This is a genomic window from uncultured Kluyvera sp., from assembly GCF_902485085.1.
Lineage (GTDB): Bacteria > Pseudomonadota > Gammaproteobacteria > Enterobacterales > Enterobacteriaceae > Kluyvera > Kluyvera ascorbata.
In genome coordinates this window covers 1-41687 of the sequence record NZ_CABTJS010000106.1, presented here as the reverse complement: position 1 = coordinate 41687, position 41687 = coordinate 1, and the positions used below count along the sequence as shown (strand labels likewise).

General features: G+C 55.4%; 43 protein-coding genes and 1 pseudogene. 19 read left to right on the top strand and 25 right to left on the bottom strand.

Annotated features, from left to right (window positions below):
* Window positions 1-66, bottom strand: a pseudogene (locus tag RDN66_RS13045) (hypothetical protein); the annotation flags it as partial.
* A gap of 142 nt (window positions 67-208) precedes the next feature.
* Between RDN66_RS13045 and RDN66_RS13040 the strand changes: the two are divergent.
* Together RDN66_RS13040 and RDN66_RS13035 are read left to right on the top strand one after the other, a co-directional pair.
* Window positions 209-793 (top strand): nucleoside triphosphate pyrophosphatase, encoded by a 585-nt coding sequence (locus tag RDN66_RS13040; protein ID WP_202215995.1) that lies wholly within the window; start codon window positions 209-211, stop codon window positions 791-793.
* Window positions 794-972: 179 nt separating this feature from the next.
* Window positions 973-2085: a dienelactone hydrolase family protein gene (locus tag RDN66_RS13035; RefSeq protein ID WP_227675187.1), complete on the top strand. Its 1113-nt coding sequence runs from the start codon at window positions 973-975 to the stop codon at window positions 2083-2085.
* 57 nt (window positions 2086-2142) lie between these two features.
* Here RDN66_RS13035 and rluC read toward each other — a convergent pair whose 3' ends face one another.
* The gene (gene rluC / locus RDN66_RS13030; protein WP_202215997.1) at window positions 2143-3105 is read right to left on the bottom strand and encodes a 23S rRNA pseudouridine(955/2504/2580) synthase RluC; all 963 of its coding nucleotides are present in this window, start codon (window positions 3103-3105) and stop codon (window positions 2143-2145) included.
* 657 nt (window positions 3106-3762) lie between these two features.
* Here rluC and rne point away from each other — a divergent pair.
* On the top strand, window positions 3763-7002 hold the full coding sequence (gene rne / locus RDN66_RS13025) for a ribonuclease E (protein WP_202215998.1): 3240 nt from the start codon (window positions 3763-3765) through the stop codon (window positions 7000-7002).
* Window positions 7003-7048: 46 nt separating this feature from the next.
* On the opposite strand, the gene RDN66_RS13020 is transcribed toward rne, so the two are convergent.
* Window positions 7049-7984, bottom strand: coding sequence for a LysR family transcriptional regulator (locus RDN66_RS13020; protein ID WP_308537901.1), 936 nt, complete (start codon window positions 7982-7984; stop codon window positions 7049-7051).
* Window positions 7985-8096: 112 nt separating this feature from the next.
* Between RDN66_RS13020 and RDN66_RS13015 the strand changes: the two genes are divergently transcribed.
* Window positions 8097-9311 carry an MFS transporter gene (locus tag RDN66_RS13015; RefSeq protein ID WP_035894190.1) on the top strand — a complete coding sequence of 405 codons (1215 nt, stop codon included), beginning with the start codon at window positions 8097-8099 and terminating at the stop codon, window positions 9309-9311.
* Between the two features lie 83 nt (window positions 9312-9394).
* Here RDN66_RS13015 and flgL read toward each other — a convergent pair whose 3' ends face one another.
* The 11 genes from flgL to flgB form a co-directional block, all read right to left on the bottom strand.
* Window positions 9395-10330, bottom strand: a complete 936-nt coding sequence (gene flgL, locus RDN66_RS13010; RefSeq protein WP_202216001.1) for a flagellar hook-associated protein FlgL — start codon at window positions 10328-10330, stop codon at window positions 9395-9397.
* Window positions 10331-10344: 14 nt separating this feature from the next.
* Window positions 10345-12006, bottom strand: a complete 1662-nt coding sequence (gene flgK, locus RDN66_RS13005) for a flagellar hook-associated protein FlgK (RefSeq protein ID WP_202216002.1) — start codon at window positions 12004-12006, stop codon at window positions 10345-10347.
* A gap of 63 nt (window positions 12007-12069) precedes the next feature.
* Complete coding sequence (flgJ, locus tag RDN66_RS13000) at window positions 12070-13020, bottom strand: flagellar assembly peptidoglycan hydrolase FlgJ (protein WP_035894197.1); 951 nt, start codon at window positions 13018-13020, stop codon at window positions 12070-12072.
* On the bottom strand, window positions 13020-14117 hold the full coding sequence (locus RDN66_RS12995; RefSeq protein ID WP_123651269.1) for a flagellar basal body P-ring protein FlgI: 1098 nt from the start codon (window positions 14115-14117) through the stop codon (window positions 13020-13022). Before RDN66_RS12995 ends, flgJ begins: the two co-directional genes overlap by 1 nt.
* 11 nt (window positions 14118-14128) lie before the next feature.
* Window positions 14129-14827, bottom strand: a complete 699-nt coding sequence (gene flgH, locus RDN66_RS12990; RefSeq protein ID WP_035894212.1) for a flagellar basal body L-ring protein FlgH — start codon at window positions 14825-14827, stop codon at window positions 14129-14131.
* 130 nt (window positions 14828-14957) lie between these two features.
* Complete coding sequence (flgG, locus tag RDN66_RS12985) at window positions 14958-15740, bottom strand: flagellar basal-body rod protein FlgG (RefSeq protein ID WP_035894201.1); 783 nt, start codon at window positions 15738-15740, stop codon at window positions 14958-14960.
* An 8-nt stretch (window positions 15741-15748) separates the two neighbouring features.
* Window positions 15749-16504 (bottom strand): flagellar basal body rod protein FlgF, encoded by a 756-nt coding sequence (locus RDN66_RS12980; RefSeq protein ID WP_035894203.1) that lies wholly within the window; start codon window positions 16502-16504, stop codon window positions 15749-15751.
* Between the two features lie 20 nt (window positions 16505-16524).
* Window positions 16525-17802 carry a flagellar hook protein FlgE gene (flgE, locus tag RDN66_RS12975; protein WP_202216004.1) on the bottom strand — a complete coding sequence of 426 codons (1278 nt, stop codon included), beginning with the start codon at window positions 17800-17802 and terminating at the stop codon, window positions 16525-16527.
* A 27-nt stretch (window positions 17803-17829) separates the two neighbouring features.
* Complete coding sequence (gene flgD, locus RDN66_RS12970; protein ID WP_202216005.1) at window positions 17830-18528, bottom strand: flagellar hook assembly protein FlgD; 699 nt, start codon at window positions 18526-18528, stop codon at window positions 17830-17832.
* A 12-nt stretch (window positions 18529-18540) separates the two neighbouring features.
* Window positions 18541-18945: a flagellar basal body rod protein FlgC gene (gene flgC, locus RDN66_RS12965; protein WP_035894207.1), complete on the bottom strand. Its 405-nt coding sequence runs from the start codon at window positions 18943-18945 to the stop codon at window positions 18541-18543.
* A gap of 3 nt (window positions 18946-18948) precedes the next feature.
* The gene (flgB, locus tag RDN66_RS12960) at window positions 18949-19365 is read right to left on the bottom strand and encodes a flagellar basal body rod protein FlgB (RefSeq protein ID WP_035894208.1); all 417 of its coding nucleotides are present in this window, start codon (window positions 19363-19365) and stop codon (window positions 18949-18951) included.
* A gap of 156 nt (window positions 19366-19521) precedes the next feature.
* On the opposite strand from flgB, the gene flgA reads away from it, so the two are divergent.
* The 3 genes from flgA to flgN all read left to right on the top strand — a co-directional run bounded on the left by flgA (window position 19522) and on the right by flgN (window position 21002).
* Entirely contained in the window at window positions 19522-20181 is a 660-nt protein-coding gene (gene flgA, locus RDN66_RS12955; RefSeq protein ID WP_202216006.1) for a flagellar basal body P-ring formation chaperone FlgA, read from the top strand.
* A 95-nt stretch (window positions 20182-20276) separates the two neighbouring features.
* A complete protein-coding gene (gene flgM, locus RDN66_RS12950; protein WP_035896484.1) occupies window positions 20277-20570 on the top strand; it encodes a flagellar biosynthesis anti-sigma factor FlgM in 294 nt (97 codons plus the stop codon).
* A gap of 3 nt (window positions 20571-20573) precedes the next feature.
* The gene (gene flgN, locus RDN66_RS12945; RefSeq protein ID WP_035896483.1) at window positions 20574-21002 is read left to right on the top strand and encodes a flagella biosynthesis chaperone FlgN; all 429 of its coding nucleotides are present in this window, start codon (window positions 20574-20576) and stop codon (window positions 21000-21002) included.
* Window positions 21003-21046: 44 nt separating this feature from the next.
* Here flgN and murJ read toward each other — a convergent pair whose 3' ends face one another.
* The 4 genes from murJ to rimJ form a co-directional block, all read right to left on the bottom strand.
* Window positions 21047-22582: a murein biosynthesis integral membrane protein MurJ gene (gene murJ / locus RDN66_RS12940; RefSeq protein WP_123651264.1), complete on the bottom strand. Its 1536-nt coding sequence runs from the start codon at window positions 22580-22582 to the stop codon at window positions 21047-21049.
* A gap of 208 nt (window positions 22583-22790) precedes the next feature.
* A complete protein-coding gene (locus RDN66_RS12935) occupies window positions 22791-23705 on the bottom strand; it encodes a Gfo/Idh/MocA family protein (RefSeq protein WP_202218134.1) in 915 nt (304 codons plus the stop codon).
* Between the two features lie 14 nt (window positions 23706-23719).
* Window positions 23720-24370, bottom strand: coding sequence for a YceH family protein (locus RDN66_RS12930; protein WP_202216007.1), 651 nt, complete (start codon window positions 24368-24370; stop codon window positions 23720-23722).
* A 10-nt stretch (window positions 24371-24380) separates the two neighbouring features.
* Window positions 24381-24965, bottom strand: a complete 585-nt coding sequence (gene rimJ, locus RDN66_RS12925; RefSeq protein ID WP_035896479.1) for a ribosomal protein S5-alanine N-acetyltransferase — start codon at window positions 24963-24965, stop codon at window positions 24381-24383.
* Window positions 24966-25315: 350 nt separating this feature from the next.
* Here rimJ and tatA point away from each other — a divergent pair, with 350 nt between their 5' ends.
* The 7 genes from tatA (at window position 25316) to RDN66_RS12890 (ending at window position 29838) form a co-directional block, all read left to right on the top strand.
* Window positions 25316-25543 (top strand): Sec-independent protein translocase subunit TatA, encoded by a 228-nt coding sequence (tatA, locus tag RDN66_RS12920; protein ID WP_202216008.1) that lies wholly within the window; start codon window positions 25316-25318, stop codon window positions 25541-25543.
* A 207-nt stretch (window positions 25544-25750) separates the two neighbouring features.
* A complete protein-coding gene (locus RDN66_RS12915) occupies window positions 25751-26311 on the top strand; it encodes a lipoprotein (RefSeq protein ID WP_035896888.1) in 561 nt (186 codons plus the stop codon).
* A 172-nt stretch (window positions 26312-26483) separates the two neighbouring features.
* A complete protein-coding gene (gene pyrC / locus RDN66_RS12910) occupies window positions 26484-27530 on the top strand; it encodes a dihydroorotase (protein ID WP_202216009.1) in 1047 nt (348 codons plus the stop codon).
* Window positions 27531-27601: 71 nt separating this feature from the next.
* Complete coding sequence (gene dinI, locus RDN66_RS12905; RefSeq protein ID WP_035896890.1) at window positions 27602-27847, top strand: DNA damage-inducible protein I; 246 nt, start codon at window positions 27602-27604, stop codon at window positions 27845-27847.
* A gap of 281 nt (window positions 27848-28128) precedes the next feature.
* Complete coding sequence (gene bssS, locus RDN66_RS12900) at window positions 28129-28383, top strand: biofilm formation regulator BssS (RefSeq protein ID WP_035896892.1); 255 nt, start codon at window positions 28129-28131, stop codon at window positions 28381-28383.
* Window positions 28384-28519: 136 nt separating this feature from the next.
* Window positions 28520-29638, top strand: a complete 1119-nt coding sequence (gene solA / locus RDN66_RS12895; RefSeq protein WP_202216010.1) for an N-methyl-L-tryptophan oxidase — start codon at window positions 28520-28522, stop codon at window positions 29636-29638.
* Window positions 29639-29724: 86 nt separating this feature from the next.
* Window positions 29725-29838: a DUF2770 family protein gene (locus RDN66_RS12890; RefSeq protein WP_072011447.1), complete on the top strand. Its 114-nt coding sequence runs from the start codon at window positions 29725-29727 to the stop codon at window positions 29836-29838.
* Here RDN66_RS12890 and RDN66_RS12885 read toward each other — a convergent pair.
* Window positions 29835-30896 (bottom strand): rhodanese-related sulfurtransferase, encoded by a 1062-nt coding sequence (locus RDN66_RS12885; RefSeq protein ID WP_202216011.1) that lies wholly within the window; start codon window positions 30894-30896, stop codon window positions 29835-29837. The two genes, RDN66_RS12890 and RDN66_RS12885, sit on opposite strands and share 4 nt — an antisense overlap.
* Window positions 30897-31118: 222 nt before the next feature.
* Between RDN66_RS12885 and RDN66_RS12880 the strand changes: the two genes are divergently transcribed.
* The 3 genes from RDN66_RS12880 (at window position 31119) to RDN66_RS12870 (ending at window position 33879) form a co-directional block, all read left to right on the top strand.
* A complete protein-coding gene (locus RDN66_RS12880) occupies window positions 31119-32039 on the top strand; it encodes a Kdo(2)-lipid IV(A) acyltransferase (protein ID WP_202216012.1) in 921 nt (306 codons plus the stop codon).
* A 142-nt stretch (window positions 32040-32181) separates the two neighbouring features.
* Window positions 32182-33399: a multidrug efflux MFS transporter MdtG gene (gene mdtG, locus RDN66_RS12875; protein WP_035896899.1), complete on the top strand. Its 1218-nt coding sequence runs from the start codon at window positions 32182-32184 to the stop codon at window positions 33397-33399.
* A gap of 105 nt (window positions 33400-33504) precedes the next feature.
* Window positions 33505-33879 carry a MysB family protein gene (locus RDN66_RS12870; RefSeq protein ID WP_123651242.1) on the top strand — a complete coding sequence of 125 codons (375 nt, stop codon included), beginning with the start codon at window positions 33505-33507 and terminating at the stop codon, window positions 33877-33879.
* Here the strand turns inward: RDN66_RS12870 and RDN66_RS12865 are convergent, their stop codons facing one another.
* From RDN66_RS12865 to mdoG, 3 genes are all read right to left on the bottom strand, one after another.
* On the bottom strand, window positions 33880-34107 hold the full coding sequence (locus RDN66_RS12865; protein WP_035897071.1) for a YceK/YidQ family lipoprotein: 228 nt from the start codon (window positions 34105-34107) through the stop codon (window positions 33880-33882).
* Between the two features lie 168 nt (window positions 34108-34275).
* On the bottom strand, window positions 34276-36804 hold the full coding sequence (gene mdoH, locus RDN66_RS12860; protein ID WP_035897064.1) for a glucans biosynthesis glucosyltransferase MdoH: 2529 nt from the start codon (window positions 36802-36804) through the stop codon (window positions 34276-34278).
* On the bottom strand, window positions 36797-38350 hold the full coding sequence (mdoG, locus tag RDN66_RS12855) for a glucans biosynthesis protein MdoG (RefSeq protein ID WP_202216013.1): 1554 nt from the start codon (window positions 38348-38350) through the stop codon (window positions 36797-36799). The genes mdoH and mdoG overlap by 8 nt, the downstream gene beginning before the upstream one ends.
* Window positions 38351-38604: 254 nt before the next feature.
* Here mdoG and mdoC point away from each other — a divergent pair, with 254 nt between their 5' ends.
* Window positions 38605-39765, top strand: a complete 1161-nt coding sequence (mdoC, locus tag RDN66_RS12850) for a glucans biosynthesis protein MdoC (RefSeq protein ID WP_308537900.1) — start codon at window positions 38605-38607, stop codon at window positions 39763-39765.
* On the opposite strand, the gene ymdB is transcribed toward mdoC, so the two are convergent.
* From ymdB to RDN66_RS12835, 3 genes are all read right to left on the bottom strand, one after another.
* A complete protein-coding gene (gene ymdB / locus RDN66_RS12845) occupies window positions 39762-40319 on the bottom strand; it encodes an O-acetyl-ADP-ribose deacetylase (RefSeq protein WP_202216015.1) in 558 nt (185 codons plus the stop codon). The two genes, mdoC and ymdB, sit on opposite strands and share 4 nt — an antisense overlap.
* Before the next feature lie 71 nt (window positions 40320-40390).
* Window positions 40391-40699, bottom strand: a complete 309-nt coding sequence (locus tag RDN66_RS12840) for a type 1 fimbrial protein (protein WP_147281549.1) — start codon at window positions 40697-40699, stop codon at window positions 40391-40393.
* A gap of 316 nt (window positions 40700-41015) precedes the next feature.
* Complete coding sequence (locus tag RDN66_RS12835) at window positions 41016-41402, bottom strand: hypothetical protein (RefSeq protein ID WP_202216016.1); 387 nt, start codon at window positions 41400-41402, stop codon at window positions 41016-41018.
* Here RDN66_RS12835 and RDN66_RS12830 point away from each other — a divergent pair.
* Window positions 41383-41687: hypothetical protein (locus RDN66_RS12830; protein ID WP_308537899.1), on the top strand; the 305-nt coding region annotated here is incomplete at its 3' end. The genes RDN66_RS12835 and RDN66_RS12830 overlap by 20 nt on opposite strands.

Here is a 41687-nt window from a genome sequence, read left to right as displayed (position 1 = left end):
GTAATCAAGGCGTTTTTGAGCCGTACGAACCGGATCGAGAGTCAGGGGTAATTTTACCTTTTGCATAGGGCGCGCATATTAACTTTGTAACGTCATAGAGTCAAAGAAAAAGGCAGCCTCAGGTTGCCTTTTGCCAATAATTCGCACACATTGCGGCCTATAGTTTAAAATGTCGGAATCTAATTCGCTACCGTCTATTTAAAAAATTATGCCTGAATTGATTCTTGCTTCGACATCCCCCTATCGCAAACAGCTTCTGGAGAAACTCGGCCTCCCCTTCGAGTGCGCCGCACCCGAGGTTGACGAACTGCCGTTACCAGGCGAAACCCCGCGCAGCCTGGTGCTGCGCCTGGCGCAGGCAAAGGCCCAGGCGCTGGCCGCACGTTTTCCTGAACATCTGATTATCGGCTCCGACCAGGTGTGTTTACTGGATGGCGAGATCACCGGGAAACCCCACACCGAAGAGAATGCTCGCCTGCAATTAAAAAAGGCCAGCGGAAATGTGGTGACGTTTTATACCGGCCTGGCACTCTATAACTCCGCTAATGGTCAGTTACAGACAGAATGTGAGCCGTTCGACGTCCATTTTCGTCACTTGAGCGAGCAAGAAATCAACGCTTACATCCGTAAAGAAAACCCACTTAACTGCGCGGGCAGTTTTAAAAGTGAGGGGTTAGGCATCGCATTATTTGACCGTCTTGAAGGCCGCGACCCAAACACGCTGATTGGTTTACCACTGATTGCGCTGTGCAAAATGCTTCGCCGGGAGAACTTTAACCCGTTGGCAGATTAGTGCCCCCCCGGCTACTCCCTCAAATGTAACCCGGCCGAGCCCAGCGACGCCGGGAAATCCCACTCACGATCACAGTTTATTTTTTCACCGCCATTACAATCCACCCTCTACATTGAAACATTGTTTTAATTTAAGGAGAGAGGATGCGTGGCAAACATAAACTGTTCTTTATACTGGCAATGCTGACTGCGGTGCAGGCCAATGCCGCAGATGACTGGCAGCGTCAGGGCATTACTGAAGGCAATCTTCCCGCCAGCTGGCAGCAGATGAAATCGCAAATGCAGTACCCCGATTCCTGGCTTTCAGGGCACTACACGGACTTCAAACAGTGGCAGCAGCATGCTCGCCAGGAATTCCGTCAATCGCTGCTCACCCCTGACTCAACGAAGCCCTTCGACACCAAAAATATTGCCAGTGAAGACCGGGGCAGCTACACCGCAGAAAAGCTTTCCCTTAACATCACCGACGATAATCGCATCGCTGCGTTAATGCTCACGCCTAAAACCCCTGGCCCACATCCCGCGGTTGTTCTGCTGCACGACCACGGTTCGAAGTTTGATATCGGTAAAGAGAAGCTTATCCGGCCTTGGGGTAACGCAGAACAACTCGCTAGCGCCCAGGCCTGGGCAGATAAATTCTTCACCGGGCGCTTTATCGGCGACGAACTGGCTAAACGCGGCTATGTGGTTATCGCTATCGATAGCCCCGGCTGGGGCGACCGCGGGCCGATGGTCTATGAACAGCAGCAGGCGCTGGCAAGCAACTATTTCAATCTTGGGCGCTCACTGGCCGGTGAAGTGGCCTATGAAGATATGCGTACCGTTGATTTTATCGCTTCGCTGAAAAGCGTCGACAGTCAACGTATTGGCGTGCTCGGCTTCTCGATGGGGGGCTTCCGCGCCTGGCAGCTCGCGGCGCTTTCCGACAAAGTGGCTGCGACGGCGGTCATCTCCTGGTTCGGTACCTACAACGGTCTGATGACACCGGGCAACAATGTGCTGCGCGGTCAATCCGCCTTCTACATGCTGCACCCGGGAATGCCCGCGAAAATGGATATCCCCGATATCGCGAGCCTCGCCGCGCCGAAGCCAATGCTGATATTCAGCGGCGGTCAGGACAAGCTGTTCCCTGCGGACGCCGTTAACGATGCCTTTGCTAAAGCACACCGCGTCTGGTCCTCGCAAAACGCCGACGATAGGCTCGTCACCAAAACCTGGCAAGCATTAGGTCACGTCTTTTACCAGCAACAACAGGAGGAAGTTTTCCCCTGGCTGGATAAATGGCTGAAGTAAGAGGAAATAAGAGAGGTTAGCAGGCCGGATAAGCGAAGCGCCATCCGGCCTAACGGCTTACTGCTGCTTGCTTTGATTGCGCAGTACCTGCAGGCAGCGCTTGAGCTGGTCATCCATCGGCGCTTCGATACGCAGCACTTCGCCGGTACCCGGATGCGTAAACTTCAGCGCGGCAGCATGCAGGAACAGACGGTTCAGCCCGGTACCCGCCAGCTGTTTATCAAACTCACGGTCTCCATAGCGGTCATCAAAGGCGATGGGATGACCGGCATGCAGCGTGTGGACACGAATCTGGTGGGTACGTCCCGTCACCGGGCTGCAGCGAACCAGCGTCGCGTGGGTATAGCGCTCTTCCACCTTAAAGCGGGTTTCCGACGGCTTCCCTTCCTGATTCACGCGCACGATGCGCTCACCGCTTTGCAGAATATTTTTCAACAACGGCGCCTGCACTACTTTGACATGGGATTGCCACTGTCCACGGACCAGCGCCAGGTAATCTTTTTGCATCCCCTTCTCGCGCAGCTGTTCATGCAGTGAACGCAGCGCCGAACGCTTCTTCGCCACCAGCAGCACGCCGGAGGTATCGCGGTCAAGACGGTGAACCAATTCCAGGAAGCGCGCTTCCGGGCGCAGGGCTCGCAGGCCTTCAATGACGCCAAAGCTCAGCCCGCTGCCGCCGTGTACAGCGGTGCCAGAAGGTTTGTTCAGCACCAGGATATGATCGTCTTCATAGAGGATCACATCGCTCAGGGCAGCGACTTTTTGCAGATGCGGTGATACGGCATCTTCTTCACGCTCGGCAACGCGTACCGGCGGGATGCGCACTTCATCACCCGCTTCCAGCTTGTATTCAGGTTTAATGCGTTTTTTGTTTACCCGCACTTCGCCCTTACGCAGGATGCGATAGATCATGCTCTTCGGCACACCCTTAAGTTGGGTGCGCAAAAAGTTATCGATTCGTTGCCCGGCTTCATCAGCGCTGATGGCAATCATTTTTACGGTTGGAGTCTCAGTTTTCATGGTGCGCGATTCTAAATATCCCCGCTCGATAGCGCCACTCATTTTTCTATGCTTATATTTATCATTACCTGATTACTCTCGTTGCTTCTGCCAGCGAATTGTTTGTTATTAGAACAATCGCATCCGGCAGGTGAAAAAACTGTGAGTAACCGGGTGATAAAAGGTGAAAGTCATCTTGCTATAACTAGGTTAGCAAGGAATAATGAATCTGTTTTCCGTGTTGAACCTGGAATAACAAGGATATTTACGGAATGACCAGTTTTGTCTGTCCGATCATCCACGCAGCAATGGCGTAAGACGTATTGATCTTTCAGACAGTTAGCGGGCTGCGAGTTGCAGTCCTTACCGGTACATATACTGTACGAATTTTAGATGGCAGACAGAAAACGCAACGGGAAACATCCGTGCAGACCTCTACCTTCTGAAAGATGACGAGTATAAATGGAATCTTCTCTGGAGAGTTATCCCAGGCTGTTCCCCAAATAATTGCGCTGTGTTTCCGCTTGAAACACAGGCTACCGACACTCTGCGCCTCTTAAGCGAGCGACAACCGTGAGGTTGGCGACGTGAATAGTCACGAGGCCATCGGTTTACCCCGGAAAGGCAACACTCTGCTCGCAGCTTAGTCGTCAATGTAAGAATAATGAGTAAGTTACGATGAAAAGAATGTTAATCAACGCAACTCAGCAGGAAGAGTTGCGTGTCGCCCTCGTTGATGGGCAGCGTCTGTACGATCTGGATATTGAAAGCCCAGGACACGAACAGAAAAAAGCGAACATCTACAAAGGCAAAATTACCCGTATTGAGCCAAGCCTCGAAGCCGCATTTGTTGATTACGGCGCCGAACGTCATGGTTTCCTCCCTCTCAAAGAAATTGCTCGCGAATACTTCCCTGCTAATTACAACGCTCATGGCCGTCCGAATATCAAAGACGTCCTGCGCGAGGGTCAGGAAGTCATTGTTCAGATTGATAAAGAAGAGCGCGGTAACAAAGGCGCTGCACTGACCACCTTTATCAGCCTTGCGGGTAGCTATCTGGTGCTGATGCCGAATAACCCACGTGCTGGCGGTATCTCCCGTCGCATCGAAGGTGACGATCGCACTGAGCTGAAAGAAGCGCTGGCAAGCCTCGAGCTGCCAGACGGCATGGGCTTAATCGTACGTACCGCAGGTGTGGGTAAATCCGCCGAAGCGCTGCAGTGGGACTTAAGCTTCCGCCTTAAGCACTGGGAAGCTATCCAGAAAGCCGCTGAAAGCCGCGCTGCTCCGTTCCTGATTCACCAGGAAAGTAACGTCATCGTTCGTGCCTTCCGCGACTACCTGCGCCAGGACATCGGCGAAATCCTGATCGATAACCCGAAAGTGATGGAAATGGCGCGCCAGCACATTTCTGCGCTGGGTCGTCCAGATTTCAGCAGCAAAATCAAACTGTACACCGGCGAAATCCCGCTGTTCAGTCACTACCAAATTGAATCGCAGATCGAATCCGCTTTCCAGCGTGAAGTCCGTCTGCCGTCAGGCGGCTCTATCGTTATCGATAGCACCGAAGCGCTGACCGCTATCGATATCAACTCCGCGCGTGCAACCCGCGGCGGCGACATCGAAGAAACCGCATTCAACACCAACCTGGAAGCGGCCGATGAAATCGCCCGTCAGCTCCGCCTGCGTGACCTCGGTGGCCTGATCGTTATCGACTTTATCGACATGACCCCGGTACGCCACCAGCGCGCGGTAGAAAACCGTCTGCGTGAAGCGGTACGTCAGGACCGTGCGCGTATCCAGATTAGCCACATTTCTCGCTTCGGTCTGCTGGAGATGTCCCGTCAGCGTCTGAGCCCTTCTCTTGGTGAATCCAGCCATCACGTCTGCCCACGCTGCTCCGGTACCGGTACCGTGCGTGACAACGAATCGCTGTCGCTCTCCATTCTGCGTCTGATTGAAGAAGAAGCGCTGAAAGAGAACACCAAAGAAGTTCACGCGATTGTCCCTGTGCCAATTGCCTCTTACCTGCTGAACGAAAAACGCGCCGCAATCAGCGCCATCGAATCCCGTCAGGGCGATGTTCGCTGCATTATCGTGCCAAACGATCAGATGGAAACTCCGCACTACTCCGTACTGCGCGTGCGTAAAGGTGAAGAGACCACTACCCTGAGCTACCTGCTGCCGAAGCTGCATGAAGAAGCGATGGCGCTGCCGGTAGAAGAAGAGTTCGTTGAGCGTAAGCTGCCAGAACAGCCGGCGCTGGCGACCTTCGTGATGCCTGAAGTACCGCCAACGTCTGCGACAGAAAAAGCCGCGACTGCCGCTGCACCACAGCCAAAAGCTGCCGTTGCTGCTGCCCCTGCCGCACCGGGCCTTATCTCCCGCTTCTTCGGCGCGCTGAAAAACCTGTTTGCCGGTACACCGGAAGCACCGGTTGAAGCTCAGCCAGAGAAACAGGAAACCAAGCCTGAACGTCAGCAGGAACGTCGCAAACCGCGTCAGAACAACCGTCGCGACCGCAACGATCGCGGTGACCGTAACGACCGCCGTGGCGATCGCAACGAGCGTAACGACCGTGGTGAAAACGCCGAAGGCCGTGAACCGCGCGAAAACCGTGAAGGTCGCGAGGACAACCGTCGTAACCGTCGTGAAAAACCGCAGCAGACCGGTGAAGGTCGTGAAAACCGCCAGGTTGCTGCCGTAGACGACAGCGAGAAAGCGAAATCCCGTGACGATCAGCAGCAGTCCCGCCGCGAACGTAACCGCCGCCGCAATGACGAAAAACGTCAGCAGCCGCAGGAAGCCAAGCAGCAGACCCGCGAAGAACAGCCGGTCGTTGTCGACGAAGCTGCACAGGAAGAACGCGTTCAGACTATGCCGCGCCGCAAGCCGCGTCAGCTGTCTCAGAAAGTGCGTATCGAAACCCCTGAGCAGACCGCAGCGCGTGAACTGATTGCAGATGAACCGCAGCAGGAAGAAGCACCACGTACCGCTCTGGCGAAAGTTGATCTGCCAGCCGTTGTTGACGCACCGGTTCAGACCGAGCAGGACGATAGCGCTGAAGGCCGTGATAACAACGGTATGCCGCGTCGTTCCCGTCGTTCTCCGCGTCACCTGCGCGTTAGCGGCCAGCGTCGTCGTCGTTACCGCGATGAGCGTTATCCAACCCAATCACCAATGCCGCTGACCGTCGCCTGTGCGTCGCCAGAACTGGCATCCGGTAAAGTGTGGATCCGCTACCCGGTTGCACAGGTTCAGGATCAGGCTATCGTTGATGCACCGGTTGAGCAGGAAGAGATTGCGCAGCCAATCGTGGCAGAAACCGTTGAGCAAGCCGTAGCGCCTATCGCCGCCGCCGAGCCAGTAGCACCTGCTGCTGTTGAAGCGCCGGTACAGCCTGCGGAAGCGGTTGAGCCAGAAACCGTGGTTGAACCTGTTGCTGTCGCTGCTGAAGAAGCCGCACCAGCCCAGGAAGAAGCGCCTGCGCCAGTTGTTGCAGAAGCGGTAGCTGAAGAGCCAGTCGTTGTTGAAGAAGCACCGGTACAGCCGGTTGCCGAAACCACAGCACCGGTTGAAGAAGCCAACGTGGAAGCACCGACCGCCGCTGAGCCAATGGTTGAAGCGCCTGTCGTAGCAACGCCTGAAGTAGAAGCGCCAGTTGTTGCGGCGGCTCCTGTCGTTGAAGCACCAGTGGTTGCTCCAGCGCCGGTTGTCGCAGAGCCAGCACCTGTTGCTGCTCATCACTCGACCGCACCGATGACTCGCGCACCAGCGCCAGCCTACGTGCCTGAAGCGCCGCGTCACAGCGACTGGGTTCGCCCTGCCTTTGACTTCGACGGTAAAGGTTCTGCCGGTGGTCACAGCGCAACGCATACCGCGACCTCAGGTCCAACCCGCCCGCAGCCGGTTGAATAACCGTTCGTGAGTGAAATAAAAAATCGGCCCTGGTGGCCGATTTTTTTTAGCCTTTTTTCGGCTGCTGCATCCCGGCAATTTGCGGCATGACTTCCCGCATCAGGTCGAGAAATTTACGCAGCCGCGTTGGGTAATACCGCGCCCACGGGTATACCAGATGCACCGGCAACGGCGCTGCCTGCCACTGTGGCAGCAGCTCAATCAACTGCCCGCTCGCCAGCTCCGCTTCCACCGTCCAGCTCGACACTACCGCCACACCAACATGCGCCAGTGCCGCGTTCTTCGCCACATACAGACTGTCGGTGCTCAACCGCGCCGCCACCGCTACATTGGCCAACTGGTCACTCCCCGCCTGACGCAATACCACTTCATGCTGGTAGAAGGTACTGATAGCAATCCACGGTAATGCCGAAAGCTGCTCGGGATTCTCTACCGCCGGATAACGACTCAGCAGTTCAGGTGACGCAACAATACAGCGCGGGACTTCGGCCAGCAGCACCGATACTGTCGCCGGGTCGACATCAGCGCCAACGCGAATGGCGCAATCAATATTATCGCTGATGAAGTCCACCGCTTTGTCATGCAGCATCCACTCCACCGACAGCTGCGGATAGCGTGCCAGAAAACCCACCAGCGGCATCAGCAGCTGCTGCTGGCCAAACGCATGCGGAGCGCGCACCCGCAGCGTCCCGACCGGCTGGTCATCGGCAAACTGTAGTGCATCTTCCAGCGCCAGCCATGACTCCACCACCTGACGAGCGTATTGATAGCAGCGTTCGCCATCGTCAGTCAGCTTCATGGCGTGCGTGGACCGTTGCAGCAGCCTGGCTCCCAGCATCTCCTCCAGCGATTGCAGGCGTCGGCTGACGGTGGCCTGAGTAGTCTGCAACTGCCTGGCCGCCGCGGAGAGCGAACCGGATTCCACGATACGAATAAAGGTCCGCATCAGCTCTACGCGGTCTATACGCTCATTTCTTTTCATTATCACTTTGCCTATACGCCAAACGTATAACTGTTTTACCACCAGGCTGGCTACCACTCCACCCCAAAGACGCGGAAAATGCGCCTCATACACCGTTGAGGACAACAACATCATGAACAGTCATACCGCATCAACACAGGTCAACAGCCTGCTGATTTTCATCCTGGCATTGGGCGCTGGATTTAGCGTCGCCGCCATTTACTACGCACAGCCTCTGCTGCCGCTGATGGGCGCAACCTTAAATCTCAGCGTCGAAGGGATGGGGCTGATTCCCACGCTGACTCAGGCTGGGTATGCACTGGGCATTTTATTCCTGTTGCCGCTGGGCGACCGCTATGACCGCAGAACGCTGATTCTGTTTAAAAGTCTGGCGCTGGCCGTGCTGCTACTGATTTATAGCCTGACCCAGCAATTTCATTCTCTGCTGGCGATAAGCCTGCTTATCGGGATGGCCGCGACCATGGCGCAGGATATTGTGCCCGCCGCCGCCATCCTTGCCCCTGCGGGTAAACAGGGGAAAATGGTGGGCACGGTGATGACCGGTCTGCTGCTCGGCATCCTGTTATCACGTACCGTAAGCGGCGTGGTCGGCGAACTCTTTGGCTGGCGCGTGATGTATCAGGCTGCTGCCGTCAGTATCGCGCTGATTGGAGCGCTGCTGTGGCGCGTGCTGCCAAACTTTGCCGCCCACTCAGAGCTGCACTACCCAGCGCTGATGGTGTCGATGGCACACCTGTGGCGTCGCTACCCAACGTTGCGTCGTGCCGCCATGGCGCAAGGTTTTCTCTCTATCGCCTTTAGCGCGTTCTGGTCTACGCTTGCTGTGATGCTAGCCGAGCACTATCACATGGGCAGCGCCGTTGCCGGGGGTTTCGGTATCGCCGGTGCAGCAGGTGCTTTAGCCGCGCCGCTGGCGGGTGGTTTAGCCGATAAAGTCGGTGCCGAGAAAGTCACACAGCTGGGTGCGCTACTGGTCAGCCTCTCGTTCGCCCTGATGCTGCTGCTCCCTGCCCTGCCGCCGATGGCGCAACTGGTGCTGATTGCCGTCTCCGCCGTAGGCTTCGACCTTGGCCTGCAGTCAAGTCTGGTGGCACACCAGAATCTGGTTTATAGCCTGGAGCCACAGGCACGTGGCCGCCTGAACGCGCTGCTGTTCACCGGGGTGTTTATTGGGATGTCGGTTGGGTCGGTGCTGGGGACGCAGGTTTACGCCATGGCCGGTTGGGAAGGTGTGGTGATTCTGGCGACCGTTGCGGGTCTGGTTGCACTGGCTATTCGCGTCAGCGAAACCTACCGCCTGCGTAACACCGCGCTCAATGCACAATAGAAGCTGAAAAAAAGCCCGCGACGGGGTGATGACGCGGGCGATAAAACATATCCAGTTTCCAGATATGTCAAAACTTACATGTTTTATTTATTCAGTTGGAACAGCGACATTCCCTGCATATCCGTAAACGCTTTGTACGCTGCCTGTAGTGCGGTTTGCTGCATGGTGTAATTCGAAATCGTTTCGTTCCAGTCTACATCGACCAGGTTACTCATCTGCTGTGTTTGCGCCAGCGCACGGTCATCACCCAGTGAATCGAGCTTGTCGAGTTCATTAAGCTGGGTACCCAGTTCGGCGCGCACGGTCAGTACGTTGTTCAATGAGTTACTCAAGCTACGGTTAGTGCGGTCGATTGCCGCTGCTGCCGTATCTTTTGCGGTATCATCATCTTCAACAGGCGTGTTCAACGCGGCAATCGCGGAGTCCAGCGCTTTGAAGATATTGGTGTCGGCATCCGGCTTCGCATTACTGGTCGCACTGTCAAACACCAGATTACCGGTATGGCCAATCACCATGGTGCGTGATGTATCAACCTGCTGTTCGACGTTGAGCGTACCGCCCACGTAGTTGCCCTGGTCGTCAAACGGCGCCGTATCCGTTTTATAACCGGCAAAAATATAGCGCCCGTTACCGTCGGTACTGTTTGCCAGGTTGAGGATCTGGTCACGGATCCCCTGCAGTTCAGTTGCCAGTGAGGCGCGGTCATCATCGCTCAGCGTGCCGTTACCGGCGTTAACAATCTTTTCCTGCGCCGACTGAATCGCGGTGGTCACCTGTGAGAGCGTGCTCTCTTCAATCGACACGCGCTGCGTGGCAAAGGTACGCGCCGTCGCAAACTGGCTGTTCTGCGCCTGTGCCTGCGACAAGACGACCGCCTGCGAGGCCGCGACCGGGTCATCCGACGCACGGTTAACGCGCTTGCCGGTCGACATCTGTTCGCCATACTTCAACCATGCAGATTGAGAATCGGTAATGCCTCTCATGTTCTGCTGATACATCATTAAGGTACTAACGCGCATGATGGTCCCTCTTCTTAGCGAATATTGATTAATGCGTCGAAGATGGTGCTTGCGGTTTGCAGCACCTGCGCATTGGCCAGGTAATACTGTTGATAGAGCTGCAGGTTGCCGTATTCTTCATCGAGGTTTACCCCAGAGATAGACTGCTGCTGCTCGGTTAATTGGGTGACCACGTTTGCCTGCGTGGTACTGCTGCTCTTCAGCGTCGAGGTTTTGGTACCGATGCTACTCACCAGCGCCGCGTAGGCATCGCTGAAGCTCTTCGAGCCGCCAACCACTTTACTGTTTTGCAGATCCAACAGCGCCTGTCCGTTGCGGTTATCACTCTCGCCAACGCTGTCACCGTTAGTGTCCGGCAGACCCATCGCAATTTCAGACTCGCTGCTGATAGCGACTTTCATGTTAACGATAGTGTCGCTGACCGGCTTAACGGTGAAGCTATCACCGGTATTCGCCGCACCCGTTCCGCCAATAGAAACCGAGAGGCCGTCAAATTTCAGCGTGGTCGCATCGCTATCCGCATCCAGCTTCACGGTGGTGTTATCGGAAGTGCGCGTCACCTGCCAACCGCTGTCGGTTTTCACCACTCGGTAATCCGTCGCCTGTACCGCAGATGACTTACTAACGCTTGCCGTCAGCTCTGCGTCGCCGGTATTTTTACTGTTTGCCAGAACGGACGGTTTGCCGAAGGAGAAGAAATTCTCGCCGGTATCGCCGTTGGCATCGACGCCTTGCTTATGCACCGTGTTGAAAGCGTCGGCAAAGGCCAGCGCCATCTGGTTCAGGCTATTGCGCGTCTGGTCCAGATCCTGAGAGCGGAACGTCAACATGCCGCCCAGTGAACCGGTCGTCAGCAGCTTTTCCGGGATCTCAACATTGCCCGCCACGTTATCAACATAAGCCACAGTCGTCCGCGTTGGATCGGCACTGCTCGGTACCGCCGCCAGTTGGTTAGACTTGGTCCCCGCCACCAGCGTATAGCCGTTTGCCATGGTGATGTTGTAAGTGCTGCCATCCTGGACGTTGACTTCAACGCCCACCAGCTTGTTCAGGTCGCTCACCAGCTGATCGCGCTGGTCCAGCAGATCGTTTGGCGATGCGCCTGCGCCAACGCCGGTCAGACGTGAAATTTTGTCGTTGAGGCTGGCAATCTGCGAGGTGTAGTTGTTTATCTGATCAACGGTCGACGAAATACTCAGGTTGATTTGCTTGTCCTGGTCACGCAGATACTGGTCAGCAACCTTGAACTGGTTTACCACGCCATCGGCCTTACCCAGCACGGTCTGGCGTGCCGCCGGATCTTCGGCGTTGCTCACCAGCGTCTGCAGGCTGCTGAAGAAATCCTGCAGGGTCGTCGAGATGTTATTGGTCGTGCTCGCAAACATGTTGTCGAGCTTAGAAACCTGATCGTAACGCGTGCTCAAACCGCTGCTCTGACTTTGCGCCGAACGCAGCTGGTTGGTGATAAAGGCGTTATATTCACGCTGAATGCTGGAGACATTAACGCCATTGCCCACCCAACCGCCCGCACCAAGCGTACTGTTGGCTGCAGCCAGCACCGTCGTCTGACGGGTGTAGCCAGCGACGTTATAGCTGGAGATATTGTTACTGGTGGTATTCAGCGCCGACTGTGCGGCGCTCAGCCCGCTCATCGCGCTGTTAATTAAACTGGACATGAACGCTCCTTCTTTAGACCATGGTATTACTTATCGGATGGCGGACGGCAAACTTGAGGCTCGTCAGAACAGATTTTCGATGTCGTTACGATAGGCATTGCTGACCTTATCGCTCATCGCTTTCAGTTGTTGAATCATGCTGGTGAGTTTGCGCGCATACTGCGGATCGGTGGCATAACCGGCGTTTTGTAGCGCCTGCGCGCCCTGCTCTGCCGTTGATGCCGAGGTCACCGCCGCATAGCGAGGGTTACGCGTTAGCAGATTCACATAGTCCGACAGCGCCTCAAGATAGGAGCTGTAGACACGGAACTTCGCCTTCACCTTCTTCGCTTCGCCGTTTTCAAATTCCGTGGTGGTGATTTCCGTCACCTTACCCTTCCAGTCACCGGACGCTTTCACACCAAACAGGTTGAAGCTTGGTTCACCGTTTTCCCGACGGATCTGTCGCTGCCCCCAGCCGGACTCCAGCGCCGCCTGCGCCAGAATCAGGTGGTGAGGAATACCGCTCTGCTCACTCGCCAGCCGTGCCGGAAGCGACAGCTGGGCGAGGAAGTCTTTGCTATCGCCGGAAAGCGGCGTGTCGCTATTATCCGGCGCCTTCGGCAGCGCTTTACGCACCATCTGCGTCAGCGCGGCGTTCTGGTAGCTGGTGACCGTCTGCATATCGAACTTCATCGGCACCTGGCCGACATTGTCGGCCGGCTCCTGCTGCTGTGCCGACAGCTGCTTGACCATCTCCTCCGCCAGACCAAGGCCTTTTCCTGCCGTCATCTGTTGGGCGATTTGCTGGTCATACATACTGGTGTAAAGCCGCGTCTGCTCGCTGCTGAAAAGACCGTCTTTCGGCAGCGTTTCACGCATGCTTTTCAGCATCATCTGCACGAACATCCCTTCCACCTGACGCGCCACCGGCCGCAGGTTGGCCTGCGGGTCCTGCCCGGCCTTGGTTTTCAGCTCGTTCAGCGACTGCGCGTCCCAGGCGGCGCTCGCCAGTAGTTTGCTGTCGGTCAGCATCAGACAATCTCCACCTTGGCGCGCAGGCAGCCTGCGCTTTGCATCGCCTGAATAATCGACATCAGGTCGATTGGCGTTGCCCCCAACGCGTTCAGCGCACGCACCACGTTGTTCAGGTTGGCGCTTGCGCGAATGCTCTGCAGCGAGCCGCCGCTCTGGCGAAGGTCAATTTGCGTCTGCGGCGTAACCACGGTACGGCCGCCAGCAAACGGCGTATCCGGCTGGTTCACCTGTGCGGAGCGGTTAACGGTAACGGACAGGTTACCTTGCGCAACAGCACAGCTATCCAGCGTCACTTCGCGGTTCATCACCACAGAGCCGGTACGGGAGTTGATAATGATCTTCGCATCCTGCGGCGTGGTACCGACCTCAAGATTTTGAATATCCGCCAGCAGACGTACCTGACCGCTGCCGCCCACCGGCGCGCGCACCTGTACGGTACGCGCATCCAGCGCGGTGGCGTTACCGAGGCTGCTGCGACGGTTAATGGTGTCGGCAATCTGCTGCGCCATGGTGAAGTCATCGTCATTCAGTTGCAGGTTGATGGTGTTACCTGCGCCGAACTGTGTAGGCAGCTCACGTTCAATGGTCGCCCCGCCGGTAATACGCCCGCCGTTCAGCTGGTTCACCTGCACGCTGCTGCCACCGGCCGCGGCGCCAGCACCGCCGACCAGAATGTTGCCCTGCGCCAGCGCATACACCTGGCTGTCCACGCCTTTCAGCGGAGTCATCAGCAGCGTACCGCCGCGCAGGCTTTTAGCGTTACCCATAGAGGAAACCACTACGTCGATGTTCTGCCCCTGGCGGCCAAACGCCGGAAGCTGCGCTGTGACCATCACCGCCGCCACGTTTTTCAGCTGCATGTTGGTGCCTGCTGGCACGGTGATCCCTAACTGGGAGAGCATGTTGTTAAGGCTCTGAGTGGTAAACGGCGTTTGCGTCGTCTGGTCACCCGTGCCATCAAGCCCCACCACCAGGCCATAGCCAATCAGCGAGTTTTCCCTCACCCCCTGCACGCTGGTGAGGTCGCGAATGCGTTCGGCGTGCGCCAGGCCGGTGACCAGCACCAGCGCCAGGGTTAGCAGAGTTTTAAACATGGTTCACCTCGTTACATCGGCGATAAGTTAAGGAAGAAGCGCTGCAGCCAGCCCATATTCTGCGCTTCGTTGATATAGCCGTTGCCGACATATTCGATACGCGCATCCGCCACCTGCGTGGACGGTACGGTGTTGCTGCCGCTGATGGTGCGCGGGTTAACCACCCCGGAGAAGCGGATAAATTCTGTGCCCTGGTTGATAGCAATTTGCTTTTCACCCACGACATGCAGGTTGCCGTTGACCAGCACCTGATCGACGGTCACCGTCAGCGTGCCGCTGAAGGTGTTGCTGGCGTTTGCGCCACCCTTACCGTTAAAGGTGTTGCCACCGGAAGCATCAACATCGGCGCGCGCATTGCCAAACAGGCCCTGCAGGTAGCGCGGTACGGTGTCAAAGCCAAAATTCGTTTTGCCATCGCGGCTGGCGTTAGCCGACGAGCTTTTGCTCGCACTGACGTTTTCTTGCAGCACGATAGTCAGCGTATCACCGATATTGCGCGGACGGCGGTCTTCAAACAGCGGCTGGTAGCCGTAGTTAATCGGCTGCGCGGTCTGGAAAATAGAGCCATTCGCCACCGGGACCGGGCCAGGAATCGGCTGGGCGGTCGTCGCCCCTTCCACCAGCGGCTTAGACGGCACCAGAGCACACCCTGCCACGCTGAGGGCGACAATGGTTAAAAGCGGATAACGAAACGCTGCGGATTTTTGCATTGCTTTCTTCTTCTGAATCTCAATGTTTGCCCCGAGAGTGCCCGGAGTCGGCATTCACACCTCGTCCGGGCTACACGACCTGTCGTAGCCCAGACGAGCGAAGCGACTCCGGGGAACGCCCGGCGAAGCCTTACAGCTGCGTCAGTTTTTGCAGCATCTGGTCAGTCGTCGATACCGCTTTACTGTTAATTTCGTACGCGCGCTGCACCTGAATCATGTTAACCAGCTCTTCCGCCACGTTGACGTTAGAGGTTTCGACATAACCCTGATACAGCAGACCCGCACCGTTCAGCCCCGGCGTGGTGTCGTTCGGCGCACCGGAGGCCTGGGTTTCGATGTACAGGTTTTCACCAATACTCTCGAGCCCGGTGTCGTTCATAAAGGTCGACAGGTTCAGCTGCCCGACCTGAACCGGGTTAGCCTGCCCCTGCTGGGTCACGCTGACGATACCGTCACGGCCGATAGTGATGCTGATAGCGTTCGCCGGAATGGTGATTGCTGGCTGTACCTGATAGCCGCTGGCGGTGACCAACTGACCGTTCTGGTCAACCTGGAACGAACCGTCACGGGTATAGGCCGAAGAACCGTCCGGCAGCAGGATCTGGAAGAACCCGTCGCCTTTAATCGCCACATCTTTACTGTTGTTGGTCTGCGACAGGTTACCCTGGCTGTGCAGACGTTCGGTCGCCACGGGACGCACCCCGGTACCAATCTGCAGGCCTGATGGCAGCGTCGTTTGTTCGGATGATTGCGCACCCGGCTGGCGAACGGTTTGATAGAGCAAGTCTTCAAACACCGCGCGCTGGCGCTTAAAACCATTAGTACTGACGTTCGCCAGGTTGTTGGCGATAACGTCCATATTGGTTTGCTGCGCGTCGAGACCGGTTTTCGCGATCCATAATGAACTGATCATAGTTTTCCTTAGCTCATTGACAGCAACTGGTTAGCTTTCTGCGTGTTTTCATCCACGCTGCTGATAACCTTCATCTGCATTTCGAAACGGCGTGAGCTGGCAATCATGTCTGCCATTGCCGCCACGGGTTTTACGTTGCTGCCTTCCAGCACGCCAGACTGCAGGCGCAGCGTTGGGTCAGCCTGTAAGGTTGGCCCACGCGTCGCAACCGCCGACGGCGTGAGGTGGAACAGTCCATCATCGCCACGCGCCACTTCCGTTGCCGTCGCCTTCACGACCTTCAGCTTACCGACGGGGGAAACCGTATTAGGTGGGTCACCCGGTGTCAGTGCGGAAATAGTGCCGTCCGAGGCAATGGTCACCTGCGAGCCTTCCGGCACGCTCAGCGGCCCGGTTTCACCAATCACCGGATTGCCCTGAATCGTGAGCTGCCCGGTGGAGCTGACCTGGATGTTACCGTTACGGGTATAGCCTTCGGTACCATCTGCCGACTGCACCGCCAGCCAACCGTCCTGCTGAATGGCGACGTCCAGCGGACGTGCGGTGTAGTCCAGTTGGCCTGGGGTCATATCCGCGCCCGGCGTGGTGGCAGCCACCAGCGTACGCGTCTCAACGGACGGCCCCACGACCGGCACCGCACGCATGGCGGTTAGCTGGGCGCGAAAGCCCGGCGTTGATGTATTGGCAAGGTTGCTCGCCGTGACCGCCTGCTGCTGCATGGTCTGGCTGGCGGCACCCATTGCCGTATATATCGCGTGATCCATGAGGTCACCCTATTAGACGATTAACGCAGGTTAACCAGCGTGTTGAGGATCTGATCCTGGGTTTTGATGGTCTGGGCGTTAGACTGATAGTTACGCTGCGCCACGATCATATTCACCAGCTCTTTACTCAGGTCGACATTGGAAGCCTCGAGCGCGCCGTTGGTCAGCGAGCCAAAGTTACCGGTACCTGCCGTCCCCAGCAGCGCCACGCCAGAAGACTGGGTCGCGGACCAGACGTTATCGCCTTCGGATTGCAGGCCGCCGGTGTTGGAGAAGTTAGCGAGTACAATCTGGCCCAACAGCTGGCTTTGACGGTTAGAGTAATTACCCACCACCGAGCCATCATCGTTAACCTGATAGCTCACCAGGCTGCCCGGCGCATAGCCGTTCTGCGTGGTGGCAACCACATCGCTAGAGCCGGTGTTCTGCTGCATGGAGTTAAGGAAGCTGAGGTTGAAGGTTCCCGCCGTCGAGCCATTCAGTGAGGCAACCTGAATGGCGATTTCCGGCGTCGCATTTGCCGTACCGTTGAGATCCCAGGATGCTGGCGTAGTGCTGGTATTGAGGGTGTAATTTGTCACCGTATCCAGAGTACCGCTGTCGGTGAAGCCCATCTGCGCCGCTTTCACCGGATCGGCACCGCTAACGCTGGTATCCTGCGTCCAGACATCCCACTTGTTCGCCGCCGTTTTCACGTAGTACACGTTCAGGTCGTGCGAGTTACCCAGGCTGTCATAAACGGTGACAGTACCCTTTTTGTTGTAGGTATCCGGATCGCTTGGGTTGAAGGTTTTCGTCGTCGGAATGGCTTCATCCGTTGAGTTCAGGTTCATTTGCATGGTGCCGGTAGTCGACGCTTTCGCAGACATCAGCGTGTTCGGAATCGACAGCGCAACCGGGTTTGCCCCCTGCTGGATGGTCGGCGGGGTGCCGCTTGCCGGGTAGCCCGTCAGGTTCAGCCCCTGAGAGTTCACCAGGTTACGGTTCTCATCGAGTGAGAACTGACCGTTACGGCTGTAATACACCGCACCGTTGGTATCAACCAGACGGAAGAAACCGTTCTGGCTAATCGCCACATCAAGCGCGCGACCGGTACTGGTGGTGGTGCCGTCGGTAAAGTCCTGGGTGATCCCTGCGACTTTAACGCCCAGCCCGACTTTGGAACCGGCGAACATATCCGCAAACGAAGCCGACCCGGATTTAAACCCGTAGGTGGCGGAGTTGGCGATGTTGTTGCCGATAACATCGAGGTTGGTGGCAGCCGCGTTTAAACCGCTGACCGCTTGTGAAAAGGCCATAACGTCTCTCCTGAAGTTGTTAAAGGCTTAGATAATCTGGCGAACCTGGTCCATCGTGGTGGTACCGTACGTTCCCAAATCCAGTTTGTTGCCGTCTTTGCCCAAGGTAACGCCCTGCACTAGCGCAAACTGCAGCGGTTGAACCACCAGCTGCGTGGTTCCCTGACTAGCTGCAAAGCTGATGTTGTAAGCACCATCCGGTGCCGCCGTGCCATCGTCCAGCTTGCCGTCCCAGGTAAAGGTATGAACGCCCGCGGTCTGTGCGCCCATATTCAATGTCCGGATAACTTTGCCGTTGCCATCGGTGATGGTCGCCGTGACCTTATCGGCTGCCTGCGTCAGCTCAATGCCGAATGGCGTGGTGTCCACGCTATCGTTCTCGCTGCCAGCGCTTTTCCCGGCCAGAATGGTCGAACCCGGGATCATCACGCCGTGACCCACCAGCGAACTGGCCTGCAACGACTGGCTGCTATCGATTTGTCCGGAGATGGAACCGAGCGTGGTGTTGAGCTTCTCAATTCCGCTCAGGGTGCTGATCTGTGCCAGCTGTGAGGTTAATTCGTTGTTTTGCAGCGGGTTGGTCGGGTCCTGGTTTTTCAACTGCGCCACCAGCAGCGTCAGAAAGCTGCTCTGCAGGTCAGATGAACTGTTGGTCCCGGTGCTGTTCAGCGCCGACGAGGCTGAACTGCTGCTGGTGGTATCATTAATATTGGCTACGATAGACATCGGTTATCTCCCTTATTGTCCAAGCGTCAACGTTTTCAGCATCATGCTTTTCACGGTGTTGAGGACCTCGACGTTGGCCTGGTAGCTGCGCGACGCCGACATGGTGTTGACCATCTCGCCCACCACATCCACGTTAGGCATACGTACATAGCCCTTGGCGTCCGCCAGCGGATTCCCCGGCTGATAAACCAGCTTGTCCGGCTCCTGGCTTTCCACCACGTCAGCCACCTTCACGCCGCCGGTTGCCGCCCCTATTGGCGCATCCACCTGAAACACCACCTGCTTGGCGCGGTACGGCTGACCGTCCGGCCCGGCGACGCTGTCGGCGTTGGCGAGGTTACTGGCCGCGACGTTAAGACGCTTGGACTGCGCGGTGAGCGCCGACCCGGCGACGTCGAAGATATTGAGTAATGCCATGGATTAGTTCCCCTGCTGCAGGACACTCATCATGCCCTTGATTTGTCCGCCAAGAACCGTAAGACCGGTCTGGTACTGGAGGCTGTTATCGGCGAACTGCGTACGTTCCCGGTCCATGTCGACGGTGTTGCCATCCATCGCGGGCTGGTCGGGAATGCGGTAAAGCAGATCGGCCTCTGGCGTTGAGACAGTCTGCGCGGGAATATGGCGTTCGGAGGTCAGCGTCAGCGCTACGCCGCTGCTTTCCGGCCGTCCGCGCGCCATTACTTTTTTGAGTTCACTGGCAAAATCAATATCGCGCGCCTGATACCCGGGGGTATCCGCGTTCGCGATATTAGCCGCCAGAATTTCCTGACGTTCAGCGCGTAGGTTCAGCGCTTCTTGCTGAAAACGTAAGGCGGCGTCGAGTTTGTCGAGCATGTCTCCTCCGCAAATGACAAAGTTTCAGCCGACAGCTTAAATCCCCTTACACGCGCGTCATCGACGGAATAAACGCAATATGCGTCGCTATTTGTTGCGTTGATGTGGCGACAAGATGGGTAAAATGCGTGCATTATCTATTCACTGGAGCGTTCCATGCGTCAGCTCATTGCCCCTCTCATCGCTGCGGCACTGGTCTTTAGCCCATTGGCTTTAGCGGCCGATATCCAGACGCAGCTCACTGAATTTTTTACCCAGCGTCTGACCGGCTTTAGTAATGAAGTCACCGTGAAGCTGCGTAATACGCAAAACCTTAAGCTCGCGTGCGACGAACCCGCGTTCAGCACGCCGGGCAATTCGCGGCTGTGGGGAAATTTAACGGTGGTAGCGCAGTGCGGGAACGCGAAACAGTATTTGCAGGTTAACGTGCAGGCCATGGGCGAGTATGTGGTGGCCGCAGCGCCTATCGTGCGCGGTACCCCCATTGAAGCGCAAAGCGTGACGCTGATGCGCGGACGGCTCGATCAGCTGCCGCCACGAACGATGCTCAACCTTTCTCAGGCCCAGGATGCTATCAGCCTGCGCGACGTCGCTATCGGCCAGCCGCTTCAGCTGTCGATGGTGCGCCAGTCATGGCGAGTGAAAGCGGGACAAAAAGTGATGGTGATTGCCCAGGGTGAAGGCTTTAGCATCAACGGCGAGGGGCAGGCAATGAACAACGCCGCCGTCACGCAGAATGCGCGGGTGCGGATGCCGTCGGGCCAAATTGTGAGCGGACAGGTCGATACTGATGGGAATATTCTGATTAATCTATAAACGTTATAAAGAATATGTGTCGCTTGCCGATAGATAATTAACATTTAAGAGAGTCGGCGCCTGCGCCATACAAGAGCCTCAATGAGGAAAGAACCATGAGCATCGATCGTACATCTTCTCTGAAAGCGGTTACCAGCGTCCAGCAGCGTGAAACCCCTGAGACCAGCGCGCCAAAAGTGCGTGCGGAAAAAACAGCCACAGCGACTAGCGCCAGCGTAACGTTAAGCAACGCGCAAACTGCATTAACCCGTTCTTCTGCCGGTGACATTAATATGGCCCGCGTGGAAGAATTGAAAACCGCTATTCGTAACGGTGAATTAAAAATGGACACCGGCAAAATCGCCGACGCGCTTATTCAGGACACACAAGATTATCTGCAGAGTAAATAAGAGATGAGCGGTTTGTCAGCCATACTGGACCAAATGACCAGCATCCTGAACTCGCTGAAAGCGGTGATGGATGCTGAACAGCTGCAGCTCTCCGCAGGCAACGTCAACGGCCTGCAGCTTGCCAGCATTACTGAAGAGAAAAGCTCTCTGCTGGCAACGTTAGACTATCTGGAGAAGCAGCGTCGCGTCGAACAAGACGCCCAGCGAGAAACGCATGACGATATTGGCGACCGCTGGCAGGTGATTACCGAGACCACGCAGCAGTTGCGTCGCCTCAATCAGCACAACGGCTGGCTGCTGGAAGGACAGATCCTTCGCAACCAGCAGGCGATTGACGTGCTTAAGCCATTCCAGGAAACCGGACTTTACGGCAAGGATGGTCAGGCGGCAGGTGCCCCAGTAGCGCGCAGCGCGAAGAAATATTCAGTCTGAATTGCGGCGGGGCCACAGAATGTGCCCCGCGCAGTGCCTTTCTTTTACGCCGTCCGGCGTGCAAACTCTTTAATCTTAAAGCCCAGAATCGCCAGCGAGGCGAAATAAGCCACGATCCCGGCAACCACGACGCCAAGCAGGCGTAGCAGACGGTAAGGCATCGTTCCCTGCGACCATTCAGGCATGACGTGCATCAAACCGATCAGCGCCGCCGACATCACCAGCACCGAAATCACCAGACGAACTAAGAAAGCCGTCCAGCCCGGCTGAGGCGTGAAGATCTTTTGCTTGCGCAACTGCCAGTAGAGCAGCGCGGCGTTCAGGCAGGCCGCCAGACCAATCGACAGCGACAGCCCCGCGTGCTTCAGCGGGCCGATAAACGCAAGGTTCATCACCTGCGTCATAATCAACGTGACGATAGCAATTTTAACCGGCGTTTTGATGTCCTGACGTGAGTAAAAACCCGGAGCCAGAACTTTAACAATAATCAGCCCCATCAAGCCCACAGAATAGGCCACCAGCGCCCGCTGGGTCATCGCGGCATCAAAGGCGGTAAATTTACCGTACTGGAACAGCGCTACCGTCAGCGGCTTCGCCAGAATACCCAGCGCAACAGCACTCGGCAGCGCCAGCAGGAAGCACAGACGCAGCCCCCAGTCCATCAGGCGACAGTATTCATCATGATTGCCGCTGGCAAAGCTTTTCGACAGCGACGGCAGCAGGATAGTCCCAAGCGCAACACCCAGCACGCCGGACGGAAACTCCATCAGACGGTCGGCATAGTACATCCAGGAGACGGAACCTGACGCGAGGAAGGAGGCAAAAATGGTATTGATGATAAGTGAAATCTGGCTCACCGAGACGCCCAGGATCGCCGGGCCCATCTGTTTCACCACGCGCACGGCACCGGCATCTTTAAAGTTGATACGCGGCAGCACCAGCATGCCGATTTTTTTCAGATGCGGCAGTTGATAAGCCAGCTGCAACACGCCGCCGACGGTCACCGCCCACGCCAGCGCCAGAACCGGCGGATGGAAGTGCGGCGCGGCAAACAGCGCGAAGCCAATCATGCTGACGTTGAGGAACGTCGGCGCAAATGCCGGTACGGAGAAGCGGTTCCAGGTATTGAGGATAGCCCCGACCAGCGAGGCCAGCGAAATCAGCAGAATATAGGGGAAAGTAATGCGCAGCAGTTGGGTCGTCAGCGCAAACTTATCCGCGGTGTCGGCAAAGCCCGGTGCGGTAATGGTAATGACCCACGGTGCCGCTAGCATCCCCAGCACGGTAACCAGCGCCAATGCCAGCGTCAGCAGTCCCGAAACGTAGGAGACAAACACGCGCGTAGCGTCTTCGCCTTGCTTGCTTTTGTATTCAGCCAGAATCGGTACGAACGCCTGCGAGAAGGCGCCTTCAGCAAAAATTCGACGCAGTAGGTTTGGCAGTTTAAAGGCCACAAAGAAGGCATCGGTTGCCATGCCGGCACCAAACACCCTCGCTACGATCGCGTCACGCGCAAATCCCAGTACGCGTGAAAACATGGTCATCGAGCTGACGGCTGCCAGCGATTTTAATAGATTCATTAACTTGTGATTCCACAACCCGGATTAAAGCGCCCGTAGGATGAGCGCTAAAAAAGTGGCGTTAGTCTACCGGGTTCAGAGTGAATTGCTACTGCCAGATGTTACAGCTGGTTGCTCTGAGAAGCCGTTGTCCGGATAAACGAAGCGCCATCCGGCAATGTGTCGCATACTGCCGGATGGCGCTTCGTTTATCCGGCCTACAGACTGCCTACTCGCGGATTGCCTCGCGCCACAGCCCTTCAACCACCCGCTGCGCCGTAATCGCCTGCTCCCCTGCGGTTTCCGGAACCGTCTGATTTTGCACGCACTGAATAAAATGATGCGCACAGCCGGTAAACCCACGCTGCTCAAGGGTAGTCTGCCAGCCCGGAATAGGCCGGGTCACGATGCCAGAACCGCGCTCTTCTCGCCATTCACGCATGTCCGTCACCTCAAACAATCCACCGTCGGCCACCGCTTGCACCCATTCACGCTGACTGCCCGCACGACGGTGCATACTGGTGGTAATTTGCAGTCCCGGCTGGCTGAAATGGTGCTCGGCGTAAAACATATGCCCTTCGTCGGTGGTTTGCAGAACACCATCGCGAAGCGTCGCTTTGCCGTCCGCCAGCCACAGCGCGGTATCGACCACGTGCAGATAATCATCAAGCAACGTGAAGCGCAGATCGTGCGGGCCAATGCTGTCGGCACGATGTTTATCCATGCGCAGCGACGACATCTCCCCGGCGCGCTTTTTCAGCTCGCGGTAAAGCGGCGAGAAGCGTCGGTTGAAACCCACCATCAGCGTCAAATTTTTACGCGCCGCCAGCGCCACCAGCCGCTCCGCATCGTCGAGCTTATCGGCAAGCGGTTTATCCACGCAGACATGAACGCCGGCGTTCAGCAGTTCGCTCACTACCGCGTAGTGCGAGGCTGTCGAGCTGTGCACAAAGACCGCGTCGCACTGCGCCGCTAGCGCGGTCAACGAGTCAGCGTAAGGCAGGCGATAGGTTTCGCATACTTTCAACGCTTTCTCTTTGCCCGGCGACCAGGCGGCCTGGAGTGTCCAGTCCGTTGCGGCGCTTAATACCGGTAGCCAGGCTTTCTGGGCAATACCGCCAAGCCCAACGACACCAATGCGAATCTTCGCCATAATACTTACTCCCCGAGGTGCGCCAGCAGTGAATCCAGGCGCTGTTTAAGTTCGGCAACCTCACCCTCAAGCATCTCGACGCGAGCCAGCAGGCTCTCATCCGCCACCGGCGTATCGCTTTGTGCCGCTATCGCCTGAAGGTCAATTTCCCCGCTGAACAGATGCATATAACGGCTTTCGCGTTTGCCCGGATCACGCGGTAACCGCACCACAAACGGACCATCTTCACGACTCGCCAGGCGTTCCAGGGTATTTTCGACTTCCGCCATATCGGCAAACTCATGCATGCGCTGCGCACGGCCACGCAGCTCACCCGGCGTTTGGGCGCCGCGCAGCAGCAGCGTCGTCACCAGCGCCACTTCCGCCGTCGACAGCTTCAGGTCGCCAAACTCCGAGTTGCAAAAGCGCTGCTCATACTTGGTCACGCGGTTACCAAAACCACTCACCGTACGCAAATAGTGGCGCTTTACCAGCGTATCCAGTTGATCCTGCACTTCCGCTTCACTGAGTGTCATCACCGGTTCACGGTTGGTTTTCTGATTACAGGCCGTCACGACGCCGTTGATAGAGAGCGGATACTGCTCCGGAGTGGTGACCTGCTTTTCCAGCAAGCAGCCAATCACGCGGGCTTCCAGCGGGCTTAGTTGATATTTCATTCGGGTCTCCTTATCGACCTGCAGTCCATTGAGGGGTGGTCAACGCGGTCAGAACGTGATCGCGCCATTCACCGTCAATCAGTAGGTAGTCCTTCGCGTAGCCTTCTTTTTCAAACCCCAGGCGCGCCAGCAAATCGCCGCTGCGTTTATTGTGCGGCATGTAGTTGGCCATAATACGGTGAATGTGCTGGGTACGCTGCATATAGCGAATAGCGCTGGTCAGCGCTTCATACATCATCCCCTGCCCCTGCCACTTCTGGCCGATGGAATAACCGAGGTAGCAGGCGTGGAACGAACCGCGCACCACGTTAGAAAAGTTCGCCACGCCGATAATCTCTTTCTCTTCCGGGTCAAGGAGTGCGAAATAGAAAGCGGTCCCCTGCTTATGAAACTCATTGATCATCGACAGCCGCGCCTGCCAGCCGGACGGATAGCAATGGCTGTCATCCCGAATAGGTTCCCAGGGTTTTAAAAACTGCCGATTCTCGGCGTAATAATCCGCCAGACGCCAGGCGTCCCGGTCGTGAATCAGACGCACAACCAGCCGGTCTGTGGTCAACCGAACTTTCGGCACATTACTGCGATAGCCAAACATCTCACTACTCCTGTACCTGACGTACACCCTGGTCGTTTAACTGTACCTTCCCACGGCGACCAATGAAAACAACAATCTGTCATGATGCATTGTGATAAAAAAGCCCTGCCGCTGGCAATACGAGAAAGAGTGAGATAGTCCGGAAAATTGAAGATGTTACCGCTTCAGTCATTCATTCCCATGCTGAAAAAAATGAACAAGACCAATCATCATCTTATCGGGTTCGAAATCAATGCCATTAAGAGACAAATAAAATAGTCTCCGGTTTGCGAAAATTCGCAACCGTAAAAATTACGTTGTATAGCCATCGCGTTGGCAACTGCTCATTCTATTTAAGTTAAGGTGCCATCATGGGCGAAATTAGCGTCACCAAATTATTAGTCATTGTGGTTCTGGTCGTTCTGCTCTTCGGAACGAAAAAACTCGGTTCAATGGGGGCCGATCTTGGTGCGGCGCTGAAAGGCTTTAAAAAAGCCATGAACGATGACAAAAGCGGTGAAAGCGACGCTGATTTTCTCAATGAGAAAAAGGCACATGATGACATTAAAGATGCTGGGACGAAGTCAAATCATAACTGAGGGACATCCCAACTTCACGGCAGTGAAGCCGCATAATTGCGTACAGGGCGAACGTCTGGCGGTAGAAATATGTCCTCAATCGCGTAGCATCCGTTTCTCGAATGCCCAAGCGACGGCACTTTCAGTATTTTCCGCTGTCAGAGTCCTACTGACAGAGTATGCTGCTTTATGTCAGGATGCACAGAACGCTTCACCTTGAGGAACCTCATGAAAAAATTGTTTGTTATCGCCGCACTGATCGTCAGCGGCCTGGTGGTTGGCTGCAATCAGCTCACGCAGTATTCCGTCAGCGAGCAGGAAATTAATCAGGCTTTGCAGAAGCGGAATAATTTCTCTAAGGATATTGGCGTGCCCGGCGTTGCCGATGCCCATATCGTCCTGAGCAACCTCTCTAGCGCCATTGGGCGTGAAGAACCGAACAAAGTGACGCTAAGCGGCGACGCCAAGCTGGATATGAATTCTCTTTTCGGTAGCCAGAAAGCGAATATCGCGCTGACGCTGAAAGCGCTGCCGGTGTTCAACAAAGAGCAAGGCGCTATCTATCTGCAGGAGATGGAGATTCAGGATGCGAAAGTCACTCCGGAGAAAATGCAAACTGTGGTACAGACGTTAATCCCTTATCTTAACCAGTCGCTGCGCACTTATTTCAATAAGCAACCTGCCTACGTACTGAAAGAAGATGCAAGCCAGGGTGAAGCGCTGGCGAAGAAATTTGCTAAGGGTATTGAGGTTAAACCAGGCGAAATTATTATCCCGTTCACTGACTAATTTCCCGAATACATCCTGTAGCCCTCTTCGTTGGGAGAGGGCTTACTTCAAATTCCCTTCATTATCATCCATAACAAACAAATTTTACGGAAAAGGATGCAAAGGGAAACGTTTACGCTTATCCTTAGTGCCCGGCAAAAAATGACTGATATCCCACCAGCCGGAGCCTCAAATGACCGCATTACCGCAAGTTCTGAAAATTCGCCGCCCAGACGACTGGCATATCCATCTTCGCGATGGTGAGATGCTGAAAACGGTTGTCCCGTATACCAGTGAACTGTATGGCCGCGCAATTATCATGCCGAACCTGGTTCCGCCAATTACCACTGTGGATGCAGCTATCGCCTACCGCCAGCGCATTCTTGATGCTGTGCCCGCCGGGCACAACTTTACGCCGCTGATGACCTGCTACTTAACCGACACCCTCGACCCGAACGAGCTGGAGCGCGGTTTTAACGAAGGCGTATTCACCGCAGCAAAACTGTATCCGGCGAATGCTACCACCAACTCCAGCCACGGCGTCACCAGCACCGATGCCATTATGCCGGTGCTTGAGCGCATGGAAAAACTGGGAATGCCGCTGCTGGTACACGGTGAAGTGACCCACGCGGAGATTGATATCTTCGACCGTGAAGCGCGTTTTATCGACACCGTGATGGAACCGCTGCGCCAACGCCTGCCGGGGCTGAAAGTCGTCTTCGAACACATCACCACCAAAGATGCGGCGGAATACGTGCGCGACGGTAACGAACTGATCGCCGCCACCATTACCCCTCAGCACCTGATGTTCAACCGCAACCATATGCTGGTTGGCGGCGTTCGCCCTCACCTGTACTGCCTGCCTATTCTGAAGCGTAACATCCACCAGCAGGCGCTGCGTGAACTCGTCGCCAGCGGCTTTACCCGCGCATTCCTCGGCACCGATTCCGCGCCACACGCCCGCCATCGCAAAGAGGCAAGCTGCGGCTGCGCGGGCTGCTTCAATGCCCCAACGGCGCTGGGTAGCTATGCCACCGTGTTCGAAGAGATGAATGCGCTGGAGCACTTTGAAGCCTTCTGTTCTCTGAACGGCCCGCGCTTCTACGGCCTGCCGGTGAACGAGGATGTTGTCGAGCTGGTGCGCGAAGAAAGCCAGGTTGCCGAAACCATCGCCCTCAGCGACGATACGCTGGTGCCGTTCCTGGCCGGTGAAACGCTGCGCTGGACGGTGAAAAAATAATTTCACGCCCCCTGTTGTAAAAGCCGCAAGGTAACTGTATAAATATACAGTATATTACACAGGGGGCAATTATGCGTATTGAAGTTACCGTTGCAAAAACCACTGCACTGCCTGCAGGGGCGCTAGACGCGCTGGCAGGCGAACTTTCCCGCCGTATTAACGACCAATTCCCGGACAGCGGAGGCACCGTCAGCGTGCGCTACGCGGCCAATAACAACCTCTCCGTCATCGGCGGCATCAAAGAAGATAAAGACCGCATCAGCGAGATCCTCCAGGAAACCTGGGAGAGCGCGGACGACTGGTTCATCACCGATTAATATTTGCTCCCTCATTGTGTTTTTGCCGGGTCGCCCCGGCTTTTTTTCGTTCTTTTCTGCTTGTTATTTTCACATTTATCCCCATCTTTTAGATTAGCTGCAAAAACAATGAACAATATGGTTGTTTATTGTGCGAACAGCCGGTCTATTCAGGAATTTATGTTGCTTTTGATTTCAATTCTCGAGTATTTATTGAATTGTTGTATACTGATAAAGCTTCACAAAAAATTGCATTAAACCTCGAGAGTTGTTGCCTTTTAACACATGAAGAAGGGGTTATGATGGAAAAGAATAATGAAGTCATCCAGACCCATCCCCTCGTCGGATGGGACATCAGCACCGTTGATAGCTACGATGCCATGATGCTGCGCCTGCACTACCAAGACCCCAATCAATCGAGCAATAAAGAAGCTGAAGTTGGCCAGACCCTGTGGCTAACCACCGATGTCGCACGTCAGTTTATTTCCATACTGGAAGCCGGGATTGCCAAGATTGAGTCTGGCGATTACCAGGTCAATGAGTATCGCAGGCATTAATGCTGATACTTTCGTCGTATTAACGACCAACAGGCACCTACGGGTGCCTTAATTATTTTCACCCTTGTATAACAACAGTGGGTTAATTACTCTACCAGACTCTGGCTTTACGCTTTTCATCGTGTCGGGAATGACTATGGAATACGATCTTATTATTATTGGCAGCGGCTCCGTCGGCGCGGCGGCCGGTTATTACGCCCGTAAAGCGGGTTTAAATGTGCTGATGACCGATGCCCATATGCCCCCTCATCAGCAGGGGAGCCATCACGGCGATACCCGCCTGATGCGCCACGCCTACGGTGAAGGCGAGAAATACGTACCGCTGGTCCTTCGCGCGCAGGCGCTGTGGGACGAACTGGCCGCCACCAGCGGCGAAGCGCTGTTTGAACAAAGCGGCGTCGTCAACCTTGGCCCAGTAGACTCCACCTTCCTGAACACCGTCGCCAACAGTGCCGAGCAGTTCGGCCTGGCGGTTGAACACCTGGATGCCGGGGCGGTCATGGCCCGCTGGCCAGAAATTCGCGTGCCGAATGACTACAAAGCCATCTTTGAGCCGGGTTCCGGTGTGCTGAAAAGTGAACTTGCGGTGAAGACGCTGATTGCAATGGCAAAAGACGCAGGCTGCGCGCAGCTGTTCAACTGCCCGGTCACCGCCATTCGTAACGATGGCGACGGCGTCGCCATTGAAACCTCCGAAGGAAGCTGGCGCGGCAAAAAACTGCTGCTGACGGCGGGAACCTGGGTTAAGCAGCTCTATCCTGAACTGCCCATCCAACCTGTGCGTAAGGTCTTTGCCTGGTTCCAGGCCGATGGTCGCTATAGCCGCAAAAATAACTTCCCTGCCTTTACCGGTGAGCTGCCGAACGGCGACCAGTTCTACGGTTTCCCGGCGGTGGAGAATGAGCTGAAAATTGGCAAGCATAACGGCGGTCAGGTCATCAATAGTCCGGAAGAACGCAAAGCGTTTGGCACCGTGGCAACCGACGGTTCTGAAGCCTTCAGCTTCCTGCGCCAGATCCTACCTGGCATTGGCGGCTGCCTGTACGGTGCAGCCTGCACCTATGACAACACGCCGGATGAAGATTTTATTATCGACACCCTGCCCGGCCAGCCGGACGTGCTGTTTATCGGCGGCCTGAGCGGTCACGGCTTTAAGTTTGCCACCGTGCTAGGGGAAATTGCCGCGCAGTTCGCGCAGCAGAAAACGCCAGAATATGATTTATCACCGTTTGCGCTGTCCCGCTTTAACGGCTGAGCCTCATGGTGCCGGATGCGCTTTGCTTATCCGGCCGACAAAATAAAACGGCCCCGAAAATTCGGGGCCGTTACATCGAGAATGCTATGCGTCGTCTGTTCTACTTTCTGCTCAACAACATCCGCGAACACCTGATGCTGTATCTGGCGCTCTGGCTGCTGCTGGCTCTTCTCGACATCGCCTGGCTCTACTTCAACTAATCGTTCTCAGTTTGCGGGTCCGGGATACCCAAACGCGTATTCAGGCGACCGCGCGACTTGTTAAAAATCTTATTGCCATTCTCACGCCCGGCACGACGCAGACGCTGCTCTTCTTCTGGCAGTTTATGCTCTTCCTGACAGGCTACGCTACAGCAGCCTTCGAACTTCTCGGCACAGGCAGGACACTGGATAAACAGCAGATGGCAGCCGTCGTTCAGGCAGTTGGTATGACTATCGCACGGGGTACCGCACTGGTGGCAATGGGCAATGATGTCGTCTGAAATACGCTCGCCCATACGCTCGTCAAAAACAAAGTTTTTACCGACAAAACGTACCGGTAAACCCTGCTCACGAGCGCGGCGGGCGTACTCAATGATGCCGCCTTCGATATGCCAGACCTGATTAAAGCCATTATGTTTCATCCACGCGCTGGCTTTTTCACAACGAATACCACCGGTGCAGTACATGACAATTTTCTTGTCTTTATGCTCCTGCATCATCTCAACCGCTTTCGGCAGCTGCTCGCGGAAGGTATCCGCCGGGATTTCCATCGCCTGTTCGAAATGCCCCACTTCGTATTCATAGTGATTACGCATATCGATAAACACCGCATCAGGGTCGTCGAGCATGGCGTTCACTTCCGCCGCCTTCAGGTAGTCACCCACGTTGCTGGCATCAAACGTCGGGTCCTCAATACCATCAGCCACAATGCGCTCACGAACCTTCATGCGCAGCACCCAGAATGATTTCCCATCATCATCCAGAGCAATGTTCAGACGCAGCCCTTTCAACGCAGGATCAAAATTATTCAGGCACTCGCGCAGCTTCTCGACGCGGCTCTCCGGCACGCTAATCTGCGCGTTAATACCTTCGCGCGCGAGATAGATTCGACCAAAGACATCAAGCGCAGAGAGCGCAACGTAGAGCGCGTCACGCGTGGCTTTTGGATCAACAATGGTGAAGTACTTATAGAATGAGATAGTGGTGCGTGGCTCGGTTTCTGCCAGCATCTTCGCTTTCAGCGTCTCATTCGAAATGCGGTTATGTAACACTGGCATGGTGTTCTTTTCCTGCAAAATTGAATGGTGAGTAATAATCGGGGCGCATGATATAGCAATCATCGTTAATTTACATCCCCACATTTTGCGCTACATTCTCATCACGATTACTGATTTGCTGCAAAAAGTTGAATGAATACTCTCCAGTCGTGACGCAGCCGTTTTGGTTGTCGGAAAAAAAGTGCGACAATAGAAACAGTTGCTTGTAATAACAGGAATGACATGACCCAGTTACCCAAATTTACTGCCTCGTTGCTACATCCTCGCTACTGGCCATCCTGGCTAGGTATTGGCGTACTCTGGCTGGTCGTTCAGCTCCCCTATCCGGTTATCTATCGCCTCGGTAATGCCATTGGCCGCCTGGCGATGCGTCTAATGAGACGTCGTGCCCAAATTGCGTATCGCAATCTTGAGCTGTGCTTCCCACACAAGAGTGAAGCGGAACGTCATGAGATGGTGGTCAAGAATTTTGAGTCCGTCGGCATGGGCGTGATGGAAACGGGGATAGCCTGGTTCTGGCCAACCAAACGCGTCAACCGCTGGATGGATGCGAGCGGTCTTGAGCATATTCGCGCCGTACAGGACGCGGGTCGCGGTGTTTTACTGATCGGAATTCACTTTCTGACGCTGGAAATGGGGGCTCGCATGTTCGGCATCCATAACCCAGGGATCGGGGTTTATCGTCCAAACGATAACCCGGTGATCGACCTGCTTCAAACCTGGGGTCGCATGCGCTCGAACAAAGATATGATTGACCGCAAAGACCTGAAAGGCATGATCAGGGCACTGAAGAACGGTGAAATTATCTGGTACGCCCCGGATCACGATTACGGCCCGCGCGCCAGCGTCTTCGCCCCGCTGTTCGCCGTCAAAGATGCCGCAACCACCTCTGGCACCTGGATGCTGGCAAAAACGTCAAAAGCGTGTGTGGTTCCTTTCGTCCCCCGTCGGAAGCCGGACGGTAAAGGCTACGAGCTGATTATCCTTGAGCCCGAATGCAACCCACCGCTGGACGATGCCGAGACAACCGCGGCATGGATGAACACCATCGTTGAGAAATGCATCATGATGGCGCCAGAGCAGTATATGTGGCTGCACCGGCGCTTCAAGACGCGGCCGGAAGGCGCACCATCGCTCTACTAGCGAACGTTAACGCACAGCCCCGGCTGTGCGTTTTTGTTTTAGCTTTAAAAGCTGCCCACATTGCAGTGATATAAACACAGGAGCATAATTAGCAGGCTTATAAATACATTCTCTTTTGGCGACGTTTCGCCTGCGGAACCATATGCAACCCTCAGATGCCCCCATTAACTGGAAGCGGAATCTCGCTGTCGTCTGGCTCGGCTGTTTTTTAACCGGTGCCGCGTTCAGCCTGGTTATGCCTTTCCTGCCGCTATACGTTGAAGCGCTCGGCGTTACCGGCCATAGCTCGCTGAATATGTGGTCCGGTCTGGTCTTTAGTATTACCTTCCTGTTCTCCGCTATCGCGTCACCGCTGTGGGGCGGCCTGGCCGACCGCAAAGGGCGTAAGATAATGCTGCTACGCTCGGCGCTGGGCATGTCCATCGTGATGTTGTTAATGGGGCTCGCGCAAAATATCTGGCAGTTCCTGATCCTCCGTGCGCTGCTGGGGCTACTCGGCGGTTTTATTCCGAATGCTAACGCGCTTATCGCCACGCAGATACCGCGCCATAAGAGCGGCTGGGCGCTCGGTACGCTTTCAACGGGTGCAGTCAGCGGCGCGCTGCTGGGGCCGCTGGCCGGCGGTTTCCTTGCCGATAACTACGGCCTACGCCCGGTCTTCTTTATGACCGCCGCGGTACTGTTTGTCTGCTTCGTCATGACGCTGTTTTTCATTCGCGAGCAGTTCACCCCGGTATCGAAAAAAGAGATGTTGCACGTCAAAGAGGTCTTTGGCTCGCTGAAAAACCGCGAGCTGGTGCTGAGTCTGTTCGTGACCACGCTGATAATCCAGGTGGCGACCGGTTCTATCGCCCCTATTCTGACGCTCTATGTGCGCGATCTCGCGGGCAACATTAGCAACATTGCGTTCATCAGCGGCATGATAGCGTCGGTACCCGGCGTGGCGGCGCTAATTTGTGCGCCGCGTTTGGGGAAGCTCGGTGACCGTATTGGCCCGGAGAAGATCCTCATCGTGGCGCTGGTTGTCTCCGTACTGCTGCTGATCCCAATGTCATTTGTGCAGAACCCACTACAGCTCGGTATCCTGCGCTTCCTGCTCGGCGCCGCCGACGGTGCGCTGCTGCCCGCAGTGCAGACGCTGCTGGTGTATAACTCCAGCAACCAGATTGCCGGTCGTATCTTTAGCTATAACCAGTCGTTCCGCGATATTGGCAACGTCACCGGGCCGCTTATCGGTGCGGCTGTATCGGCCAACTACGGTTTCCGCGCCGTCTTCTGCGTGACCGCCGCCGTAGTCTTGTTCAACGCGATTTATACCGGTTTTAGCCTGCGCCGTAGCCCAGAACCTTCCCGTCCTTAAATACAACGCCCGGCGGTTTGCGTAAAATCAAACCACCGGGCGTGTACAACTCAAAAGTTCAGCTATTATTTCCCTGAATACCTCGTCACATTGCAGGGAGTTGAGATGACTTTATACGCCACGCTCGAAGAAGCTATTGATGCGGCACGTGAAACGTTCCTTGCCGATAACCCCGGACTTGAGGAAGGTGAAGCGGACGTAGAGCAGTTCAATATGCAAAAGTACGTTCTACAGGATGGTGACATCATGTGGCAGGCCGAGTTCTTCGCCGAAGAGGATGAAGCAGGCGAGTGCGTGCCGATGCTCAGCGGTGAGGCAGCACAAAGCGTGTTTGATGGTGATTTTGACGAGATAGAGCTGCGTCAGGAGTGGCTGGAAGAAAATACGCTGCACGAATGGGATGAAGGCGAATATCAGCTTGAGCCCTCGCAGGATACCGAAGAGGGCCAGGCCGCCGCAGATGAGTGGGACGAGCGTTAATCACTCATACGGGCCATGATTCGCATCAATCGGCAGCAGCAAGGTGTCGAAAACCAGCGAGAAAGGCAGATCCAAAATGGTGACATAGCGCCAGGCTGAATCACGCAGATCCCACTTAACGCCCGGATAGTACTGATTCCCGTGGCCCTGGCCCGGGATCGTCCGGCTGATAATGCTGCCGCATCCGGTGAGCATTATCGCCATGGCGGCCACCAGTATCATTCTTATCACGTCGTTTACCTCATTAAACAGACAAAAAAATACCGGCTTGATGGCCGGTATTTCCTTACGGCAAATATTTGCTTGGAGCCCTCCCCGGAGTCGGTGTTTCGCACCTCGTCCGGGCTACAGGTCATGTAGCCCGGCCAAGCGAAGCGCCGCCGGGGAAGCACCGCACTATTTGGCGTTTAACACCATCGGATTCAGCTTCAGCTTATCGTACTCGGCCACCCACGAAGAGTATTTCTCCGGCGCAGCCCATACGCGATAGTGCAGACGCGACAGCGTGACTGGGTCGCTCAGCAGCACCAGACGTCGATCGCGATTCAGCTTATCCGGCGTTTCATTCAGCGCCTGCTCGACGTGACGATCGCGGGCAATTTCCAACACATGGCTTGCACGGTGACGTGCGGTAGCCATTGCCGTTGCCAGGGCATTCAGCGACGGGTTAAACACCGCATGCATAAAGCCATCATCCAGCACGCGAGCGCGGTTCTGTTCCAGATACGCTTCGGTATCGGCCAGCACCTTCGGCGTGTTGTACTCTTCCGGGATCAGGAACAGCTTCCAACGTTTAGTACGCAGACCGATAGTAGAACGGCTGGAGATCACTGAAACGAACGGCGACAGGATCAGCGAGAAGACGATCGGCGCCAGCCAGAACAGGAAGCGCAGGTCCAGCCATGCCATACCGACCGCCCATACCAGACCCAGCAGCAGCTGAGAACCGTGACGCATAAAGGCTTCGCCCCATGGCGTGGAGTCATCGTCACGCTGTGGCGAGTTCCAGACCACTTCCCAACCCAGGAACGCGCTGACCACAAATACGGTATGGAACAGCATACGAACCGGTGCCAGAAGAACGGAGAACAGCACTTCAAGCAGCAGTGAGAGCGTTACGCGAACGAACCCGCCGTACTCTTTCGACCCTTTGCACCACACCAGAATAATGCTCAACAGCTTCGGCAGGAACAGCAGCACCATGGTCGAGGCAAAGAGCGCGATCGCCAGTTCAGGACGCCACTGCGGCCAGACCGGGAATAGCTGACGCGGCTGCAGGAAGTACTGTGGCTCGGTCAGCGCATGCACCACCTGCAGCGCGGTCGACAGGGCCAGGAACATAAACCACAGCGGCGCAGAAAGGTAGGACATGACACCGGTCAGGAACACCGCACGGTGAACGGGGTGCATCCCTTTCACCAGGAACAGGCGGAAGTTCATCAGGTTACCCTGACACCAGCGACGGTCACGTTTGAGTTCATCAAGCAGGTTCGGCGGCAATTCTTCATAAGAGCCCGGCAGGTCGTAGGCAATCCAGACGCCCCACCCTGCACGACGCATCAGCGCGGCTTCGACGAAGTCATGCGACAGAATTGAACCGGCAAAGTTACCTTCGCCCGGCAACGGTGCCAGCGCACAGTGCTCAATAAATGGCTTCACGCGAATAATGGCGTTGTGACCCCAGTAGTGGGATTCACCCAACTGCCAGAAGTGCAGCCCCGCGGTAAAGAGCGGCCCGTAAACGCGCGTTGCAAACTGCTGGCAGCGTGCATACAGCGTGTCCATCCCGGAAGCGCGTGGGGAAGACTGGATGATACCCGCATTCGGGTTCGCTTCCATCAGACGCACCAGGTTAGTCAGGCAGTCGCCGGACATCACGGAATCGGCATCCAGTACCACCATGTAGCTGTACTGGTTACCCCAACGACGACAGAAGTCATCGATGTTACCGCTTTTACGCTTCATACGACGACGACGACGACGGTAGAAGATCTGCCCTTCGCCCTGCACCTCGGCAATCAGCTCCATCCAGGCTTTTTGTTCTGCCACGCAGATATCCGGGTTGTAGCTGTCGCTCAGGATGTAGACGTCAAAGTGCTTCTGCTGGCCGGTGGCTTTCACCGACTCCCAGGTCGCACGCAGACCGGCGAATACGCGAGACACGTCTTCGTTACAGATAGGCATGATCAGCGCCGTCCGGTGTTCCGGATTCAGCGGCTCATCGCCCACCGTCGAGGCCGAAATACTGTACTTATCGCGGCCAATCAGCAGCTGCAGGAAGCCCATTAAGGCGGTCCAGAAGCCGGCGGAGACCCAGCAGAAGAGCACCGCAAACAGAATCAGGATCCCGGTTTGCAGCAGGTACGGTAGCAGCTGCATAAAAGAAACCCACAGATTCTGTCCGACCATATCCGCCGGGTTAATCAGCGCCCAGCCCTGATAAGGCAGGATGGTCTTCATATACCAGGTCGCGACCACGGTCTGTGCAATCGTCAGGATCAGCAGCGTGTAGCGGCGTAGAGAACCGACTGTACGCCATTTTGCCTCATGCTCCTGCTCTTCTTTGGTCAGACGAGACAGGTAGCGCGGCGTGACGTCACGGCCACGAAGACGATCCCAGAAGCGGCCTACCGGGTTGGTACGCCATGGGTCCGGGAACATTGAGGAGCGCGTAGCTTTCGGCATGGCCTGCAGCTGGGTGCGCCCTTCATCGTCTTTGATAAGCTGATCGCCGCCCAGAGAATCTGGCCAGCCCTCTTGAAGACGCGCCTTGACCGAGGCCAGCGGCGTGTCATCATCACGGGCAATCGCCTGATGCTCATCGTCCAGCGCTTCGTGCACGGCACGAAGCGAGCTGTTAGGGAGCGCCGCTTTTTCTGCATCCGTAAGCGACAATGCGTCGATATACTTCGTTGTGTTATTCATTAGCAGGCAGCTGATAGCTCCAGGTTTCACTCAACGTCTGATCGGCGTTGACCAGCGCAGCGCGCATTTCAGTGGTTTTCTTCGGATCTTTCACCTTCACGCGCAGCATCAAGCGCCAGCCTTTCGTGACCGGGTTGTAGCGCACGCTGTTTTCGACGATTTCACCGTTGTCGCCAATGCTGGTCTGCGCCGTTACCGGCGTATCCTGCGGCATCTTGCGCATGTCTGCGCCGGTGAAATCCACCACGAAGGCCAGCGTACCGTCCGGCTGACGAATCAGGTTGGACTGCTTCACATCACCGGTAGAACGGCGAGTCTGCATCACGTACGCGTTATCGGTCGGGTGCAGTTTTTCTTCGTCACGGGTAAAGGTGATGGTGTACTTGTAGTTCATCTCTTTACCAGCATCCGGCAGCTTGTCCGGCGTCCAGTAAGCGACGATGTTATCGTTGGTTTCGTCGTTGGTTGGAATTTCAACCAGCTCAACGGTACCTTTGCCCCAATCGCCTTTTGGCGTGATCCAGGCGCTTGGACGCAGGTCGTAGCGGTCATCCAGATCTTCGAAGCGAGAGAACTGACGGCCACGCTGCAACAGACCAAAGCCCTGCGGGTTTTCGGTGGCAAAGCTGCTAACGGCCAGATGTTTTGGATTGTTCAGCGGACGCCAGATCCATTCATCGTTACCGGCATGAATAGAAAGACCGTTGGAGTCATGCAGTTCCGGGCGATAGTTGGTCGTCGCAGAAGGCTGGTTTGGCCCGAACAGGAACATGCTGGTCAATGGCGCAACGCCCAGTTTACCCACTTTATCGCGCAGGTAAATTTTGGTCTGAACGTCAACCACGGTGTCGCGGCCAGGCATAATTACGAAACGGTATGCCCCGGTCGCACGCGGAGAATCCAGCAGCGCATAGATAGTCAGACGCTTATCGGTGGCTTTTGGACGTTCAATCCAGTATTCACGGAAGCGAGGGAATTCTTCACCTGACGGCAATGCGGTATCAATCGCCAGACCGCGCGCAGAGAGACCATAAACCTGGCCCTGACCCAGAACGCGGAAATAGCTCGCACCCAGCATGCTGACGATTTCATCATTTTTGTCTTTGCTGTTCAGCGGGTAAAGCACTTTAAAACCGGCGAAGCCTAAATCCTTCACGGTGTCTTTGTCGTGCTGAACGTCGCCAAACGTGAAGTAGTCCGGGCTGTACTTAATTTTGCGCACGGAAGTTGCCGTGACTTCATTAATGGTCACCGGCGTGTCGAAGTACATACCCTGATGGTAGAACTCGAGCTTAAATGGGGTCTTTATATTGTTCCAGTATGCCTTATCGTGGTTGAACTGGATTTGCTGGTAGTCCGCATATTTCATATCGCGGAAGACGGAAGGCAGGTTGCTTTTTGGCGCTTCATAGCTCTTGTCAGCCAGCGATTTTGCCTGCTTTGCAACGTCATCAATAGTGAATGCCCATGCAGATGAAGTACACAGGGACAACATTACGGCTGCGCCTAACCAACGCAGTTTCATCATCTGTGGTGTATGTTTCATATAACTAAGCACTTCCCCCTTTGTGTGCTTAAATCGATCCGATCCATTTTACTGGAAATTCAAGCAATCCGACAACATAATCCCCGTATTGTTCAGCACAGTGGCTTATGGAGTAAGCAACCGTTAACCGCGCTTTGCACTTTGCGTGCTTATCCTGGAGACAGGTAACCAGAGTTAGTGTAGGGTTGCGAACGAATGTAAACTTTATCGTCTTATCAGGTAAGGCGATTAGTCCGAGAATCGTACCTAACCCTATGAATAACAAACCCGCACAGCGTGAATATTTCCTCGACTCCATTCGGGCCTGGCTGATGCTCCTGGGGATACCCTTTCACATCTCCCTGCTTTATTCCAGCCACACTTGGCATATGAACAGCGCTTCACCCTCCTGGTGGCTGACGTTGTTCAATGATTTTGTTCATGCTTTTCGCATGCAGGTGTTCTTTGTTATCTCCGGCTACTTTTCCTATATGCTGTTTTTACGCTATCCCATGAAAAAATGGTGGAAAGTACGCGTGGAGCGCGTCGGTATTCCGATGCTTACCGCCATCCCTCTTCTGACGTTGCCGCAGTTTTTAATGCTGCAGTACGTTAAGGGTAAGACGGAAAGCTGGCATACGCTCTCTTTTTACGACAAATATAATACGCTCGCGTGGGAACTGGTGTCGCACCTATGGTTCCTATTAGTTCTGGTGGTATTGACCACGCTTGGCATTCTGGCGTTTCGCCTGATGCGCCGCCGTCAGATGCGTAGAAGAGCCGATATGTTCGACAATATGTCGATGGCAAAACTCACGTTGATGTTTTTAGCGTTGGGGATCGTTTATGCCGCCATTCGCCGAACGCTTTTCCTGCTTTACCCGCCAATACTTAGCGATGGGTTGTTTAACTTTGTCGTGATGCAGACGCTGTTCTACGTTCCCTTCTTTATTCTTGGTGCGCTGGCGTTTATCCATCCCAAGCTGAAAACGCTGTTTACCACCCCTTCACCGTGGTGCATTGTGGCCGCTTTGTTTGGTTTCATTGCTTACCGCCTGAATCAGCATTTTGGCTCAGGTGAAGCATGGATGTATGAAACGGAATATGTGATTACGATGGTACTTGGGGTATGGATGGTGAACGTGGTGTTCTCATTTGGCCACCGCATGCTGAACTTCCAGTCCGCACGGGTGACCTATTTCGTCAACGCTTCTTTATTTATCTACCTGGTACACCACCCGCTGACGCTGTTCTTTGGCGCCTGGATCATGCCGGCCATCAGTTCGAATACCCTGGGCTTCTTGACCGGTCTGATTTTTGTGGTTGGCTGCGCGTTAATCCTTTATGAGATTCACCTGCGTATTCCTGTGCTGCGTTTCCTCTTTTCCGGTAAGCCGCAGCAAAAGCCCTCAAAAGCGCAGATCGCTAGCCATTAAGTATTGGCATCGTTTGCCAGACCCGGAATATGGGTCTGGCTGAGCAACTGCTGATACAGCTGCGTGGTCTCATCATCAAAACAGACGAAATAAACCACCTCCGGCAGGCTACGACGGGTAAGAAAGGCCGCTACCGTGCTCACCGCAATTTCGGCAGCGTCTTTCGGCGGATAACCATAGGCTCCCGTTGAGATAGCCGGGAAAGCAAGGCTGTGATAGCCATTATCCAACGCTAGCTGCAGACTATTACGGTATGCTTCCTGCAACAAAGACGCTTCATTCTCTCCCCCACCCTGCCAGACAGGTCCGACAGTATGGATGACCGCCTTTGCCTTCAGGTTACCCGCGTGCGTAATCACCGCATGTCCGGGCGGACAGGTTCCCTGCTGCTGGCGGACAACGGCACAGGCTTCCTGCAGCGAGGGGCCAGCGGCACGGTGAATCGCACCATCAACACCACCACCGCCCATCAATGAAGGATTGGCTGCATTGACGATAACATCCACCTCAAGGTGGGTAATATCCCCCTGCAGCACCTGAATTCGTACGGTCATGCTCACTATCCTCTAACTAAGACAGAAATATTGTCTACCATAGACAACGCCGACCGCAACTTCGTTTCAGTCTATTCATAGACCACAGTTAATATCGCAAGTTTTTTTTCAGGGTCGACCCACCTCATGCTTGCGGTCGCTTTTGCATTGGTTAACTTACCCCCTTGCAACAAATCACTAACATTAGTGGTTTGTACTTTGTATTTTCCATTTTCGTAGCAGCTCACGTTTATGCGCTGAGAGCTAGACTGGTAGTCGCAAGGAGTCTCAACAATTTGTCCGCGGAAATGAATGATCCCGTCCGAGGCAGCCAATGATGGCGTACTGCTAAGAATCAGCAGGGAGAGAGGTACGGTAAAAGAGTGAAGAAATGTTTTCATGGTAACGCCCCTCATTCAAGATCGTCCGTGAATCTACCCTTCCTGATCTGAAATTCGTGGTGAATACACATTTTGTAAACATTACATTTACATTAGTGTGCTTAGTCTTTGATTTCAAGTATTTTTCTCATAGATTATTTGTATGGTTATGAGCCGCATACCCGATCATCACTCCTCTTTTTATCGTAAAAAAGGCCGTAACCTTTATGGTTACGGCCCAGAAATAATGATGACTAACGGAAGTTACAACCCGCAGCCCCCGGCTGATTGCACAGATTTGCACTGCCTGCATTCACAAAGCTCGACGAATCACTGTTCAAAGAACCAAAATTAATGCTGGTTGTATTACCATTGCCTCCGCTGTTACCACCGTTACCGCTGCCTGTGCTACCACCGTTACCGCCGCCAGTACCACCACCGTTACCGCCGCCTGTGCCACCACCGTTACCGCCGCCTGTACCACCACCGTTACCGCCGCCAGTACCACCACCGTTACCGCCGCCAGTACCACCACCGTTACCGCCGCCAGTACCACCACCGTTACCGCCGTCTGTGCCACCACCGTTACCGCCGCCAGTACCACCACCGTTACCGCCGTCTGTGCCACCACCGTTACCGCCGCCTGTGCCACCACCGTTACCGCCGCCTGTGCCACCGCCGTGGCCACCATGCCCACCGTGACCATGACCACTGCCGTAGCCACCACCGTTACCATCGTGACCGCCCTGGCCACCGTGATCATGATCTCCACCCATACCGCCGCCATGGTGACCGCCACTGCCGCCGCCCTGGCCGCCGTGACCTTGACCGCCACCTATGCCGCCACCATGATTACCGCCACTGCCGCCACCCTGACCGCCGTGACCTTGGCCACCACCTATGCCGCCGCCATGATTACCGCCACTGCCGCCACCCTGACCGCCGTGACCTTGGCCACCACCTATGCCGCCGCCATGATTACCGCCACTGCCGCCACCCAAGCCACCGT

What these genes read in the sequence shown, in the direction of transcription:
- flgH (WP_035894212.1), bottom strand. Translation starts at nt 14,827, where the DNA reads ATGCAAAAATCCGCAGCGTTTCGTTATCCGCTTTTAACCATTGTCGCC.
- flgG (WP_035894201.1), bottom strand. Translation starts at nt 15,740, where the DNA reads ATGATCAGTTCATTATGGATCGCGAAAACCGGTCTCGACGCGCAGCAA.
- mdtG (WP_035896899.1), top strand. Translation starts at nt 32,182, where the DNA reads ATGCAACCCTCAGATGCCCCCATTAACTGGAAGCGGAATCTCGCTGTC.
- RDN66_RS12930 (WP_202216007.1), bottom strand. Translation starts at nt 24,370, where the DNA reads ATGAAATATCAACTAAGCCCGCTGGAAGCCCGCGTGATTGGCTGCTTG.
- mdoC (WP_308537900.1), top strand. Translation starts at nt 38,605, where the DNA reads ATGAATAACAAACCCGCACAGCGTGAATATTTCCTCGACTCCATTCGG.
- rimJ (WP_035896479.1), bottom strand. Translation starts at nt 24,965, where the DNA reads ATGTTTGGCTATCGCAGTAATGTGCCGAAAGTTCGGTTGACCACAGAC.
- RDN66_RS13035 (WP_227675187.1), top strand. Translation starts at nt 973, where the DNA reads ATGCTGACTGCGGTGCAGGCCAATGCCGCAGATGACTGGCAGCGTCAG.
- flgM (WP_035896484.1), top strand. Translation starts at nt 20,277, where the DNA reads ATGAGCATCGATCGTACATCTTCTCTGAAAGCGGTTACCAGCGTCCAG.
- RDN66_RS13040 (WP_202215995.1), top strand. Translation starts at nt 209, where the DNA reads ATGCCTGAATTGATTCTTGCTTCGACATCCCCCTATCGCAAACAGCTT.
- mdoG (WP_202216013.1), bottom strand. Translation starts at nt 38,350, where the DNA reads ATGAAACATACACCACAGATGATGAAACTGCGTTGGTTAGGCGCAGCC.
- flgN (WP_035896483.1), top strand. Translation starts at nt 20,574, where the DNA reads ATGAGCGGTTTGTCAGCCATACTGGACCAAATGACCAGCATCCTGAAC.
- flgD (WP_202216005.1), bottom strand. Translation starts at nt 18,528, where the DNA reads ATGTCTATCGTAGCCAATATTAATGATACCACCAGCAGCAGTTCAGCC.
- flgL (WP_202216001.1), bottom strand. Translation starts at nt 10,330, where the DNA reads ATGCGCGTTAGTACCTTAATGATGTATCAGCAGAACATGAGAGGCATT.
- RDN66_RS12980 (WP_035894203.1), bottom strand. Translation starts at nt 16,504, where the DNA reads ATGGATCACGCGATATATACGGCAATGGGTGCCGCCAGCCAGACCATG.
- flgJ (WP_035894197.1), bottom strand. Translation starts at nt 13,020, where the DNA reads ATGCTGACCGACAGCAAACTACTGGCGAGCGCCGCCTGGGACGCGCAG.
- RDN66_RS13020 (WP_308537901.1), bottom strand. Translation starts at nt 7,984, where the DNA reads ATGAAAAGAAATGAGCGTATAGACCGCGTAGAGCTGATGCGGACCTTT.
- bssS (WP_035896892.1), top strand. Translation starts at nt 28,129, where the DNA reads ATGGAAAAGAATAATGAAGTCATCCAGACCCATCCCCTCGTCGGATGG.
- ymdB (WP_202216015.1), bottom strand. Translation starts at nt 40,319, where the DNA reads ATGACCGTACGAATTCAGGTGCTGCAGGGGGATATTACCCACCTTGAG.
- flgB (WP_035894208.1), bottom strand. Translation starts at nt 19,365, where the DNA reads ATGCTCGACAAACTCGACGCCGCCTTACGTTTTCAGCAAGAAGCGCTG.
- RDN66_RS13015 (WP_035894190.1), top strand. Translation starts at nt 8,097, where the DNA reads ATGAACAGTCATACCGCATCAACACAGGTCAACAGCCTGCTGATTTTC.
- RDN66_RS12890 (WP_072011447.1), top strand. Translation starts at nt 29,725, where the DNA reads ATGCGTCGTCTGTTCTACTTTCTGCTCAACAACATCCGCGAACACCTG.
- pyrC (WP_202216009.1), top strand. Translation starts at nt 26,484, where the DNA reads ATGACCGCATTACCGCAAGTTCTGAAAATTCGCCGCCCAGACGACTGG.
- RDN66_RS12915 (WP_035896888.1), top strand. Translation starts at nt 25,751, where the DNA reads ATGAAAAAATTGTTTGTTATCGCCGCACTGATCGTCAGCGGCCTGGTG.
- RDN66_RS12885 (WP_202216011.1), bottom strand. Translation starts at nt 30,896, where the DNA reads ATGCCAGTGTTACATAACCGCATTTCGAATGAGACGCTGAAAGCGAAG.
- flgC (WP_035894207.1), bottom strand. Translation starts at nt 18,945, where the DNA reads ATGGCATTACTCAATATCTTCGACGTCGCCGGGTCGGCGCTCACCGCG.
- tatA (WP_202216008.1), top strand. Translation starts at nt 25,316, where the DNA reads ATGGGCGAAATTAGCGTCACCAAATTATTAGTCATTGTGGTTCTGGTC.
- RDN66_RS12840 (WP_147281549.1), bottom strand. Translation starts at nt 40,699, where the DNA reads ATGAAAACATTTCTTCACTCTTTTACCGTACCTCTCTCCCTGCTGATT.
- mdoH (WP_035897064.1), bottom strand. Translation starts at nt 36,804, where the DNA reads ATGAATAACACAACGAAGTATATCGACGCATTGTCGCTTACGGATGCA.
- flgK (WP_202216002.1), bottom strand. Translation starts at nt 12,006, where the DNA reads ATGTCCAGTTTAATTAACAGCGCGATGAGCGGGCTGAGCGCCGCACAG.
- rluC (WP_202215997.1), bottom strand. Translation starts at nt 3,105, where the DNA reads ATGAAAACTGAGACTCCAACCGTAAAAATGATTGCCATCAGCGCTGAT.
- RDN66_RS12870 (WP_123651242.1), top strand. Translation starts at nt 33,505, where the DNA reads ATGACTTTATACGCCACGCTCGAAGAAGCTATTGATGCGGCACGTGAA.
- flgE (WP_202216004.1), bottom strand. Translation starts at nt 17,802, where the DNA reads ATGGCCTTTTCACAAGCGGTCAGCGGTTTAAACGCGGCTGCCACCAAC.
- flgA (WP_202216006.1), top strand. Translation starts at nt 19,522, where the DNA reads ATGCGTCAGCTCATTGCCCCTCTCATCGCTGCGGCACTGGTCTTTAGC.
- dinI (WP_035896890.1), top strand. Translation starts at nt 27,602, where the DNA reads ATGCGTATTGAAGTTACCGTTGCAAAAACCACTGCACTGCCTGCAGGG.
- RDN66_RS12880 (WP_202216012.1), top strand. Translation starts at nt 31,119, where the DNA reads ATGACCCAGTTACCCAAATTTACTGCCTCGTTGCTACATCCTCGCTAC.
- rne (WP_202215998.1), top strand. Translation starts at nt 3,763, where the DNA reads ATGAAAAGAATGTTAATCAACGCAACTCAGCAGGAAGAGTTGCGTGTC.
- RDN66_RS12995 (WP_123651269.1), bottom strand. Translation starts at nt 14,117, where the DNA reads ATGTTTAAAACTCTGCTAACCCTGGCGCTGGTGCTGGTCACCGGCCTG.
- murJ (WP_123651264.1), bottom strand. Translation starts at nt 22,582, where the DNA reads ATGAATCTATTAAAATCGCTGGCAGCCGTCAGCTCGATGACCATGTTT.
- solA (WP_202216010.1), top strand. Translation starts at nt 28,520, where the DNA reads ATGGAATACGATCTTATTATTATTGGCAGCGGCTCCGTCGGCGCGGCG.